The sequence below is a fragment of the Uliginosibacterium gangwonense DSM 18521 genome (assembly GCF_000373965.1).
In the GTDB taxonomy this organism is placed as follows: domain Bacteria; phylum Pseudomonadota; class Gammaproteobacteria; order Burkholderiales; family Rhodocyclaceae; genus Uliginosibacterium; species Uliginosibacterium gangwonense.
The window spans coordinates 1-57,671 of record NZ_KB892840.1; the positions used below are offsets into that span (position 1 = coordinate 1).

Consider the following 57,671-nt stretch of genomic DNA (forward strand, 5'->3'; position numbering starts at 1 on the left):
TTCACCGCACCTGCGGTCAATCCGGAGATCAATCGCTTGGACGCCATCACGAAGAGGATCATCAGTGGCAGCACGGCCACGGCCGAGCCTGCCGAGATCGCCCCGTAAGGGGTCTGGCCGGTGCCTTGCAGCGCGCGTAGCGCCAGCGGGATGGTGTACATGTCCATGTCACGCATCACGACCAGGGGGCCCATGAAGTTGTTCCAGGACCCGATGAAGGTCAAGAGCCCCAGGGTGCCCAGTGCCGGTCCAATCAGGGGCAGGATGACCCGGAAGTAGATGCCGAACTCACTGCAGCCATCAATGCGGGCGGCGTCGATCAGTTCCTTCGGGATCGCGGACTCGATGTACTGGCGCATCAGGAAGATGCCGAAGGCACCCACCATGGCCGGCACGATCAGGGCCTTGGGTTGGTTCATCCAGCCGATCCAGCTCATGGTCAAGGCGGTCGGGATGATGCCCACGAAGGAGGGCAGCATCATGGTCGACATGATCAGGCCGAAGATCAGTTTCTTGTAGCGGAACTGGTACATCGCAAAGGCGTAGCCGGCGAGCGAACAGAAGAACAGGTTTGCAGCCGTGGTGGCAATGGCGATGTACACGCTCCAGCCGATGTTGTGCCAGAACGCAGGCAGACGCCCGAGCAAGTCGTTCCAGTTCTCAAAGAAGTGTGTGCCAAACCACAGGGGTGGGGGCACCGAGAGGATCTCGGTGTTGGTGTGGGTAGCGAACACGAACATGAACCAGAACGGGGCGAACATCATCACGCCGCCAACGGCGATGATCAGGTAGGCCAACAGGATGGGCAGGCTGGGTAGAGAGATTTTCGATTTCATGATGGGCTGCTCCTATTCCTTGCTCGCCAGCAGCTTGTTGTTGATCACGGTGAGGACGACGATCAGGGCAAAGACCAGCCAGGCAATCGCAGCAGCGGTGCCGAAGTCGTTATCCATGAAGCCGGTGCGATACATGTGCATGGCAACGGTCAGGCCCGCCATATCCAGGCCGCCCGAACCGCCGGTGATGATGAAGGGCTCTTCAAACAGCTGCAGGTTGCCGATGATGGTGAAGGTCACACACATGAACATCATGGGCTTGAGCAATGGCAAGGTAATGAAGCGGAACTGTTGCACGCGGGTGGCACCATCCATGGTGGCCGCTTCGAACAGATCCTTGGAAATGGTTTGCAGGGCGGCCAGATACATCACCGTGTTCCAGCCCACATAACGCCACCAGACCACAAAGGCAATCATCGGCTTGATGTACTGCGGTTGGCCCCAGTCAATGTTCTGCGCCGGGAACAACCAACCGATCACCGGGGTGTGAGACATCCCGGTCAAGAAGCTGTTGACCGCACCGAAGTCACGCGAGAACAGCGTGGTGAAAACCAGGGAAATCGCCACCGACGAAGTGATAAAGGGCAGGAAGTAGACGCCCACCACGGTGTTGCGCATACGCCCAAAGACCGTATGTAACAGATACGCCAGGGGCAGACCAATCAAATGCTGTGGCAACCCGGAAGCCAGCCCCAGCCAGACGGTGTTGTACAAGGCTTTCCAGAAATAGTCATCCTGAGTCAGGATGTAGGTGTAGTTCTCAATACCGACCCACTTCATCGCCTCCAGGCCCATCGCAGGGTCCCATTGGTGGAAGGATAGGTAGACCGCAAACAGCAGCGGGAACAGCCCGAACAGACAGAATATGATGAAGAACGGGCTCACGAACACATACGGCGCCCAGTCACGACCTTTCAGACGCTTGCGGCGAGGGGCTACTGCTACAGTGGGTGCTCGTTCGCTCATCGCAGAAATACTCATTGCTTGATTACCGATACATTTCAAATGTCATACTTATTTCCAGGCGGGGACTGGTCCCCGCCCTGCTTCATGCGCCAAACCAGATCAACGGCGGGCCCGCTTGGTAATCAGCGTCTTGGCATCCGTCAATGCTTGCTTGATGTCTTTGTTCTGCTCCAGCACCTTTTCCAATTCCGCGTTCACAATTTCCTGTGCCAAAGTGTCATATTTGTCGACATCGGTTGCCGGAATCTTGTTGGCCGCCACGCGCCACAACTGGCGAGCTTTTTGGCCACCAAGGAATTCGACCGGCTCATCCACAAAAGGATCGCTCTGTGCCTCAATCAACGCGGGGAAGGCATCAAGCTTGCGGAATGCGGTAATCTGCTGAGCCTTGTCCGTCGTCAGATATTTGATGAATTCCCAGGCTTCCGGTTTGTGCTGTGCTTTAGTCGGGATGGCATAGAAGGAACCGCCCCAGGACGCAAACGCCCCACCCGGCAATTGCGCGGAACGCCACAACCCCTTGGTATTGGGCGCCAACCAACTTTCAAGGTGACCGGCCAGCCATGCCCCCATCATCTGCGTGGCAATCTGGCCCCGTTTGAAGCCTTCGGACCATTCGTTGGACCATGCGCCAATCTTTCCATCAATACCAGCAGCATGTGCAACCTTGGCCAACTCGAAGGCCTTTACAAAGCGAGGCGAATCAACAATTGCCTTGCCTGCCTTGTCAAAAAAGATACCCTCTCCGTCACGCAGGTTGGAACGGATATAGATGGCCTCCAAATCCGCCGCAGCGGCCAACATGTATGCCCCCGTACTGGCCTTGACCTTCTTGCCTGATTCGATGAAAGATTCCCAGCTCTTGGTTAGGTCTTCTTCCTTGACGCCAGCCTTGTCCATGATGTCCTTGCGATACAGCAAGGTGCCCGGCCCGATATCGACAGGGATGGCTGCCAGACCACCATTGGGCATCACCGCCTGGGCAACGGCAAAGCGTGCAAACTTATCTTTGAATTGCGTCGCGTTGTAAGGCGGCTTTGAGAGATCTTCCAAGCCGCCAGACTCTGCAAAGCGGCCAATGAATCCAACTTCCAGCGCCATGACATCCGGCAGATTTGAGCCCGTCGCCATGGAGGTCGTCATGGCAGTATGGTGATCAGCAAAGGCTAGGCTCACGAGCTTGATATCCACATCTGGGTGGAGCTTCTTGTAGGCCGGAATGGCGGCTTTAACCCCCGCATCCAAAGACGGAAATGCAGCCACGGTAATCGTGGTCGCAGCCCCCGTGACCGAACATGCCAAACTGGTCAGCACTGCCACAAAACCGGCTTTCAACGCGAACGTATTCTTCATGCTTGTCTTCCTTTGGTGTTACTGCAATGAGTTAATTCGAGCTTCCAACAAATGGAAGCGCTTTCATTTCTAATCTAACAAACAGGTCCATGCGTGCGGGTACGCAGACCCGTCAATAATTTCCGTGTCAGATGCAAATTCATACGAAAGCTTTCAGGAAGCCGGGGCTTGATAGACACGAACATATTCAACCTCCATCTTCACAGGAAAGATGCTGTTATCAACCGAACCACCCAAAGTTCCGCCGATCGCCAGATTCAAGAGCAGGTATTGTGGCTTGTCAAAAGGCCATGCACCATAGCCGGAGCCAGGATTGGCATATTGGAAGTAGTTCGTGTTATCCATGCCAAAAAGCACTCTGTCATGCGTCCAGGTCAGTTGGTAGTTGTGGAATGCATCACAGGCATCTGCAACCGTTGTGCTACCACCACGTTGCAGACCATTGCCTCCGTTATACCAACCGGTGTGCACCGTTCCCAGAATCACCCCTTTGTTCTTTCCGACATGCTCCATGATGTCCAGCTCACCATCATCCGGCCATGCTCCACCTGTGCCGAGCATCCAGATGGCGGGCCAAGTGCCCAGCCCACACGGCAGCTTCGCCCGGATCTCAAAAAAGCCATACGTCCAGGATGCCTTGCCACGCGTCACTAGGCGAGCGGAGGAATAGGCCTGCCCACCCCAGTCAGATAATGTATTCAAACTTTCATGCAGGGCGGTGATGCTCAGTTTGCCATTGGCAACACTGGAATTTTCCAGGCGAGCATTGCTGTAGTACTGCAACTCGTTGTTGTACCAGCCTGCAGCATTGCGTGCGCTGTCATAATCCCATTTGCTTGCATCCGGCAGACCGGCCTTGTCAAATTCGTCAGACCAAACCAGCGTCCAGCCACTGGGGACACCGCCTGTTGTCACGGAATTCGTGGTGTCAGTCCCTGAGGAGCCACCCCCTCCCCCACCACCGCCACACGCCCCTACCAGTGATAACAGCAGACATGTAGTCATCACACGGGTGATTGAAGCCCCTTTGCTAAGCTTGATCATGGCAGCACCTTTTCCATCTGCTTTAGAGAACGGGCGGGAACAAGCATCTGAACACCGTCACTAAAGTGAACAGTACGGGCTTTCGGCTGCACGTTGTAGGCCACATAAACGCGTTTGCCATTTGAATTTTTGAATACGGCATAGAGCACACAATCAGCTTGCACACCAAAATCCGGGCGCCCCATTTCAGACAGACTGACCAGCCAATGATAGGTGTGGCTCCGCGTTTCACCATCCTCTACCGGACCATTCTGGTTCCATTGTGCCAGTGCAGACTTGGCATTATTTAAAGCAGCGTAAGACAGTAGAATATCCTGCCAGATATCTTTAGGCGCCTTGCCATCCCGTGCAATGAACTTGGTGAATTCACGGTCCATCGCAACCAAATTGCGTTGAATATAGTCTGGATCAGTCCCCAGGTAGAGCGATGACGCGGTAATTGGCAACATGTTGATACCATGTACTTCACGTGGGTCTTCCGTCCACCAGGTGGTATGAACATACTTGTCCCCCCAGACCATGGCTGCTTCCACATTGCCGTACTCGCGGTCAAAAACCTGATGATGAAGATCGAACCAGTAATGCTTGAGTGCTTCGACTTCCGTGGTATAGAGGTAAATGCCTGCGTCGCGGAGACGCTTGTTGCCAGTCGCTTCACCCCACAAAATCATCCCAGCCCAGGCATTGATGGCTTCGGAAGAAGACTCCTGATTGTTACCGTCATAAAACGGAACAGTTCCTGAAGCCCAGGAATGCCCTTCATAGGGATCGAAGTTACGCAGGCGAATAAATTTGTTGTTGGCCGCATCGGTATTGGCAATGTCGGCAATCATCATCTCCACCATCGCCCCCCACTGGCCTGTTGATGCCCAGACTGGGTCACGCAAGGCCACTTGGGCAGACGCGTAGATCCAATATCCATAATGGAAATGGTGATCGTTCATCTGCTCGGCTGAGCCGAATTCATCCGGGTAGCCGATCAAACTACCAATCTTTGGGTTGTAGTAAAAATAGTGCTCAGTCGTATCTGCGGGGCCGAACCATGTTTGCAGGCGCTTTTTCAGTGCGGCAAGAATTTCGTCACGCAAAACCAGATTGCCTTGCTGCTCAGCGACGTTCATGAGCTGCACCGCCCGGTTCAAGCCTTTGCCTTCCCAATAAGTGCCACGGTTACCCAACAGATGCTCTGCACCAAATTTGCTGTCTTCTGCGATAAAGAGATCCAGCTTGCTACGCTCGGCAGCCCCTTGCAAAGCAGGCCACAGCGGTAAGGTTCCATGATAAGCAAATCGGGTTTCAAAGCTTGTTCCTGCCACCAGTTTGAGTTGGCCACGAATCGACTCATAGGTATAAGGCAAGGCCATCTTGAGTACAGGATTGTTAAACCACTGATGCGGATACAGTGCGAAAAGCGTCCCCTTCTCTCCCCCTTCCATCACATCGGTCTTGGCTGCGAAACGGGTGATCAGCTCGCTACGCTTCTCATCAAAATTCCAATCGACTTTCGTATCGACAATAAACGCATAGGCATATTGCGCAAACTCTTTGACTATTGCAACATCCGCCCTGGGAAGAACGGCAACCGAGAAATAATCCTTACCTCTCGGCAGCGTCAATTCAAAACCATCTTCGCCCTGCGCTTTCCAGCTTGCGCCACTTGGAGCAAAAACTGCGAAGTTTCGGTTATCAATGGAAATGCCAATTGTTTTTTGGTCTGCCGAACGATAGAACTCCTTGACGTTTTCGCTGGCCTTGAAACTGACGCGTTCTGCACTCGTGTGGAAATAGCTGTAGGGGCTCCCGTGGGCAATCGTGGCCTTGAAATACTTGTCGCCATCGGGCATCAGAATGTCAATTGCCCAATCAGAGTGTTTACCAAGCTGCGCCTGACGCGGTGTTATGCCTTCGGGTTTTACCACCAGCGTGCTGCGATGCGCGGCGACAATATCATTTTCTTCGCGCGAGCCATTCATCACCGCTTCACGAACAGGGAGGTCAATCTGAAAACCATCCGGGTGTGGGCGATATGAAGCAGGCTGAGCATACAGTGGTTGTGGCCATTGGTTGAACACCAGGGAGGAATACCACTTATTGGTAGGCACCGGGCCATTGGAATAGGTGGAAGCAACTGGTTCGCGCTCGCCCCCCAGAGCCAGTTCGGTGGCATATCCTCCCTTGCCGACACGTACCGTTTGTGCCTGAGCGGAAACCAGCCCCAACACCAGCATTATTCCCATCAGCCATCCCGCAACTCTGACTCGCGCCTTCATCTGCTCCACCCGATTACCAAGAGTTTCTCCGGAACGCCCCCGCATCCCGGAGCAGATCTTTACAAGATCAATGTATGCAGATCAGTTGCCACATTTCATTGCCACATCGGCATCTTTGGCAGCACCCGGCACATAACGCACATCGGCAATCGACATGGCAAACGCCTTGTTGGTAAAGATCAGCCAGGGAGTATTGACGACTGCAAATTTCGCGCCGCCCTTCTCAAAACATGCCAGGGGCATTTTTACGGTGGTGAGTTTTTCAAGTTCCAGCTTTTTGAAATAGTCGGTGGTATCCACCACGCCCATGCAGGGATAACGGCAATCTACGCGCATTACCACCTGGTCTTCAGGCGCTTTGTGAATCACAGCGTCAAACACCAATGCACCATTGGCTTCCAGATAGTCAAATTGGTCATTGGTGGTTTTGGATTGGGAATAGATCTGCCCCGTGCCGCCCGTCCAGGTTACCTTGACCCCGCTCTTGGCCCCCACTTTGGTCGGCTCCGCCTTGATGGTCCCTGCATCCATCGCCCCCAGGCCATTCTTGGGAATGATGAAGGCCCAGTTTGCAGGCGTGCCCAGATACAGCACATTGGGCGCTACGTTGCCTTGCTCGTTATACACGGACAAAGGCGCCAATACGCCTGGTTGTGCCTCAGCAGCAGGCGCAGCAGATGGGGTTACCCCACCCGTACCCGCACAAGCGGAAAGAAATGCAAATGAAAGCGCAGACAAAGCAAAACAGGCACTGCGGCAAGACATAACTGTAGCCATCATGACCTCCTCCTATATATATCAGTTATTTGCTTAAACATCGTTTTAAAACGATTCGTTTAGCAATTTGGTTTATGAGCAGATTAATGAAAGGCCTTTCATTTTGCAAGTAGGTTTGTACCTATACTCCGCAATTTGTCTAGGCTTTTCGGCAGTTTTACAACACCATCGTTAAGCTAGTTTACGAAAGCAAGTGAAACTGGGGACTTCAACCGCTACTGCGCGAAGCTTTCCTGCATGCGCAAACAATGCTTGCGATGCCTCAGAAGGGATTACCGCACCAAACAGCGGCTGCTGCGAGCCATCATGATGTTTCAGCGTTACCTGTATGGCGTCGGCAGTTTCACTGCGACGTATCACGAATGGAACCTGATACCAGGTAAATGCCAATGACCCCGGCTCCACAGCAAGCTCCTGCCACTGCTCAAAGGTATCGAGGTAGCGCAAAACAGCTGGCTCGGACTGAAACTCATTGACATCCAACAGAGCTGGATTGATGAAAACGCTTCCATTCATCACGGACAAGCCCAGCTCCGCTTGACGAGTAATCACTTCCTCTTTGACCTGCCCTGTCATCCCCGGCTGCTGTGCGCCTGCGTGACCAGGGGTGTGCGAATAGGGGTCACAGGGAAAGGCACCGTATTCTGAAGGACTCTTGTTAAAACCAATCCCTTTCCGGATGCGGTAATACATCTCACCCAATTTGTGCTGAATCGCCGGGTCTTCGCCCTGCGCATGCGCAGCAAAAAACACCTCTTGCGCTGCCAGCAACAGCTTGGACACCATGTGCCAATAGATACAGCCACGCCCTTCAAAGCCAAACATCGTACCGGAGCGCCCTGTGAAGCGTTTGTGCTGGAAGACATCCTCGTACAGAGCTTCGATGGCTTGGCAGGTTGCCGCATCCAAATCTTGATAATCTTTTGCCAATGCAGCAAGAACGGGTTGCATGGCTTTGGCATTATCAACACTGGCCGCAAACCGATAAATACCCTCTGCATCCTGGAGGATCAGTCGCTTATCTGCCTGCTGCAGCATCTGCTTGAACACAGGAATGGCAAGCACCCTGTCTTCGGGAATCCGGTTCTTGGTCAGGAAAGAGCTTCCTGCCTCATCTGGATACAGCATAAAGCTGGCCTGATCTTCCCGATACATGGGCGAAGCAAATAGCGCTTCGAGCAGGTTCAGCGCCTCCTGTGACGACAGCACCCCGGATGACAATACCGCCACCTGCCCTTCGAGCATGGGGTAGAGGTGCCCCACCTGCAAGGAACCTTCTGTACTCAGCAGAAGGTTGTAGGCATGATACAAACCATCATCGCGCCGATTGGCACGGATCGATACGTCCAACACCTGCAAAGCCGCGTCCAACAAACCTTGCAACTCTTCACTAGCAAGCGTTGTGCGTTCCGCAAATGTTTCAGCGCTGTAAATCCTTGCCCGATAGTCACTACTGGCATGCCCCAACGCCTGGAACAGCGCATATTGAGCAGCCTGATCCCAACACCCGGTTTTGATGTGCTGTTGTGCGGTTTTTAAAGCCTCGGCACTGGTCTTGACCCAAGCAGCAATCTCTGCCGTAAAGGCAAATGATTCTGATACCCCGCCCAGCAACTCCTGCAAGCACGTCACATAGCGACGCATATAGCATAAAGTCACCATTGACAGGCCCGTGCCCACCAATGCGTTATTGGCATCGTTCCACTCGGGGCGCTGTGTGTTCATCCAGATACCACCACCAGGCACCAGATTGCCTAGTTTGGCAAGCAGCGGCACAAACAGTTTTTCTGCCAGGCCGACCAGATAGACTTCGCCTTCACCGGCCTGTATCAAGCGCCCATCGGAGCCCATTGAGTCGCAGCGCTTTGCAATGCGATCTGCCAAGGCGTGGTCGTAACGCACAGTCGCTTTGCTGTCACGCAACTGGCTTGCAAAATCAGCAATGCGATAAGGAACATTGGCATAACAGAAAACAGCCTGCCCCAGCAACTCTCGCAGGCGAGACGGATAATGCCTTTGGCACAATTCAAGCAGGCGCAGCAAATAGTTGATCTGATGATCGCCCCAATAGCCGATATTGGACCACGGGTCTTCAGGATCATCTTCTTCCCAATCGATGCCATCCTGACTGATACGGTAAGGATTGTAGCCATCCAGCGTCGACGCATTCACAAACTTGGCGATCACATGCTCGGCATATGCTGGATAACTCAACAGCAACGCTTCCCAATTCTGGAAGATGTCCCGCCAATTGCCTTGATAGGCCAAGCGCCGATGCCCGGCCTCATCCTTGAGACGAATCGCAAAATGATTCCAGGGGCGGCTTGGGTCTCCATGCCGACGACTAAACGCCAGCGGCAGATACTCCATCAACAAGCGCTGCAACTGGGCATCGCCTTGCGCACGCACGGTATTTTCCAGCTCTGCCAGCGACAATCGATTTGATAGCGCTTTCATAACACTACTGTATTTGAGCGAAATGGCGTGATTACGTAGCGCCAGATTCGACAAAAAGTCATCCAGATCAATCTGATACTGGTCCGGAAACACCCCACCACGCATGATGTTGAACAGCACGTTTGCAGTATGGTGTACAGACAAACTTGGGTCTGCCACGCACTGAAAGGCATCCGCCCGCGCCAACAGATCGCACAACCCTGCCCGGTCTTCCGCCAACGCACGCGCCACATTGGCAGCCACAGCCTTGCGATCATTCAACTTTTGGCGCAATGCCACAACATCCGCCTGCGTCTTGGCTGTATCCACCACGATCTGCCACGAGCAGCGCTGCCCTGCCTGTAAATCCACCGCACTTTGCAGGAAATAGGCACCCCGCACACCACGGCGGATTAAGCTTTCCGCCACTTCGTCTCCGGCGCGAATGGCAGCAAAATCTGACGCGGCCAAACGGATTTGGGCCCCTTCCAGGCCCAAACCAAAAGCGCAAGTAGCTTCCAGCGATTCGGACGGCTCTGCCCGGTCACTGATCTGGGCGTACAAGGCATACATGGCCAAACCGGTTGACGCATCCAACTCATTCCACTTGTAGGCATCCACCAGATTGCTCGACGAGCTTTGTAACGCACGCGGGGTGCCTGAAGGCAGCAGATTCTGGATGCCATCCAGGATCTCAAGCTTCATCGCACCCGCCAAAGATTCGACCCATGCCGTGCGCACAAAGCCGTAGTCACCCGCCGCAGCCCATGAATAGGAAAAACGTAACTGGAGACTTTGATTTTCTTCTTCAAATATGACGCGGGCACCCATTTCATCTTTGTACAGGGTGCGGCAGATCTGATACTTGTCGGATTGATCCGCGTTGAAGGGTTCCCAGTCCTGGCGGCCTGAATCGGTCAAGACACGGATCAATGTGCGGCTGCCGGTATGCGTGGCCGAGATGTGGATCTGATCCACCGGCACATAGGGGAAGATCGCCTTCTCCGGCTGCACGCGTCCGGCGGTCAGCCCGCCCGTTGAGGAGAGGAACATCCATAGGTCACTGGAAGAGACCAGTGACATAAAAAACGGCGGCATGCGATCCACATCCTTGATCGCATAAAAACGCTCGCCATCGATCTGTACAAAACATCCACTTGGAATAGTCATCACAAACCTGTAATGAAACGAAAAATTCTTATCCGCTCGCCATCGAACCATTACCGAAGCACTACGCAGGCGGCCTCGCCCGAAGGCAGGCCGCCTGATTCACGTCACACAGCAAACACAGTGATCACAGATTACGCAGCACTTCGGCGCGCTTTTGCTGATACTCGCTATCGCTGATCAAGCCCTTCTCGAATAGGCGCTTGAGTGTAGTGAGCCGCTCTTCAGCATTGCCCGGTACGGCAGGCGCAACAACAGCCGGGGTTGCGGGCGCAGCTTGTGGTGCAGCAGGGGCAACAGCAGCAGCTGGCGCCACAACAGGTTGCACGGCGGCAGGTTGTGCTGCAGTACGGCCCGTATCTTTCTTGGTAGCGGCCTTTTCAGTCGGGCTGGGCAGCTGGGTCAGATCCAGTGCCAACCAGTCAGGGCGCAGCAATTGTTCCTTGGAACTCACCCCACCGGTCAGCTCGACTCGCCCCGAGACCTTGGAACGCGTGCCCGGATTCATCGGCTGGAAGGGCTGCATGCCCGAACGCACCGCCAACAGGGCGTCGGACAATTGTGTACCGATCAGGATGTTTAAACGCCCACCTTCTACAAAGATGCGGCCGGAGTTGACCATCTTTTGCCCAAGCAAGCCAAAATCCATGTGGCGCACGGCAGTACGGAACACGAAGTCCTGGTCCGCGCTGGCAACTGCCAGGGCGCCACTGGCAGCACGCGACAAGCGCAATACTTCTTCTTCGTTGAAGAGCTTGCGCGTCTCGCCTGCTGTCTTACAGGTCATGCGCAAAAGAACCTCGGCCAACTGCTCTGCATTAATCTGCACCGGATGCGCATTGGGCTTGCCTGCCTCCTTGGCATCACGCTTGACCAGTTGCACATAGTCCCAATCGCTCCACTTGAGCTGCTGGGTCGGCTCCTGTAGCCAAGCATCCATATCCGGCTCACTGGCCTTGAGCAAACTCTCCAAATCCAAAGTGGCGGCATGGGCCTGCATCACACCACACTGCAAAAACAGGCCCAACAACAAGGCACATACGTGCTTTCCCGAAACTTTTGCCATTCTTACAACTCCTCTACCGGTCTTGTATCAATGCGGACAAACGTCACCCCTGATCGGAACAACGCAACCGGAGTCAGTCTATCTCAAGCGGCGCCGAATGAATGATTGTTAGCGTATTGGAAGCGCTTTCAAATTGCAAGATGGCGATTCTATGAATGGTTAAAATATTCTTATCGACGTAGAGATCAAAAATCTGTCCGAACATCAGGCGGCAATACTATGAAACCGCCCAGATATTTGACAAATATCCTTTATTATCATTAAATTACTAGCCTAAAATCAGCTTAGACGTTCTCCGTTATAGATTCACCCGAATCTGCTGTCCGCCTGTCTCTTGCGGTAAGGCGTGGCTTTTCGCTATAAATCAATCAAAAAACTGAATTTCAGATATGTAAGCGATTTCATTTATTCTTCTCATATAAATACTCACACTTTTCCTATGCCCACGCCCAAATGTACCCACCGCAGCCTAGGGCTTTCCCGTAAAATCCGGGGGCAGAGATGGAAGTGAGTCATATTTATCGCGTTCTGAAAGCGCCTAGCTTGATATAACCAACAGCAGCCTGTGCCTCAAACGTGGATGATCTGTCATAAGTTCTTGTCAACAAGACGAAAACCCAAAAATTAACAAACACTTAACACATCAAGTCATGCCGCACAATTCCGACCCGGTGGAAATCGATATTCCTGAAAACGTAACGCTTGAAGTCGTTGCCCGCGTTGCCGGAGTATCCCCCGCCACGGTCTCACGCATACTGAATGGCACGGCCCGCGTCAGTGACCGCAAGCGTACCGCCGTGTTAAGCACCATCAAGCGCCTGAACTATCGCCCTAACGCTTTGGCACGAGGTTTGGCGCAAGGGCGAACCAACAGCATCGGCGTACTCACCCAGGATATTGCCAGTCCATTCTATGGCGAGGCCTTGCGTGGCGTGGAAGATGCCCTTGCGGGCACGGGCATGATCCCCTTGTTTGCCAGTGGTCATTGGAATCTTCAGGACGAAGTTGAGCGGATGGAGCATTTGCTCTCACGCCGCGTTGATGGTGTCATTGTGCTCACCGGCAAGCTCAGTGACGCACAGATTCTGGATTACGCCAACACAGTGCCCATCGTCGTGACGGGACGACAACTGACGGGGCCAAACGTTATCAGCCTGAGCGTAGACAACTTTCTCGGCGCGCAGATGGCAACCCAGCACCTGATTGATTGGGGCCATACACGCATCGCCCACGTCGCAGGCCCGGCAGACCATATTGACGCCATCAACCGCCTGCGCGGGTATCGGCAGGCTCTGGAAGACGCGGGAATACCCTTTGACCCGGATCTGGTCGCCCATGCGGACTTTCATGAACCAGGCGGGGTGCTGGCCATCAATCAGCTCTTGGCTTCACGCCGCTCGTTTACAGCAGTGTTCGCCTCAAATGACCAGAGCGCATATGGGATTCAGCTTGCCTTGTCACGCCATGGCATCCGGGTACCGGATGACATATCCGTGGTAGGCTTCGACGATCTGCTGGTCTCCAGCTACATGGTGCCACCGCTTACCACCATCCGACAGCCCGTCAATGAGATGGGGGTAGCAGCAGCCAAGGCTCTGGTAGCCATGATCAATGGTATTGCTTATGACGCAAGCCTACCCGCGCCAGAGCTGATCGTGCGCGCCTCATCACGCCTCCTGAGGCGCTGACGGGGCGTTACTCCAGCTCTTCTATCCACGCTTCCTGGATTGCTTCCAGAATGCGCTCCCCGCAATGGCTGCGCTCGCCTTTGAATCCGGGCAAAGCCATTGTCCAGTTCATGAGGTCGACAAAATTGACCTTGTTCGGATCAACATCGGGGTATGCCTCGCTCAAGGCAATCGCAATTTCCAGCGTATCGGTCCAGTTCATCGCTTACCCTCCCCTACCATGTTGACGGTATAGCGCGGAATTTCGATCACGAGTGGAGTTTCCCCCACCTTTGCCTGACAGGACAGACGCGAGCAGGGTTCCAGCCCCCAAGCTTTGTCGAGCAGATCTTCTTCCAAATCCTCAGCCGGTTCCAGCGAGGAAAAACCTTCCCGCACCACAACGTGACAGGTCGTGCAGGCACAGGATTTCTCACAGGCATGCTCAATCTCGATATCGTTTTCGAGAAGCGCATCGCAAACACTCTGCCCTGGTGCCGCTTCAATCACCGCACCATCCGGGCACAACTCACCATGAGGCAATACAACAATCTGAGTCATGACAAAAGCCCCCTAAATAGGCAGATTATCAACACGGTTACCGGTCAGCGCTTTGCGAATCGCCTGATCCATGCGTCGGGCGGCAAACTCCCCGGTTGCGGCAGACAGCGCATCGACCCCAGCCTTGATCGCAGCGGTATCGGCGCTTTGCACCAAGGCTTGCAGAGCCGTCATGTTTTGTTCAACATGGGCCAACTCTGCTGCGTTGAGCAGATGGGCATCCTCGTTCAAAGCCTGACGGGTAGCTTCAAGCAGGCGCTCTGCATCCACGCATTGCTCACGCAAGGCACGCAGATGCATGTCTGTTGAGGCATGCTGATACCCCGCTTGCAACATCTGGGTGATCTCTTCATCAGACAGGCCATAGCTGGGCTTGACGGCAATACTGGCTTCAACACCGGTTGTTTGCTCGCGTGCGCTGACCGACAACAAGCCATCCGCATCCACCTGGAAAGTCACCCGGATTCTCGCCCCGCCAGCGGGCATGGGCGGAATCCCCCGCAATTCAAAGCGCGCCAGCGAACGGCAATCCTGCACCAGCTCACGCTCACCCTGCACCACATGAATGGCCATTGCGGTCTGCCCATCCTTGAAGGTGGTGAAATCCTGGGCCTTGGCGATCGGGATGGTGGAGTTGCGTGGAATGACCTTCTCAGTCAGCCCCCCCATGGTTTCCAAGCCCAGCGAGAGCGGGATCACATCCAGCAGCAACCAGTCCTCGCCCTCCTGGCGGTTGCCCACCAGCACATTGGCCTGGATGGCGGCACCGATGGCCACGACCTTGTCCGGGTCAATGTCGATGAAAGGGGGACGACCAAAAAACGCCTCTACCGCGCGGCGCAGATGCGGCATGCGGGTAGCGCCACCTACCAACACCACGGCCTGGATATCGGATGGCTTCAAGCCTGCATCACGCAAGGCCTTCTTGACTGGCTGCAATGTGCGTTCAATCAAGGGCTGGGTCAGATGGTGAAACTCTTCAGCAGTCACCATGATCTGCCGGGTGCCGTCTGCCGCCATAGGCACTTCTGCGGCCACGCTATCGTGCGAAGTCAGCGCTTCCTTGACACGCCTTGCCTCAACCAGCAAGGCCCGCGCGGAACCACAGTCAAGGTCGGCACCTCTGGCTTTTTCCTGTAGATAGTTGGAGAGCGCTTCATCGAAGTCATCCCCCCCCAGTGCGGAATCGCCGCTGGTAGCCTTGACCTCGAACACGCCACGCGAGAGTTGCAGCACCGAGAAATCGAAAGTGCCGCCGCCCAGGTCGAACACGGCATAGATGCCCTCTGCGCTCTTGTCCAGTCCATAGGCAATGGCTGCCGCCGTAGGCTCATTGAGCAGGCGCAACACGTTCAAGCCAGCCAGGCGCGCGGCATCCTTGGTCGCTTGACGCTGGGCATCGTCAAAATAGGCGGGAACCGTAATCACAGCCCCTTCCACCTCGCCGCCCAAAGTATCCTCAGCGCGTTGGCGCAGAACCTGCAATATCTCGGAGGACACTTCAACAGGGGTACGCAGACCGGCAACCGTATTGATCCGCACCATGCCGCCCGCATCCACGAGGTCGTAACGGGCGCGCATGCCTGCATCGGCATCGGCCAGCCCACGCCCCATCAGGCGCTTGACTGAAGCCACGGTATTGCGCGGGTCCGCCACTTGAGCCGCCAATGCGTCCACCCCCACTGCGGTAGACGCATCACGGTGATAACGCACCACGGAAGGCAACAGTACACGGCCGTCTACATCCGGCAAACACTCTGGCACGGCGTGGCGAAGGGTCGCCACCAGCGAATTGGTGGTGCCCAGGTCAATGCCGACTGCAAGCCTGTGCTGATGGGGGTCGGGCGATTCTCCCGGTTCGGAGAGTTGCAAAAGGACCATTTAGTGACTATCCAGTTGAATCAAGGCGTCATCAATCTCATGACGCAGTTTTTCCATAAACATCAGCCGCCGAACCAACTCAGCGGCTGCCTGCAAATCCGGCTCTTCGTCCAGGGCACGGCGCACATCGTCGAGCATCACGCGCTCATCACGCTCCAAGTCTTTGCCCAGGCGTTGCAGGGCTTCGGCATCTTCGCGGGAGTCGTCGACCGACTCACGCCATTCTATCTGCTGCATGAGAAAGGCGGGAGACATGGAGGTGTTACGCTCGGCTTCCACATCCACGCCCCTGCGCTCAAGCAGATAACGCGCACGTGGCAAAGGATTGCGCAATACGCGGTGGGCCTCGTTGGCAAGCGTCGCCCATTGCATGGCAATTCGTCGCTCAGTTTCGGGCCGATGGGCAAACTTATCTGGGTGCACCTGCGCCTGGACTTGGCGATAGGCGGTATCGAGTTTGGCCACATCCACGGCAAAACGCTCTGGCAAGCCGAACAGGGAATAGTACTCTTGCATAACAAAAAATACCTTGCCGTTCAAAACCCGCTTGCGAGGAATGTCGCAAACGTATGACCGGCACTCATGCGTTCAGCCTTGGGCAATGCATCCACATGCAACGCCCAAGGCTGGCGCTGGCCGCCTTGATAGGGAGACTGGAGAAACTAGATGTTGAAGCTTTCGCCACAACCACATTCATTCTTGGCGTTCGGGTTATTGAACGTGAAGCCTTCCTTCAAGCCCTCACGCACAAAGTCCAGTTCCGTACCATCCAGATACGCCAAGCTCTTGGGGTCGATGAGCACCTTCACCCCCTGGCTTTCGAACACTACATCTTCCGCGCTCAAATCATCAGCGTATTCAAGCTTGTAGGCCATGCCCGAACAGCCTGATGTTTTCACGCCAAGGCGCACACCTACGCCTTTACCTCTCTTTTCGAGGTATTTATTGATATGCCGCGCAGCGGCTTCAGTCACGGTCACAGCCATGATGCTTCCTTTTATTCGGTTTTCGACGCTTAAGATGCGTTTTTCTTGCGATAGTCATCCACCGCAGCCTTGATCGCATCTTCTGCCAAGATTGAGCAGTGAATCTTTACAGGCGGCAGCGCGAGTTCTTCCGCAATCTGGGTATTTTTGATGTTGAGCGCTTCATCCAGCGTCTTGCCTTTGACCCACTCAGTCACCAGTGAGCTGGAAGCAATCGCTGAGCCACAACCGTAGGTCTTGAACTTGGCGTCCTCGATCAAACCAGTTTGTGCGTTAACCTTGATCTGCAGCTTCATCACGTCACCACACGCAGGTGCGCCCACCATGCCCGTGCCAACCGTGCTGCCGTCATCCTTGCCAAAGGACCCCACGTTACGGGGATTCTCGTAGTGGTCCAGAACTTTGTCGCTATATGCCATTTTGCTTACCTCCATCGGGGGTAGTGCATTCTATCCGGGAATGCACACCTCTTGATTCAAGATCAGTGCGCAGCCCACTGCACGGTATTCAGATCGATGCCTTCCTGAAACATTTCCCACAACGGGGAGAGTTCTCGCAACTTGCCGACCTTGCTGCAAATGAGCTTGATCGTGTAGTCGACCTCTTCCTCGGTGGTAAAGCGGCCAATCGTAAAGCGAATCGAGCTGTGTGCCAATTCATCCGGGCGGCCCAACGCGCGGAGCACATAAGAAGGCTCCAGAGAAGCCGAGGTGCAGGCCGAACCGCTGGATACGGCAATATCCTTGATCGCCATGATCATGGATTCGCCTTCCACATAGGCGAAGCTCAGGTTCAGGTTGTGCGGAACGCGGTGTTCCATGTCGCCGTTGATATAGACGGCTTCCATGGTCGTCAGGCCCGCAAGCAGGCGGTCACGCAAGGCGCGGATGCGGGTGTTCTCGCTTGCCATCTCTTCCTTGGCCAAGCGGAAGGCTTCGCCCATCCCGACAATCTGGTGGGTGGGGAGCGTACCAGAGCGCATCCCACGCTCGTGTCCGCCCCCATGCATCTGCGCCTCCAACCGAACGCGGGGCTTGCGCCGCACGTACAGGGCGCCGATCCCCTTGGGGCCATAGATTTTGTGGGCCGAGAAAGACATCAAGTCAACTTTGAGCTTTTGCAGATCGATCTCAACCTTGCCTGCGGCCTGGGCCGAATCGACATGGAAGATGATGCCGCGTTCCCGGCAAATCTCACCAATCTCGGCAATGGGCTGGATCACGCCGATTTCGTTATTCACAAACATCACTGAGACCAGAATGGTGTCAGGCCGGAGCGTCTGCTTGAAGACCTCCATATCCAGCAGGCCGTCTTCGCGTACATCCAGGTAAGTCACCTCAAAGCCCTGGCGTTCCAGCTCACGCATGGTATCCAGCACGGCCTTGTGCTCGGTCTTGAGCGTAATCAGATGCTTACCCTTGCCAGAGTAAAAGTTGGCAGCGCCTTTGATGGCCAGATTGTTCGATTCCGTTGCCCCACTGGTCCAGACAATTTCCTTGGCATCCGCATTGATCAGCGCAGCCACCTGCTCGCGGGCACGCTCCACAGCATCTTCTGCCTCCCACCCATAGGCGTGGGAACGGCTTGCCGGATTACCAAAGTGCTCCGTCAAATAGGGGATCATCTTTTCCGCCACGCGCGGGTCCACCGGGGTCGTTGCGGAATAATCGAGGTAAATCGGCAGTTTCATCACAAGCTCCAAAACATCCTGTTTTTATTTCTTCCAATTTCTTTCAACTAGATGGCGACGGCAGTCAGCCCTTTCAAGTCGGCGAGTGTTTCTTTCAAAGCCAGCAAAAACGATTCTATCTGGGCGAGCGAATTGCCAGCCCCCAGGCTCACCCGCACCGCGCCACGCGCCACAGCGGGTTCAACCCCCATCGCCAACAAGCTGCGTGAAGGTTCCGGGTTCGCAGAGGAACACGCCGCACCACTGGCAACCGCGAAGCCTGCCCGATCCAGCTTGCCCACCAGGGTTTCGCCATCAATATTTTTGAAAGCGAAGAAGCTCGTATTGGGTAGCCGTGGCACACCCCTGGCGAAAATCTCCGCTCCCAGCGCAGATAAACTGTCTTCCATCACAGCACGTAGCCCACTCATGGAGCCCACGCGCTGTTCAAATTCTTCAGCCATCAGCTCGCAGGCTTTACCAAAGCCCACGATGGCGGCCACATTTTCAGTCCCAGAGCGCAAACCGCGCTCCTGCCCACCACCGGCAATCAGGGGCTGAACATCAAGGCGCTTGTCGAGAATCAGTGCCCCAACCCCTTGCGGCCCACCAATCTTGTGGCTGGACACCGTCATCGCGTGCACACCCAGGCTACGGAAGTTTAGCGGAACTTTGCCCAAGGCCTGCACCGCATCTGTGTGCATGAACGCCCCTTGGGCACGTGCCGCCTGGGCAAGGGTTTGCACATCGTTGAGCGCCCCTGTCTCGTTGTTGGCACTCATCACCGAAATCAGTGCAGGACGATGTTGCCCAATCAACGCCTGCGCCTGGAGCACGTCCAGATCACCCAGCTCATGCAGCGGCAACTCAAGCACCTGCCAGCCCTGCTGACGCAGTTGCAAAGCGGGCTGCCGCACACAGGGATGCTCCGAGGCGCCAATCGCAATCACGCCTGGCCGTAAGCTGGCCGCAGCGCCCTTTACAAACAGGTTGTTTGCCTCGCTCCCACCGCTGGTGAATACCACTTCACCGGGCTGTGCGCCAAGGGCTTGAGCTAGCTGCTGTCTTGCCAGCTCCACCGCGTTGCGCGCCTGCCGACCATATTCATGCCTGCTGGAAGGATTGCCATGTCTGTTTTGCAGGTAGGGCAGCATCACTTCCAACACACGCGCATCCAGCGGCGTGGTGGCATTGAAATCAAGATAGCAAGGCGCGAACACGATCCGGCTCCTTCCCTGCTCAGACCGCCACGATCCCCTGTTCGGAACGGGTGACCGAGCGACGGAATTCATCGCACAGCACAACCACCTCTTCCGGGTTCTGACGGACGTTGGCCTGATCAACCAAAGAGTCGAGCGTGACGGACTCAAGGTACTCGAACATCTTGCGGTTCAGGTTGGTCCACAGCTCATGGGTCATGCAATGTTTGTCTTCACCATGGCAGTTGCCCTGGCCACCGCATTGCGTGGTGTCCAGCGGCTCATCGACCGCCACAATGATGTCTGCCACCGAAATGGCATCCAGGGCTTGAGCCAGACAATAGCCCCCGCCTGGGCCACGCACACTGGAGACCAGTTTGTGGCGGCGCAGCTTGCCAAAAAGCTGCTCCAGGTAGGAAAGCGAAATGTTCTGCCGCTCACTGATGCCGGCAAGCGTCACCGGCCCATTGTGCTGCCTGAGGGCCAAGTCGATCATGGCGGTCACTGCGAACCGCCCTTTAGTTGTAAGCCGCATGGGGTACTCCGATCTCTCTGTGGGTTACGGGCTCGATTGCTGTAATACTTGATTGTTTTAATCAAGAATAAGGTTCCCGACAAAAACAGTCAACAACTATCAATCCACAATCCGATCAAGGAGATCCCGATCCAGCGGTTTTTGGCAATCAGTCTGCGGATTATTGACCAAACCTGCTTCCTTGAGGCATTTGCTCAGGCAATCAATCCGCCGATCCTGATCCGCCACATGGTCCAGCAAGGCATGCAGCGCCTTGGCGATGGGGTCATCCATATCGCGGGTCACGCCATAGGCGCTGAAGTCGGGCTTGTCTGCCTTGTTCGCAGTTTTATCCACGACATGCGCAGGGTTGCCCACTGCCGTCGCGCCTGCTGGCACGGGCTTGATCACCACTGCGTTGGAACCGATCTTGGCCCCTGCCCCAATGGTAAATCCCCCCAATACCTTGGCGCCTGCGCCGACCACAACCCCTGCCTCCAAGGTAGGATGTCGCTTGACCCCACGATACAGTGACGTTCCACCAAGGGTTACCCCCTGATAGATGGTGCAATCGTCACCCACCTCCGCCGTTTCACCAATCACCACGCCCATACCATGATCAATGAAAACCCTGCGCCCCAGGGTGGCACCGGGGTGGATTTCGATCCCGGTGTGCCAGCGCCCGAATTGCGATACAAGGCGAGCCGCCCAACGCCAGTTGGCATGCCACAGACGATGAGCCAGACGGTGCAGGATCAAGGCATGAATCCCAGGGTAACAGGTCAGCACCTCCAGCTTGCTACGGGCGGCAGGGTCGCGTTGTAGAACGCTGGCAATATCTTCACGGAGCTGAGCAAACATCATCGTCCTGGTATCAAGTTCAAGGATGGAAATATTATCCCACTAATTTAGTCAATTATTTGGGTTTGTAGGGAAATTGAAAACTGCTGAGCATGCCGCGCAGGATATTGACTTCATCCTGCTCCAGCCGGATGCGCGCAAACATCCGCCGCAAGCGGGGCATCAGGCGCTTGGGGTGGGCCGGATTGAAGAAGCCGCTGCTGGTGGTAGCCTGCTCGAAGTGCGCCATCATCAATTCAACTTCATCCACGGTGGCCAGCTTGCCTTCTGTTGCAGGCAGAGGGGCCTCCTCCATCAGCGCCATCCGCGTCTCGTAGCACATCACCTGCACAGCGGCCCCCAGGTTGAGGGATGCATACTCGGGGTTGGCCGGAATCATCACCGGCAACTGGCACAAAGCCAGCTCTTCATTGGAGAGGCCATAGGTTTCATTGCCAAAAACCAGGGCGACCTCGCCTTCAAGCGCAGCTTGCGCCAAGGTGATCGCCCCTTGCCGTGCCCACTGTACGGGCAGAGATAGCTCCCTGCGCCGGGAAGTCATGGCTGCGGCAATGGTGACGCCTGATAGAGCCTCTTCCAGCGTGTTGCAGACAACCGCCTGGTCGAGCACATCGTTTGCCCCGGAGGCACGAGACGCAGCCTCGGCATCAGGGAAAGAGCGTGGATTGACCAGATAAAGCCGGGACAATCCCATGGTTTTCATCGCCCTGGCAGCCGCTCCGATATTGCCCGGATGGCTCGGATGGGACAAGACTACACGAAAGCGGTTTATAGATAGGGGGTTAGCCATATATAATCAGTGGTTTTACATCAGCAATCGCTCATTTTGAAGCGACTGGCGGAATTAAGCTCATGCACCCGATATTGAACATCGCCGTAAAGGCCGCGCGCCAAGCCGGCAAAATCATCAACCGCGCTTCGCTGGATCTGGAGCGGCTACAGGTTTCTGCCAAGCAGCCCAACGATTTTGTGACCGAGGTGGATCGCGCTGCCGAGCAGGCCATCATTGAAATCATCCGTGAGGCCTACCCAGAACATGGGATTCTAGCAGAGGAGAGCGGAAGCGCAGGTGGCGCGCAAGATAGCGAGGTCCAATGGATCATTGATCCGCTGGATGGCACCACCAACTTCATCCATGGTTTCCCGCAATACGCTGTCTCCATCGGGATCGCTGAAAAAGGCGTGGTACAGCACGCCGTGATCTATGACCCGAACCATAACGAGCTGTTCACAGCAAGCAGAGGGCGAGGCGCGTTCCTCAACGACCGCCGCATCCGCGTCTCCAAGCGGATCAGGATGAATGAATCCTTGATCGGCACGGGCTTCCCCTTCAAGACCATGGAACACATGGACGCCTACCTGCAGATGTTCCGCGATCTGTCGGAAAAAACTGCAGGCCTGCGCCGCCCGGGTTCCGCTGCCTTGGATCTGGCTTATACCGCCTGTGGCCGCACGGATGGTTTCTTTGAAATCGGTCTGCACCCCTGGGACATGGCCGCTGGCGCACTGCTGGTTTCCGAAGCTGGTGGTCTGGTCAGCGATTTTGCGGGCGAAGCCAACTACCTGGGCACGGGCAACCTCGTGGCAGGTACGCCGAAGATTTTTGGCCAGCTTCTGCCCATCATCCAGGCCTATCGTACCGACGCACTGCAAGCCTGAGTCTGCCTATGTAACCCAAGTCCTGGAGCATGCCCTGCATGTTCCAGGCAGGAACCCCCGCCATGCCGAATCCCCTGACTCCTGCCCAGCTCGCCTTCAGTACTGCAGGGGTGCCTTGGTCCGATCAATATGGGGATGTTTACCATTCGGCCGCCGGTGCTGCGGAACAGACACAGCATGTGTTTCTACACGGCAATGGCTTGCCTGCCCGTTGGGCAGGGTGCGAGTCTTTCGTCATCCTGGAAACCGGTTTCGGCCTCGGGCTGAATTTTCTGCAGACTTGGCAAGCGTGGCTGGCATCCGGCAACACCACAGGCAGGCTGCACTTCATCTCGCTGGAAAAGCACCCTTTTCACGCCGAAGACATCCTCAAGGCACACGCCAATGCGGGCGTGCCCAAGGCTCTCTCCGAGGTATTGGTCGCCCAATGGCCTGAACTGGTACCCGGTATGCATCGCCTGGAATTCGATGGCGGACGTGTCATATTGACACTGGGCTTCGGAGACGCAGAAACGCTGCTCCCCACCGTAGCAGCACGGGTGGATGCCATCTATCTGGATGGGTTCTCGCCCGCACAAAACCCCGAGATGTGGTCATCCAATATCTTTAGCGCCCTGGCTTCCCTGTCCAGCGACCACACCACGCTGGCGACATGGTCGGTAGCAGGTAAAGTACGCGAAGGGTTGATCCAGGCGGGTTTTCTGGTTGAGAAAACGCCAGGTTTCGGTGGCAAGCGTGAAATGCTGCAAGCACGTTTCCGTGTCCCACGCACCGCCCACGCCTCACCCCCATCAAACAAACGCGCACTGGTGGTCGGGGCTGGTCTGGCAGGAACAGGGATTGCCGAACGCTTGAACGCCCGAGGCTGGGATGTGCATATCCTGGAAGCGCAGTCAGCCTTTGCCCAAGGCGCATCCGGCAACTTGGCGGGGGCATTCCGTCCCTTGCCCAGCAAAGACGACAATCGAATCGCACGCATCACCCGCGCAGGCTTTCTATATGGTCTGCACCATCTGCAATACCTGCATCACCTGGGCCGTGACGTGCTGTGGGACCCCTGTGGGGTTTTGCATCTGGCCCGCAACGCAGAGCAGGAAAACCGACAAAAAGACGTAGTGGCAACCATGCAGTTGCCGGAATCTTTTTTACGCTGGGTCAGCGCGGCGGAAGCCACCACCATTGCCGGGCATACGGCAACATTTGGAGGCTGGTGGTTTCCCACCGCAGGCTGGATTCAACCAACAAGCCTGTGCGACGCAAACATCGGCGCCCCCCAGGGCATCACGCTCAGCACAAGTACCGGCGTTGCGCGCATTGAGCGCCAAAATGGACTATGGTCTGTCTTCGATGCCGACGACAGGCTGATTGATAAAGCCCCCGTGCTGATTCTAGCCAACGCACATGACGCCACCCGTCTGGCTCATGCCAAGTGGCTCCCCTTGCAAGCTGTGCGCGGGCAAGTCAGCCATCTGCCGATGGCACAACTGGCGCCACTTCGTGTTGTGGTGTGCGGTCAAGGCTACATCACCCCGGGCGTGGGGGGGCATGCAGCTTTGGGGGCAAGTTTTGTCACCGATGACTTTGACTTGGCGCTACGCGAAGACGAGCATCTGGAAAACCTGCGCAAGCTTGATTTGATGCTACCCGGCTACAGCGGTTCAATCGATGGCAGCGGCCTGGGTGGCCGTGTCAGTCTACGGCCCGTATCGCTGGACCGTCTCCCCATGGTAGGCGCCATGCCACACGCCCTGAGCGGGGAGGGCTACAAACTCGCCAATCTGCCCCGTGAAGAGGGACTATGGCTGATCAGTGGTTTTGGTGCGCGTGGCCTGGTCTGGTCCAGCTTGTGCAGCGAACTGCTGGCCTCGCGCATCTGTGGTGAGCCTTTGCCCATTGAGCGTGATCTGGCCGACGCCATGGACCCGGCACGCTTTATCCTGTCTCCGCCCAAGCACCAGCGCTTGCAGGATGATTGAATCCCAGTCATCGGGACGCAAAAGTTAACGCGAACCACCCAAACGGGATTCTTCATACTGCGCCAGGAGGCCCCAACTCCGCCCACGTCGCCGCACCACTTCCAGAATGGCCTTGGGCCGGATACTCATCCGTGCGGACGACGACACCGCACTGGAACCAGACTGGGCCTGCGCGAGCAAAGGGCTATGCATGATGATTTGCGTGGAGAGGCGGGAAGACATATGAAGCTCCTGTAAGGGAAATACGGATAAGCTCAAGATGAAAGATTTCTAATCAAACCAACTGCAATACCTTCGATACAAAATTCATTGCGCTGCGGGTCCACCAGAATCGGAGAGTAGCTCCGGTTCTCAGCAATCAGCTCAACAATGCCATCTGCACGTTGATTCAGGCGCTTGACCGTGACATCGTCATCAACCCGTGCCACCACAATCTGCCCATTGCGTGCCTGCTGCTGGCGATGCACGGCAAGCAGGTCGCCCTCAAAAATCCCAACATCAATCATTGACATCCCCCGAACCAGAAGGAGGAAATCAGCACGCGGAGAAAACGTGTTGGCATCCACGGGGTAATGCCTTTGAACATGTTCCTGCGCAAGAATCGGCGCGCCAGCAGCCACCCTGCCGATCAAGGGCAGGCCCTGGTCAGGTTCATCAGGTTCGGCCAGGCGGATGCCTCGTGCCGAACCGGGTTCCAGCAGGATGACGTTCTTTTGTGCCAACGCGCGCAAGTGGCTCTCCGCGGCATTGGGTGAAGCAAAACCGAACGCAGCAGAGATCTCGGCACGCGTGGGTGGCATGCCCTCTTTCCGGATGTGATCCCGGATGAAATCGAAAATGCTTTGCTGGCGCGCGGTAAGGGCAGAACTCATGGGTAAACAATCTCCTTTTGTGTATTTATATACAGTACTGTATGTTTACGCAATAGTCGTTTGAAAATTTTTGTGCAGAACGCACGATTGATCGCAATAACTCTTCTTCCTGCAGAAGAGTATGCATGGGAAAAGCCCTGCCCGGGTACAAAAGGCAGTGTGCGTTTGGGGGAACGGAGAAACATTGTCACCCAAGAACCGGCTGGCAATGGCTGCGCAAGCAGCTCGCCAGCACAATGGCGCATGCCATGTATCACATGCTCGGGACCCCCGGGTCAGCCGCCCAGATAATTAAAAAGAGACAAGCCTGAGACCTTGGAGAAGGTACTCCGGGAGGCTTCCAGATAGGTATTTTGTTGCTGGTAGGTTGAAATGGTCGAAATATAGTCCAGCCCCACCAGGGTATTGAGCGTGGAAGCGTACTGGGTATTCAGATTTTCTCCCATCGAGGTCAGCGCATCCAGTTCCACCATGCGCGAACCTGTCTGCGATTGCAGACGCAAAACATTATCTTGCGCATTGTTCAGCTGACCCATGCTTTTTTCGATGGCGGCGCTGTATGCGCTGGAAGATAGGCCCGAATTCTTGATCGTGCTCACCAGATTCGAAATGATCGAGAAGGTATCTGTCACCCCGCCGGCCCCATCATCCACATTCATGAACAGTTCATTGCCATTCACACCAATGGGAATCTGGCGGGAATTGGACACCTGCAGCGAGCGACTTCCCTGATCCCCCTGATAAGTCACCCCGGCAAGATTGCCCACAAAAGGCTGCTGATCACCTTTATACCCGGCAAACACATACTCACCATTAGGATCTACGGTGTTGGCCTGGCTCATCAGTTCATCAAACTGCGCCGCCACATCGGTGGCAATCGTGTCCCGGTCCGCCTGGTTCAGCGTACCGCTGCCTGCTTGCACCGCCCGCTCGTGGATATAGGTCAGAATATCGTTGATGGAAGAAAGTCGACTATCCAACTGTTTGAGCGAGTCGGTAGCCGTTCCTTGCGTAGTGGCCTGCGCTGAATTGATGGCAACAGACTGCCCCACTTCCAGGGCACGCGCAGCGGCAACGGGGTCATCAGCCGGCGTCAGCACCCGCTTGCCGGTTGAGAGCTGTTGCTGGGAGTGCACCAGATCGGATTGCTGCCGGGTGAGGTTGCTCACGTTGGTGTTATACAGTTGAGGCGTACTGATCCGCATGATGCTTACCCTCCAATAGCGAGGATTTGATTAAACAACTGACCGGCGATGGTGAGAATCTTGGCAGAGGCCTGATAGGCCTGCTGATAATGAATCAGGTTCGCGGCCTCTTCATCCAGATTAACCCCGGCCACACTTTGCTGTTTGGCCTTCGCTTCGCTCAGAAGCGTATCCTGCGCAGACAGATTTGATGCTGCGCTGTGTGACAAAGTACCGATGTTGCTCACCATCTGGGAGTAGGAATACTCAAAACTGGTGCCACCGTTATCCAGTATTTTTTTGGTCTGCAGCCCTCCCAGCAGCAGCGCATTCCGGTTGTCCGACACGCCAGAGGTGTTATTGGAAATAACAAAGCTATCCCCGGTCTTTGGCACGCCGGAGAGAGTGAAACTGATGTCCGGGTTCGTCAGCGTCACATTCAACCCCGTCGCATTGCTGGCCGGATTAAATGCCACTGTTGCCGGGGTAGCACCCGTTACAGAGAACTGATTGGTCGCAGCATTGAAGGTCAATGTAACATTGCCCGCCAATGGGATGCCACTTGCCACGCTGTTGACCGCCCCCGCAGAGATCGAACCCGTACCCGTATTGGTATTGGTAGCCGCCGTGGCAATCGGGGCGGCAGCGGCAATCAGGCGGGGGTCTGTCAGTGCAACGGAGATATTTCCGGCGGCATTGTGGGTTGGCTGAATCAGGATACGATCACCTGACACCATGGTGCCCAAGCCAGAGAACGTCACCCCATCCACCGTCATGGTTGCGGCAGGCGCGGCAGTCGTCGCCACCGTGACGCCATCCGATTTGCGGGTGGTGGTGTAGTTGGTGCCGTCATAAGACAGCACATAATCCTCTGCCTGCAACTGCCCCAGGTTGGTTACGGATGCTGTAATCACCCCCGTTGAAGCGGCCCCTGTAGAGCTATTGCTCAGATTGGTGACATCGACCGCCAAAGGGGTGAAATAATCCAGCCCCAAATTACCGTTGAGATCTTGCCCCAAGCGATGTTGCGCATTGAATGAACCGACCAGCCCCACGGCGATCTTCCCCAGGGCATTCTGCGCGCTATCAAGCGCCTGGGTGCGAAATTGCAGCAGCCCGGAAATGGTGCCACCCGTAATCAGATGGTCTGGAATTTCCTGAATCGTGAGCGGATTCTTTGTGAGGGTGAAGCCAACCGCCAACTTGGATACATCTTCCTGTGAAGGCGCAGCACCCAGCTCAAACGAATCAGACCCCACCACCACGGGCTGACCATTGCCGACAAAAACGTTAACCTTGCCATCTGCCGTGTGGCTGACAGAAACTTTGATCAGTTTGTTCAGATCCGACACAAGCTTGTCGCGTTGGTCCAGCAGATCATTGGCAGGCTGCCCATCGGCCGACTGCACAACCATGATGCGTTGGTTCAACGCTGCAATCTGGGATGAAAGGTCATTGACCGAGGCAACCGAGCTTTGGATCTGCCCTTCAACGCCAGAGCGGATTTCCTGAATCCGGTCATACAAGGCATGAAAACGCGAAACCAACGCATCGGATGACGACAGCATGGACTGCCGGGAAGGGATGCTGCCCGGTGAATTGGCTGTCTGCTGAATGCCTTTGAAGAAATCCTGAAGCGTGCTCGACAAACCCGCCGAGTCGTCGGCCAACAAATTGTCGACCTGGCTGATTTGAGATGAATAGGTGTCGTACTCTGAATAAGTGCTTTCTGCGCCCAAAACCTGATTTTGCAGGAATTGGTCATACACCCTGCGCACGGTAGAGACATTCGTCCCCTGACCGATAAAACCAACCCCGGTAGAGAGAGGCTCGTTGGTTCCCTGGACGATTTCCTGCCGGTTATAGCCCGTCACCCCCGCATTGGCGATGTTATGGCTAGTCGTGGTAAGCCCAGCCTGGGCTGCACCGATCCCAGTGAGCGCAATACCGAGCATACCTGACATGTTGGAACTCCTTCAGACTGTACGTCCTTGAATAGCAATTCTACGGCCAGCTCTTAAAAGAGAATCCAAAACAAAGCACAACACATTGATAACAATAAGTAAATATTTTTACACCATTCTTTTGGCATGCACATTACTTCGGTTTTCATGCCTGAACGGCAAGCTTTGCCGCCTGAAAATGCTTTGCCCCAACCCTGGGCAACGGCAATTATTGCCGCCCTGCCAAAATGCACTTCATTCAGCCCGATCGAATATTTTGTCTGGCAACTTATCAAGATCATTGGACATCACGTCCCGCTCCAACAGCCCCTGACGCACAAACAATGGGCACAACCGCACCAAATCAGTGCGTTTATTGAAAAACTTCGCCTCCACCACGCGTGCGATGTAGCGTTTGTCTTGACGCTGTCACAAAGAATCTTGCAGATACCCTGGCAACCGTAGCGTCAATTCTTGACGTGCCGCATAATGGATCAGGCAAGACGGCCATATGGTTGTCAGGCCTGAAAATTGCTGTTGCCTACCGTCTGACCTACTGGAGAAAATCTACATGAAACGAATTGCCCTGCTTGTTGCCGCTCTGCCCTTTCTCTATGCAGCAAGTGCTTCAGCTGACGTAGTTGTCAAGATTGGTCATGCGGGCCCCACGACCGGGCCGATTGGTCACATCGGCAAAGACGGTGAAAATGGCGCACGTTTGGCAATTGAAGATGCCAACGCCAAAGGCGTCACCATTGGCGGGCAAAAGGTCAAGTTCGAACTCGTGGGTGAAGACGACCAAGCCGACCCGAAGACGGCAACCATAGTTGCCCAGCGTCTGGTAGACGGCGGTGTCAAAGGCGTGGTGGGCCATGTCACCTCTGGCGCCTCCATTCCCGCATCGCGCATCTACGAACAAGCCGGCATCCCAGTCATCACCCCCTCTTCCACCAGCCCCAAGCTGACCCAGCAAGGCTACAAGGTAACCTACCGCGTCATCGCAAATGACCTGCAACAAGGCGTGGCCATGGCCGCTTTCGCCAAGAAGCTTGGCATCAAGACCATCGCCATCATCGATGACCGCACCGCCTACGGCCAGGGCTTAGCTGACGCACTGGAAGCCTCTGCCAAGAAGGAAGGCATCTCCGTCGTCGGGCGTGAATACACCAACGACAAGGCCACCGATTTCACCTCCATCCTGACCAAGATCAAGGGCAAGACGCCTGACGCCATCTTCTACGGCGGCATGGACGCGCAAGCCAGCCCAATGCTCAAGCAGGTTCGCCAACTGGGCCTGAAGTCCCGCTTCCTGGGGGGCGATGGCGTCTGTACCACAGACATGCCGAAGCTCGCAGGTAGCGCCATGGATGAGAACGTGATGTGCACCATGGCTGGGATTGCCAAGGAAAAGATGCCTGGCGGCGTCAAGTTCTACGAGCGTTTCAAACAACGTTTCAACACCGATGTGCAGCTCTACGCCCCCTATAGCTACGACGCAGCCATGACGCTGATCGAAGCCATGAAGCTCGCCAACTCGGTGGAACCCGCCAAGTACCTGCCCGCCATGCAAAAGCTCACCTACAAAGGCATCACCGGCAATATCTCCTTTGACGCCAAGGGCGACATCAAGGAAGGCGGCGTAACGCTCTACACCTACAAAGACGGCAAGTGGGTGGCGCAATAAACCTCGCCCTCTGAAATACAGCCCGGTTCGCCGGGCTTGATTTTCATGTCGGCTTGAAATACTGTACACATATACAGTATTCCAAGCATCATGGAACTCGCCCGTAAACTCGAAATTCTCTCTGCCGCCGCCAAGTACGACGTGTCGTGCTCCTCCAGCGGCGCCCCTTCCCGGGGTTCGCTCGGCCAAGCTGGCCTGGGCAACACGACCGGCATGGGCATCTGCCACAGCTTTACGCCGGATGGCCGCTGCATCTCCCTGCTCAAAGTTCTGCTCACCAATTTCTGCGTCTATGACTGCAGCTATTGCATCAACCGCCGCAGCAGCGATGTGCCACGCGCACGCTTCAAAGCGGAAGAGCTGACCCAGCTAGCGCTGGATTTCTATCGTCGCAACTACATTGAAGGCTTGTTCCTGAGTTCGGGCATCATCCGCTCGGCTGACTACACAATGGAACAACTCACGCGGGTGGCCCGCAGTCTGCGCGAAGAGCACTTGTTTCGTGGCTACATCCACCTCAAGACGATTCCTGATGCCGACCCGGCACTGATTGCCGAAGCGGGGCGCTATGCAGACCGCCTGAGCGTCAATATCGAATTACCCACCGAGGCGAGCATCACCCGGCTGGCGCCGGAGAAGAAGGTTGTCACCATCAAACGGACGATGGGGCATATCCGCTCCCACATTGAGGAACGCCAGGGAGAAAGGCGCGCGCCCCGTTTTGCCCCTGCCGGGCAAAGCACCCAGATGATCGTCGGCGCAGACGAGACAGACGACCACACGATTCTGAACACGGCAGAAACCCTCTACGGCGCCTACCACCTGAAGCGCGTCTACTACTCTGCCTTCAGCCCGATTCCTGCGGCCTCCAGCCTGCTTCCACATCAAGCACCTCCGTTGCTGCGGGAGCATCGCCTCTATCAAGCGGACTTTCTGGTACGTAGCTACGGCTTCAGCATCAAGGAAATCCTGCCTGCCCCTGGCAACCTTGCGCTCGACATCGACCCCAAGCTCGCTTGGGCGCTGAACAACCGGGCGCAATTCCCCGTCAATCTCAACACGGCGGAAGAATGGCTGATCGCCCGGGTGCCGGGCATTGGCGTGCGCAATGCCAAACGCATCGTAGCCTTGCGCAGACAACGCAGAGTCTGCTTTGACGATTTGATCCGGATGCATTGCCAGATGAAGAAGCTCACCCCTTTCATCCAGACCAGCGACTACTTTCCGCGCAGAGACAGCGTTTCTTCCGAAGTCCTGCGTCAAAGCATGGTCAAACAACAACTCCCTTTATTCCCTTTTGGTGTGGTCTAGCCTTATGTATGCCCCACGCGTTAATAGTTTTGAAACTTGGCTTGCCGCAGCCTCTACCTTGATCGCGGCCGAGGCTGCCCCACCTCTTGTGGATTGGGGGGATACAGATGGGATCGAAAGCCTATTCGCGGCAAGCCACGCTGCTACGCCTTCTGCATCCACACCGCTGGATCTGCCTGAATCCCTGCGACAGCGCCTTGAAGAAGCATGCTGCTATCTGGGCAAGGAACGCTGGAGCTTGCCCTACCGTGTGCTCTGGCGCTGCCTGCATGATGATTGGGCAGCCCTGCTCCCCGGCGATGCCGATGGCTCGCCATTCGCCCGCAGGGAACGTGCAGTACGGGGGGCAGCTCATGCCATGAAAGGCTTTCTACGCTTTCAGGAACGCCCAACCAACACGCACTCCCCCCGCTTTGTCGCGTGGTACGAACCACCTCACGATGTACTGCAAGCTGTCGCCCGGCATTTTGCAGAGCGCATGGGGAACAATACCTGGCTGATCGCCACGCCATTGGGCAGCGCCAATTGGGATGGCAAGCGCCTAGCTTTTGGCCCTCCGTTGAGCAAACCAGCCCAGAACGAAGACCTGATTGAAGCGCTATGGCTGGATTATTATCGCAGCACCTTTAACCCGGAACGCTTAAACCCTGGCCTCATGCAAGCCCATTTGCCCGGTGAGCAGCAACGCAATCTGCCAGAAGGGCGCCTGATCCCCGCGCTGATCAGCGAGGCACAGCTTGGGCAGAGCCGACAATCCAGAGCCCCTTTGCCCAGCATCGCCAAAAATGCAACATGTGCCAATGGCCGGGAAGCCCGTCTTTCGCTGGGGAACGAGCTGGAAAACTGCCGACGCTGCAGCCTTTGGGAACACGCCACCTACCCCGTTGGTGGGAGTGGCCCGATAAACGCGCGTGTCATCATCGTGGGTGAGCAGGCCGATGACCACGACGATCTGATCGGGGAACCCTTCTCGGGCGAGTTGGGGCGGTTTCTGGAGTCGCTGCTCAACGCTGCTGGCGTAGCAAGGGAAGAGGTATACCTGACCCACGCAGTCAAACATTTTCGCTTCGAAAGCATCCAGTTACAGCGCCGCTACCGCGCGCCCACGCCCGCGCATATCAACGCCTGCCATTATTGGCTGGAGCAAGAGTTGGCCCAGGTTCCCGCGCTAGCCATCGTGGCTTTGGGCCGTTCTGCCGCCCAGGCGGTACTCCAGACGGAAGTCCCCTTGCCAATGGGTGAGGCGCCATTGGTCATGCCGCTTGCAGAAAAACGGGTTTTTGTAACCTGGCATCCTGCCTACGCACAAAAAACAGCCAATCCGCAGGCGCGTACCGCCGCGCAAGCCCACATTGTTGCCAGCCTGCGCCACGCGTGGCAGCTTGCGACATCACTGCAACATTGATCCAACCCTGGCAACAACATACCCGGTATGGGCGATACTCACACCATGGGTTCCTTGCTTTCTATCATGCCTCACGACACACCTCCCGATCTCTACCAGGGTCGCCGTTATCACGCCTACAATGATTGGGTTAAACGCACCCATGGCGGGCGCCTGCAAAAAGTCTCAATCGATGCGGGCTTCACCTGCCCCAACCGTGATGGCACCTTGGGGATAGGGGGCTGCAGCTTCTGCAACAACGAAGGCTTCACCCCCAGCTATCTGCAAGAGCAGCGCTTGGTGAGCGACCAGATCGACACGGGCGTAAACTTCATGCGCCGCCGCTACCCGGAAAGTACGCGCTTTTTGGCCTACTTTCAGTCCTACTCCAACACGTATGCCTCACGTGAGGTGCTTGCCGAGCGCTATGCCCAGGCGCTGGCCCACCCGGCAATCTCAGGGCTTGTGATCGGCACCCGCCCGGACTGCCTGCCTGACGATGTGCTCGATTACCTCGCAGAACTTGCCAAGACCCACCTGATCGAATTAGAAATAGGCATCGAGTCCTGCTCGGATGCAGTGCTGACCGAGTGCCTGCGCGGCCATGATTTTGCCTGTACAGAAGACGCCATCAAACGTGCCGCCACCAGGGGACTCTTCATCACCGGTCACCTGCTGCTGGGCTTACCCAAGGAAACACCGGAAAGCCTGATCGAAGGTGCCCACAAGCTGGCGCAACTACCTGTTGATGCCTTGAAATTCCATCAACTGCAAATCGTGCGCAGCACGCGCCTTGCCAACCAGTGGAAAGCCGATCCGTACAGCATTCCACTGCTGGCCCCGGCGGAATACATCAACGCGGTGGCGGACATGCTGGAGCATTTGCCCCCCACTGTACGCATCCAGCGCCTGGGGAGCGAGGTACCGCCCAAGCTGCGTCTGTCACCTGACTGGGGCATGCGTCTATCAGTCTTCCCCGCCCTGCTGGAAGCCCGGCTGGCCGAGCGCAATACCTGGCAAGGGAAATGCCACCCATCGCGATAAGTTTGGCGCAGCGCAAGAGATCAACGATTACAAGCTGCTATCGTTTCTGTAGTTTGCATCTGATTCAGTCCTATGGCCGATACAACCTATGAGGCAACAGAGCCTCAAAGTCAGCAGTGCGAAGCACTCCCCCCGATCCGCAACCTGAACGCCAATAACGAACTCCCCAGTTACATGTCCGAAGTCTATGACTGGGCATACGTTGACCCTCAAAAAGTCGATTGGCTTGACCGCAATATCGTCGTCAAAACCCTCCTGTTTGGCAACGATCAGCGCCTGATGCGCCGTTACCTGGAGCGTATCCGCCCAGGCACGCGTGTCTGGCAGGTGGCCCACGTTTATGGTGATCTCGTCAGCAAGGTTGCTCAACGCGTGGGAGCAAAAGGCAGCTTCCACCTCACCGATATCACCCCGGCACAAATCGCGCACGCCCAACGCAAAATCGGGCATCTGCCCTGGGCACGTGTGATCCGGCATGATGCCTCGCACTTCCAGAATGATGGCAAGCCTTACGACCTCGTGTGCAGCTTCTTCCTGCTACATGAGGTGCCGGAAGAATGGAAGCAGGCCGTGGTCAACAACATGCTGGCACAGGTCGTGCCGGATGGCGAAGTGATCTTCGTTGACTATCACAAACCTGCATGGTGGCAGCCTATCGGCTACATCCTGCGCGTGGTCAACCACTTGCTGGAGCCGTTCGCCAAAGCGCTCTGGGAACGTGAGATCAGCAGCTATGCCGACAACGCAGACCAGTACAACTGGGACAAGCGCTGCATATTCGGCGGCGTCTACCAGATTGTACGCGTTACGCGCAAGGCATAGCAAAATCACCGGGGATGCTCGCCTCCGCACGGCCTGAAATGCCCGTGTTGCTGCGATAGGCGACTGGCGACATCCCCGTCCAGCGCTTGAACTGCCGTGAGAAGTGCGCCGTATCCGAGTAGCCCATGCGCTCGGCGACGCGTTGCACACTCATTTCGCCATCAAGCAGCAAAGTCTTTGCCCGCTTGAGCTTGATCAGCGAGCGGTACTGGCGCGCAGACATGCCATAGACCTGGCGAAACAGCATGTTGCCATAATCAGGGTGGTAGCCAAGTCTGCGGATCGCCGACTCGATACAGACGTTGCTCTCGCCCTGTTCAATCTCGCGTTCGATCACCTCGGCCAGACGACTGGCTGTCTGTAGCGCAGCCTGCGACAAGGCAGGCAGCACGCCATCTTCTTGCAAAAAACCTTCGGCCAGACGTGCCAGCACCTCAAACAGCGCAGCACCACTCCTCAAACGATACACCAGCATCGTCTCGGGCGTGGCAGTCTCGGGCCCTGCCATGGTGCGCAACGCCAGCAGGGATTCGCGCACCCGTCGGCCCGTCTCTGTCGAGCCGTCAATCAAACGTGTTCCAGCCCGGCACAGCAAGCGACGCAGGGCCAGTTCATCTACATCAAAGTGAACGCAATAGAAGGTCGCCGCCAGCGGAGCACTGGAAGAATGAGCATCGAACGGACACACCAGCAGAATGTCACCTTCGTGCTGGACCAGGGTATGCCCTGTCAGCCGGGTATGCTGTTCCCCCTGCTCTTGCAGGATCAACTCAAAATAGGGGTGGTCATGGCGCGGGAAAGACCATTTTGGTGGCACGATGCGCAAATGGGTTCCCGTGAGCGAAAACGTGGCGCTCAAATTGGGCTGCACCATCAGCACATCCGCCCCGTCTGCGGAACGGAAACTAGTGCACGGCGCATGAACAGGAATCATCGGCATAGTCGAGAAGCTTCCACAAAAGCTGGCGTTCCAAAAGGATTGCGTTTGGGCCGAGAGTTTGTGCTGAGAACGTGGGCTGAGAATCTAGGCCGAGATACGCACACAACCCAAGCGCGTTACTCTAGCACTTTGAAGTGCCGCCCAAAGCTCCGCCTGGATCAAAAGCGATCCATGCAACAGTTTCAGTCATCCATCAACTGCAGCTCAACCCCTGAGAGCGTTTGATTGACGGCTTTGAGTGCGGGCTTGCCATGCTCCCCAATCAATGCTTCGGCTGCATTGAGACGCTTGACCAAGGTAGTGATCAAGCGCGAACGGAAATGATCCAGACACTCCTCTGACGCCAGCGCCAAGGCTGCCGGAGTAATCTCGATATAGCGCACAATGGTCTTGCTGACTACCGACACACTTTGTGTGTGCTCCACATAATCCATGTAGGCTGATTCACCAAAACTCTCCCCCGCACTCACCACTCCCACGGCACGCCCCTTGATAGAGAGTTCCACATCCCCCTCGATCAAAATGCCGAAGCGTTGGTCGGTGCTCCCCTCCCGGACAAGCTGGGTCATCTCGTCGGCCACCCGCCATGAGGAGATACGGACCACTTCCCAAATCTCGATATCTTCAAACTCGGTAAAAAACGGCAGCTTGCGGATCTGGCCAAAGCGGGCGTTGTCGCTGACCTGATCCTTCTCGTCGTAGATCTTGAACTGGATGCCTGAGAGATCTTTGGCAAACTCCGCCCCGTTTTTGTAGCGGGAGTAGAGATCCTTTTCCATGGCCTTGCGGATCACCGTGTCGACGGCTTCCGGCACATTCGGGTTCAACTGGCTGGCCGATGGTGTATCGGTATTGATGATTTTATACACCAGTTGGGCCGGGTTCTTGGCCCGGAACGGCAGGCGCCCGGTCAGCATGTGGAAGAACACCACACCCAGCGAGTACAGGTCGGTTTTCTGGTTGAGCGGATAGTTCTTGATCTGCTCAGGCGACATGTAGGCAGGCGAGCCGACACCCATGATGAAGGTGGAGTCCTGATCGCTCTTCTTATGAACGTTCATCGCCAAACCGAAGTCTGTGATTTTCACATTGTCGTTCTCGTCGACCAGAATATTGGCAGGCTTGATGTCACGATGCACGATGCCCTGCCGATAGGCGTAATCCAACGCCATACAGCACTTGAAGATGATGCTGGTGGTGCGATGCACGGGCAGCATCTTCTCAAAACTACAGTAATCTTCGAGCGACTTGCCAGGGAAGTACTCCATCACGATGTAGGCTTCGTCTGGCTGGATCACCACCTCGAAAATTTTGATGATGTTGGGGTGATCAAGTTTGCGTGCAGCCGCTTCCTCCGCCCGCAGCAGCTTGAGCAGGCGGCGGTTCCACTTGGCTTCGTCCTTGGCCCTGTCTCTGAAAGAGATGTATTTGACCGCAACTGCCTGAGGGTAGAACGGATTTTCGGCAAGATAAACGGTTGCGGTGGCGCCACGCCCCACTTCGCGCAGGACTTTGTACTTGCCAATGCGTTCAGGTTGTCCAGACATTCGCTGCACTTTCCACTCAAAAACCGTCGTTGGGGCTGTCTGTGTACAATGATATCCCAGCAAGCAGCCAGAATACCGCCCAACACCGCTGCCACCCTAGATACTGTATAAGCTCACAAGTGAAGAGTGTGAAATATTTCACCGTTTTTCTCAACCTAGCCAAACGATACTTGAAAAGGCGATCGACGCCCCAACATACACGGGGAAAGTTATCCAAGGAGTCAGTTTTCATGCAGGAAAACCAGGAATTGCAAACACCAGCCCCCGAAGAAGCGCTCAGCACCGCTACGGTTTCGGCCACCGAAAACGCCAGTGAAACCGTTGAAACCACAATAGAATCCATTCCCGGCCTGGAAGAACAAATCCGCCAGCTCGAACTCAAGGCTGCCGAGCACCACGATGCCTGGCTGCGCGCCAAGGCCGAGACTGAAAACGTGCGCCGCCGGGCACAAGAAGACGTGAGCAAGGCAGCCAAATTTGCCATCGAAAAATTTGCGGGCGAATTGCTCTCAGTCAAAGATAGCCTGGAGCAAACCCTCGCGGTAGAGAACGCTACGCTTGAATCGCTGCGGGACGGTGTGGATCTGACCCTGCGCAACCTGATCAAGGCGTTTGAAAAGAGCGGCATGCAGGAGATTGCGCCGCTGGGCGAGAAGTTTGATCCGCATAAGCACCAAGCCATCAGTTCCATCCCTTCGGATCAACCCGCCAACACGGTGGTGCAGGTCTTCCAGAAGGGTTACCTGCTGGAAGGTCGGATTCTGCGCCCCGCTCTGGTGGCCGTTTCCAGCGGTTCCGCCGCGTAATGCAAAATTGACGCTTGAAAAGCGCGCAATCAACCCTACATAGCACCCAGGAATGAACATTAGGCGCATCCGGCAAGAACCCGGAGCGCCATCAAGGAGCTTTTAACATGGCAAAAATCATCGGTATCGACCTTGGCACCACCAACAGCTGCGTGGCCATCATGGAAGGGGGTCAGCCCAAGGTTATTGAAAACTCGGAAGGCGCGCGCACAACCCCCTCCATTGTTGCCTACATGGAAGATGGTGAAGTGCTTTGCGGTGCTCCGGCAAAACGTCAGGCCGTGACCAATGCCAAGAATACCCTCTACGCAGTCAAGCGCCTGATCGGCCGCCGCTTTGAAGAGCGTGAAGTGCAAAAGGACATCAATTTGATGCCCTATCGCATCATCAAGGCTGACAACGGCGACGCATGGATCGACGTGCGCGACAAGAAAATGGCTCCGCCGCAGATCTCGGCTGACGTGCTGCGCAAGATGAAGAAGACCGCTGAAGACTACCTGGGTGAAGAAGTCACCGAGGCCGTCATCACCGTGCCCGCCTACTTCAACGACAGCCAACGCCAGGCCACCAAGGACGCAGGCCGCATCGCCGGGCTAGACGTAAAGCGTATCATCAACGAACCGACCGCTGCCGCACTGGCCTTTGGCCTGGATAAGGTGACCAAGAAGGATCAGAAGATCGCTGTGTTCGACCTCGGCGGCGGTACGTTTGATATCTCGATCATCGAAATCGCTGACGTGGATGGCGACAAGCAGTTTGAAGTGTTGGCCACCAACGGCGACACCTTCCTGGGTGGTGAAGACTTCGACCAACGCCTGATCGACTACATCGTTGAAGAATTCAAGAAGATCAACGGTATCGATCTCTCGAAGGACGCGATTGCTCTGCAACGCATCAAGGCTGCCGCTGAGCGCGCCAAGATCGAGCTGTCGTCCGGCCAACAGACCGAAATCAACGAGCCGTACATCACCATGGCCAATGGCGCTCCTGCCCACTTGACCATGAAGATCACCCGCGCCAAGTTCGAGTCGCTGGTCGAGCAACTGGTTGACGCCACCATCGAACCCTGCCGCAAGGCACTGAAGGACGCGGGCCTGAAGGTTTCTGACATTGATGACGTGATCCTGGTCGGCGGTCAAACCCGCATGCCCAAGGTTCAGGAAAAGGTCAAAGAGTTCTTCGGCAAGGAAGCCCGCAAGGACGTGAACCCGGACGAAGCGGTTGCCGTGGGTGCTGCCATCCAGGGTGGTGTGCTGCAAGGCGAGGTGAAAGACGTGCTGCTGCTGGACGTCTGCCCGCTGTCCCTGGGGATCGAAACCCTGGGTGGCGTGATGACTGCGATGATCAAGCGCAACACCACCATCCCGACCAAGCATTCGCAAGTGTTCTCGACTGCCGACGACAACCAGCCTGCCGTAACCATCAAGGTCTACCAAGGTGAGCGCGAAATGGCCGCCGGCAACAAGATGCTGGGTGAATTCAACCTGGAAGGCATTCCGCCCGCACCGCGTGGCGTGCCGCAGATCGAAGTGACCTTCGACATCGACGCCAACGGCATCCTGCACGTCAAGGCTGCCGACAAGGCAACGGGCAAGGAAAACAAGATCACCATCAAGGCCAACTCTGGTTTGTCGGAAGATGAAATCCAGAACATGGTCAACGACGCCGCTTCCCATGCGGAAGAAGACAAGCGTCAACATGAGTTGATCGACGCCCGCAACCAGTGCGACGCTCTGATCCACACCACCAAGAAGGCGCTCGGTGAGCATGGTGACAAGGTCAGCGCAGACGAAAAGGGCAAGATCGAAGCCGCATTGAAGGACGCCGAGGAAGCCATGAAGGGTTCCGACAAGGCCGAAATCGAAGCAAAGGCCCAAGCACTGGCCACAGCCAGCCAGAAGCTCGGGGAGGCCATGTACGCCCAGCAACAGGCCGCTGAAGGCGCAGCCGGTGCCCAAGCGGGTGAACAGGCCAAGCCTGCTGCGGATGACAACGTGGTGGATGCTGAATTCACTGAAGTGAAGGACAAGAAGTAATTGTCTTTGTGGTGCTGCCTGCGTCATCCTGTGAAGCAGGCAGCATCAAGCTTTTACTGAAGTATCATGCGCAGGGACGAAGCCTAGGCATCAGTCCCTTTTACGCATGGATGCACCAGAAAGTAATGACGAGCAGCCTTTACTGACAAATCTGTCGCTTTGCCAGCAAAGGCAGCGATGTTCCCCCTGATTCTCGATTTTCACCCGACATGGCAAAACGCGATTATTACGAAGTCCTTGGCGTCGCCCGGGATGCGTCAGACGACGACATCAAAAAGGCCTACCGCAAGCAGGCCATGAAACACCACCCGGACCGCAACCCGGACGACAAGAGCGCGGAAGAGAAATTCAAGGAGGCCAAGGAAGCCTACGAGATACTCTCCGACGATCAAAAGCGCGCAGCCTATGATCGCTATGGACACGCGGGCGTAGACTCCTCTGCCGGAGGCGGCGGTTTTGGTGGCGGCCAGGGTTTCGACGGCTTTTCCGACGCTTTTGGCGGCATCTTTGACGAAATTTTCGGTGGTCGTGCGGGTGGCGGTGGCGGAAGCCAACGCGTCTATCGCGGTGCTGACCTGCGCTACACCCTGGAAATCTCCCTGGAAGAAGCCGCACGCGGGATTGAAAAGACCATCCGCATTCCGGTCATGGAAGAATGCGGGGTCTGCCATGGCTCTGGCGCCAAGGCTGGCACCCAGCCCAAGACCTGCCCTACCTGCGGCGGCGCGGGTCAGGTACGCATCCAGCAAGGCTTCTTCTCCATCCAGCAGACATGCCCGAAGTGTCATGGCTCTGGCCGCATCATCACTGATCCTTGCGGTGAATGCCATGGTGCAGGTCGCGTCAAGAAGCAAAAGACCCTGGAAGTCAAAATCCCCGCCGGGATCGATGAAGGCATGCGCCTGCGTACCCCGGGCTACGGTGAGCCGGGCGTAAACGGTGGACCATCGGGCGATCTTTTCGTCGAGATCCATATCAAGGAACATAGTGTCTTCGAACGCAATGGGGACGATCTGCATTGTGAAATGCCGATCAGCTTTACCACAGCAGCATTGGGTGGCGAAATCGAAATCCCGACCCTGGACGGCGCAGCTGGCATCAAGATCCCTGCCGAAACCCAGACGGGCAAGGTATTCCGCCTGCGTGGCAAGGGTATCCGCAATGTTCGCAGCGGCCATCATGGCGACCTGCATTGCCACGTAGTGGTGGAGACACCGGTAAAACTGACTGATCGCCAAAAGGAACTGCTGCGCGAATTTGATGCCTGCTGCCGCGAGCAAGGCTCTGCGCATAACCCGAAGGCACAATCCTGGATGGACAAGGTTCGCGACTTTTTCAGCAGCTAATCATTTGTTTTTCAAAAAAATAGCCGTCCAACCGGACGGCTATTTTTTTGGCCTGATGTTTATCTTCCTTAAGAATTGGTCAGTCTGGCAGTAGGGGAAATTCCAGCGATGGGGTCACCACGTTATAATCGGTTTTTATCGAGGAGATAGACGAATGGGATTTCTGGCAGGCAAGCGTATCCTGATTACTGGCGTACTAAGCACCCGTTCAATCGCCTATGGCGTTGCCATGGCCATGCACCGTGAAGGCGCCGAGCTTGCATTCACCTACCAGAATGACCGCATCAAGGATCGCGTCGCCGAACTGGCCCGGGATTTTGGCAGCCCCCTGCTCTTCCCTTGCGACGTGCAGGATGACGCTCAGATCACCGCTTTGTTTGAGTCGATTGGCAAAATCTGGGGGGGCCTGGATGGTTTTGTCCACTCCATCGCCTACGCCCCTGGCGAAGCACTCAAGGGGGATTTCCTCGACGGCCTGTCGCGTGACGCTTTCCGCACCGCCCACGAGATCAGCAGCTACAGCTTTGCTGCCATGCTCAAAGCTGCCCGCCCCTTGCTGAAGGGCCGCCCCAACCCTTGTGCCCTGACGCTGACCTACCTGGGTGCCGTGCGCACCATGCCCAATTACAACATCATGGGCGTTGCCAAAGCCAGTCTTGAGTCCTCGGTGCGTTACATGGCCGCTGCAGTCGGGCCGGAAGGCATTCGTGTCAACGCAGTGTCTGCCGGGCCGATCCGCACGCTTGCGGCTTTGGGCGTCAGTGGCTTTGGAAAGCTGCTGACCTTCAATGAAAAGAATGCCCCCCTGCGCCGCAACGTCACGATTGAAGAGGTGGGCAATGCAGCCGCGTTCCTGTGCTCTGATCTGGCTTCCGGCATCACGGCCGAAATCCTGTATGTGGATGGTGGCTTCAACACCGTCGCGCTGGGCACCGAAGACCCATACGGAGTGTGAGTGCCCCCGGCAAAGCAGCATCCATGCATAAAGGGCCATCGGGCCCTTTTTTCTTGTTCCTCTTCTATCAGGATTGCCATAGTCTATTGTTTGATTGCATCTTTGTTTAGAACAAATCGATGCTTCCGCATCAGCCAGACACTTGTTACGCTGGCAGCTGACCCGATTCCAAATAACAGGGAGCTTCAGATGATTCATTCGCTTTTTCGCCGTACCGGCCTGGCAGTCCCTTTCATACTGGCTGCACTAGCCAGCACGCCCGCCCATGCGGGCAAAACGCTGGATGCCATCAAGCAGCGCGGCAACATTCAATGTGGCGTCAGCACAGGCGTAGCAGGTTTCTCGCTGCCTGACAGCAAAGGCGTATGGTCAGGGCTGGATGTGGATTTCTGCCGTGGCATCGCCGCTGCAGTGCTGGGCGACCCCAACAAGGTCAATTTCGTCCCCCTCAACCCACAACAACGCTTCTCCGCCCTGCAGTCTGGTGAAGTGGACTTGCTGGCGCGTAATACCACCTGGAGCCTGAGCCGGGATGCTTCCCTGGGCCTGAGCTTCACCGGCGTCAATTATTATGACGGCCAAGGCTTTCTGGTGCCCAAGAAACTCAAACTCACCAGTGCCAAGCAACTCAAGAACGCTGAAATCTGCGTGCAATCAGGCACCACCAATGAAAAGAATCTGGCCGATTACTTCCGTGCCCAGAACATCAAGATCAAACCCGTGGTGTTTGAAGGCTTCGAAGCCTCCTTCAAGGCCTTCTTCTCTGGTCGTTGCCAAGCCTATACCACCGACATCTCCGGTCTTGCCGGCGTGCGCAACAAGGAAGCCAAAAACCCGGACGATTACGTGATTCTGCCTGAGGTGATTTCCAAGGAACCGCTGGGCCCGGCAGTGCGGCGCGGTGATGATGAATGGTTTGCGATTGTACGCTGGACGGCCTTTGCCCTGATTGAAGCTGAAGAATATGGCATCACCAAGGCCAATGTCGTCAGCCTCAAAGACAGCAAAGACCCCAACATCGGGCGCCTATTGGGTTCCACGGAAGACTCCGGCAAACTGCTGGGGCTGGATCGTGAGTGGGCTTTCCGTGCGGTCAAAGCAGTTGGCAATTACGGGGAAATCTTCGCCCGCAACGTGGGGCCGGATTCTGTTCTTAAGCTTCCGCGCGGTTTGAACAATCTGTGGAACAAGGGCGGTATTCTCTACGCGCCTCCGATCCGTTAAGCTTTCCCCTTATCCCTCTCACCGGGCTGCTTCACCGCAGCCCGTTTCTTGAATGTCATCTTCCTTCTCTCAACATCCAGGCGTTCTGCGCCGATGGTTGCCGCAGGTCCTGGTGGTATCGATTCTGGGTGTGCTACTTGCATGGTTAGGCCACAACGTACTGGACAACATGCGTGAGCGCGGTATCCGCGCAGGCTTCGATTTCCTGTTTGACCCAGCTGGCTTCGAAATTGGTGAAGGCATCCTGAGTTATGATGCCGCACAGCCGCTCTGGCGGGCGTTTGCCATGGGCATCCTCAACACCTTGCGGGTTGCCATTCCTTCCATTGTCATTGCGACTTTGCTGGGCAGCCTGATCGGCTTGGGCCGACTCAGCACCACACCCTCGCTACGCAAACTCTGCGGTTTCTGTGTGGAAAGCCTACGCAACATCCCGCTTCTGCTCCAACTGCTGATGTGGTATTTCGCACTGACCAGCCTGCTGCCAGATGCCAGCGACGCCATCAGCCCGCTGCCCGGCGTGCTAATCAGCAAGGGGGGGCTTTTCCTACCCGCCTGGAGTTGCGTAGGAGGAGGCTGTAGCTGGAACCTGCCACACCTTGAAGGCTTCGGTATCGAAGGTGGCTGGTCGCTCAGCCCGGAATACCTCGCTGTGCTCACTGCCTTGAGCCTGTACAGTGCCGTATTCATCGCAGAAATCGTCCGGGGTGGCATCCAATCTGTATCTGCCGGGCAGATCGCTGCGGCCCAGGCGCTGGGCATGCGCCCATTGCAAATCCTGCGCCACATCACCATACCGTTGGCATTGCGGGCCATCGTGCCCGCGCTCACCAATCAATTCCTGAACCTCAGCAAAAACTCATCTCTGGCCGTCGCCGTCGGCTACCCCGAGCTTGTCTCCATTGCCAACACATCTATCAACCAGAGTGGCCGGGCCTTTGAGTGCATTGTGATCGTCATGGCGGTCTACCTCACGCTCTCCCTGATCACCGCATTATTGATGAATCTGTATAACGCCCGCGTGGCGCTCAGGGGGGCAAAATGAGCGCCCTCAAACACCTGCGCACTTGGTTCTGGCTGATTCTGGCCGCCCTGATTCTATGGCCGGCGCTCAACTGGGGCGTTGTACACGCCGTCTGGACACCCGATCTGGAGGCCTGTCGCGCAGCGCGAGGCACCGGTGCCTGCTGGGGCGTAATCGCAGAAAAACACCGTCTGCTACTCTTTGGCCGCTACCCCTTCAACGAACAATGGCGCCCACTGCTGGCAAGCCTGCTGATTTTATCGGCACTCAGCCCCATCGCCTTCCAGAAGCTACGCACCCGGCGTTTTATGGCCTGCGGACTGATTGGCGTGCTACTGGCTGCGAGCCTGATGACAGGCGGATTTGCGGGCCTCAGCCCCGTACCCACCAAACTGTGGGGCGGGTTACCACTGACCCTGCTGGTTTCCCTGGGTGGAACCTTGCTGGCTTTCCCCTTGGCAATTCTGCTGGCACTTGGTCGACGCTCCACCCTGCCCCTGCTGCGCAGCGTATGCACAACGTATATCGAACTGATCCGTGGCGTACCATTGATCAGCCTGCTGTTCATGGCTGCCTTCCTCTTCCCCTTGATGCTGCCCACCCAATTCAGGTTGGACATCCTGCCCAGGGTCATCTTCACCATCGCCCTCTTTGCCGCAGCCTATCTGGCAGAGGTGATTCGTGGCGGGCTGCAGGCTGTCCCCAAGGGCCAACTCGTCGCTGCCCAAGCCATTGGCATGCGCCACTGGCAGGCAATCACCTACATCGTACTGCCACAAGCACTACGCGCTGCACTACCTGCAATGGTCAACAGCTTCGTGGGGATCTTCAAAGACAGTTCGTTGATTTCCATCGTCAGCCTACACGAACTCACCGGCGCACTCTCACTGGCCCTCGGTGGCGATGCTGAATGGCGCAGCTTCTATTTGGAAGGCTACATCTTCATCGCAGCGGTGTATTGGCTATTCTGTTTCACCCTGTCCGCAGCCAGCCGTCGCCTGGAAAATCACCTCAACCATAAATAAGCATACCGTTCAAATCAGCCTCTCCATGACAATGGCGTCGCCTGTGCACTCTCTGGCAAGCAGATTTTGCCTCCAATCTGTGCCAGAATCCATGCATTGACAGCGCGTATCGCAGAAAGATCATGGCACACCAAGCTAACCGGGATTCGATTGACGTCCACCTGCTGCGCGTACTTTACGCCCTGCTAACCGAAGGCAGCGTCTCTCGTGCCGCACTGCGCCTGAATCAGTCTCAACCAGCAGTCAGTACAGCCTTACGGCGCCTACGAGAATTGACAGGCGACCCCCTCCTGGTGCGCAGCAAAAATGGCATGACGCCCACCGAGCGTGGCGCCAGCCTGCTAGAACCGGTGCACCAGGCATTGGCAAATATTGACACCATCGTCACCCCGCCGAACCGCTTCAATCCTGCCGAAACCCGCCGCATCTACAAACTGGCAACACCGGATTACCTTGCCCCCGAGTTGATCGGCAAAATGTTTGCACGCCTGCACCGGTTGGCTCCCCAAGCACAGTTGTTCATTCACTCCATGGGCGCTGACCAGGATTTTGCGCTGGCATTGGAATCCGGTGAATTTGACGCCGTCATAGGCAATTGGCCTCAACCACCAGAGCAATTGCGCATCACGGCCTTGTTTGAGGATGAAGTTGTATGCCTGATGCGCAAGGATCATCCACTGGCAGGCAAGCCACTGACCATCAAGCACTATCTGGAAGCGGAGCATGTCGCGCCAACACCTTATTCAGTGGGACGCAGAGGTGTCATTGATCTGCATCTCGCACGGGAGCGGCTCAAACGGAATGTAGTCGCGTGGATTCCCTATTTCCACATAGCGCCATACATGCTTTTGGAATCAGACCTGCTCTTCACCTGCCCACGCATGCTTGCCGAACACCATGCAAAGCTGCTCCCCCTCGCAATGGTCCGATCCCCCATTGATTTTCCTGGCATGCGCTTTTCTTTGCTATGGCATGACAAATCCCATCTTGCTGATGATGCACGATGGTTTCGGGAGCAGATTGTCGCCGCCGCAAGAGAATACGCCACGCCTGCTACCCGCCCCGCCCCTTCTGTACCCTTGCAGCCAGGTCACACAGGCTGGCAAAGTTAAGCCACGCAATCATGTCGCAAAGCGCTCGTGCAGGCGAAGACAGGCAATCCGCTCAATTTGGAGCAATGCCTCTTCAAGCTCCTGCTCGGGCACATTCTCAAGCCGATTTGCAAAGATAGCAATTATCGCTGCCCGATCTAAACCACGTACAGCAAGAATAAACGGAAAGCCAAATTTTTCCCGATACGCTGTATTGAGTTGATGCAAACGAGCGTATTCCTCAGGGCTACATGCATCCAGACGAGCCCCGGACTGTTCGCGTACAGATGCCTCTGCCATTTCCCCGCGCATCGCGGCCTTTCCTGCCAACTCGGGGTGAGCACGAATCAGCGCAAGCTTTTCATCTGCACTGGCTGCGCGCATGCACCGACATAGGGCCTGTTGCAAATCCTCCAATGCCTCAAAAGGGCGCATCAACCAGGCACGCTCCGCCACCCACGGCGAATGCTCGAAGATGCCATCCAAGCGGCTCACAAACGAAGACTGGTCCAAGGCAGACAGCACTGCCATTTCAGCCTGAAGGGCACTCATGACTTCAACTCCCGGATGGATGATTTGCGTATCATCGCATGCGGGATGGAATCAAAACCTAGCAAAATCCATATAGGCAGTATCCACCGATTCATATCTGGCTATCCCTATAATCTTCATCAACTCACTGTCAGGAGATCCATTGTGGGCAAATTGACTACGCATGTCCTGGACACCGCAAACGGCTGCCCAGCCGCTGGTATGTGTTTTGCTTTATACCGAGAGAACAGTGCCGCACCTTTGCTTACGGGCGTAACCAATCAGGATGGGCGTGCTGACGCCCCCTTGCTTGAAAATGCAGGCTTGATACCAGGGCGCTACACCCTTGTATTTGAAGTTGCAAATTACTTCTTGGCAAAAGGTGCGGTATTGCCAGATCCGCCGTTTTTGGGAGACGTGCGGCTGGACTTCGGGGTTGCTGATTCTCAGGCACACTACCATGTGCCCCTATTGGTTTCTCCCTGGAGTTACAGCACGTACCGAGGCAGTTGAAAAACAAGGCGTAACTTGCCTCTGAAGCAGAATACGCGCACGACAAAATCAGGTTGAGCTGGGTCGTGCGGACCTCGCGTCAAAGTGGGTCCGGTTTGCCTGGAGTTGTTCAAGATGGAGATTTCCTATCTCACTGATGCCGCAAGCATGCTGCTACGCTGGCTGCACCTGATTGTGGGCATAGCCTGGATTGGCTCATCATTCTATTTCGTATGGCTGGACAACAGCCTCAAACCCCCAACAAACCCCAAGCTGAAAGAAGACGGTGTAGGCGGCGAGCTGTGGGCCATGCATGGTGGTGGTTTCTACAATCCACAAAAATATGCAGTCGCCCCCAAGCATCTACCGGAAGATCTGCATTTCTTCTTCTGGCCCAGCTATACAACCTGGATCACCGGCTTCCTACTCATCTCCACGCTATACTACTTCCAGGCCGCCACCTACATGGTGGACCCGGCAATCTCATCCGTCACCCCTTATCAATCGATTGGCATAGGCATAGGCACACTCGTGCTCGGCTGGATCGTCTACGACCAATTGGCGCGGCTGCTGATTGAACGCAGCCAACTCGTCTTCGCAATCATCTACGTCGCCTTTGTCACGGGCGTCAGCTATGTGCTCTGCCACCTCATCGCCGGGCGTGCCGCCTACATCCACGTTGGTGCAATGATCGCCACCACGATGAGCGCCAATGTATTCTTCTGGATCATCCCGGCCCAGCGAAAACAGGTTGCCGCCATGAAACGCGGCGAAGAGGTTGACCCGATATTGGGCAAGCGCGCCAAACAGCGCAGCTACCACAACAATTACCTCACCCTGCCAGTGCTGTTCGCCATGATCAGCAATCACTACGCCAGCACCTACAATCATGCCCATGCCTGGCTGGTGCTCATCCTGATCATGCTGGGTTCTGTACTCATCAGGCACTTCTTCAACCTTCGCCACAAGGGCGAAAATCGTTGGGAATATCCTATTGTCGGCATGGCCATCATCCTCGCCGTACTAGTGTGGATTGCCCCTAAACCAACGACTGCGCTAGCCGGAAAACCAGTCCCCACACTTGCTGAGATCGCCGCGATTGCCCAGACAAGATGTACTGGTTGCCACGCGGAAAAGCCCACCATCATGCCGGTGGCACAAATGGGCATCATGCTGGATACACCCGCCCGGATCAAACAATACGCCCAACGCATGAATGAACGGGCGTTTGTGCTCAAAAACATGCCTCTGGCCAACATCACCCAGATGACAGATGAAGAACGGGCCAAAATCGGCGCATGGTTCGCCGCAGGAGGGAAATGATGCACACACCATACCCCCGTGATCTTGTTGGCTATGGTCGCAATCCCCCGCATCCGAACTGGCCGGGCAAGGCGAAAATTGCCGTACAGTTTGTGCTCAACTACGAAGAGGGTGGAGAAAACTGCGTTCTGCATGGCGATGCAGGAAGCGAACAGTTTCTTTCCGAAATGTTCAATCCTCCTGCCTTCCCAGATCGCCACCTTACCATGGAGTCGATTTATGAATACGGCTCGCGTGCTGGGGTATGGCGTATTTTGCGGGAGTTTGAACGCCGAGGTCTGCCATTGACGGTGTTTGGCGTCTCCATGGCGCTTGAACGTCACCCGGAATTGACTGCCGCATTCAAAGAACTCGGCCATGAAATCGCATGTCATGGCTGGCGATGGATTCATTACCAGAATTTTGACGACGTCACCGAGCGCGAACACATGCGCATTGGCATGGACATCATTGAGCGCCTCACCGGAGAACGCGCATTAGGCTGGTACACAGGGCGAGATTCACCCAACACCCACCGGCTGGTTGCTGATTATGGCGGTTTCCTGTACGACAGCGATTACTACGGCGATGACCTTCCCTTCTGGATGCCCGTCAAGAAAACCAATGGCGAAACAATCCAGCAGCTCATCGTTCCCTATACGCTTGATGTGAATGACATGCGATTTTCATTGCCGCAAGGTTACTCGCAGGCTTCTGACTTTTCTACCTACTTGAAAGACAGCTTCGATGTGCTGTACGCAGAAGGTGTAGACAGCCCGAAGATGATGAGCATCGGCATGCACTGCCGACTACTTGGTCGCCCTGGACGCATGCGTGCACTGATCGATTTTCTTGACTATATCGAGCGACACGACCGGGTATGGGTTTGCAGGCGCATCGATATTGCACGCCACTGGCACAAGCATTTCCCGCCCCCCATGTGACTTGGTCACACATACTCCTCATTACTACATATCAATATTGGAGTTGAAACATGCACCCAGCGCCCCCAACAGTGCGCCCAGTTCACTTCTGGTTCAGAGGACAGATCCAGTCCGTTACTGATCAGCCGCACACCCGTACCATTCTGCAATGGCTGCGAGAGGATCAACATCCCTATGGCACCAAAGAAGGCTGTGGCGAAGGCGATTGTGGCGCCTGTACTGTGGTTATCGGTACCCGAGATGATCAGGCGCCAGAAGGATTGCGACTCGAAGCCATCAATAGCTGCATCCAATTTCTTCCCGCGCTGGATGGCAAAGCCCTATTTACCGTCGAAGACCTGGCACAAGACGGACAACTTCACCCCGTACAGAAAGCTATGGTGGATGCCCACGCCTCTCAATGCGGATTCTGCACGCCGGGCATCGTAATGTCATTATGGGCTGAACGAGAAAATCAAAACGAAACGCCTGACCGGGAAGCGCTATGTGTGACACTCTCAGGCAACCTATGCCGCTGCACCGGCTATCGTCCGATTCTCGATGCTGCCCAAGCCGCATGGAAAACCCCTTGTGGCAAGCTTGCACGCGGCCCGATACGCCAAGCACTGGAGCAACTGGCTGCCAAGCCCAGCTTGGCGTACAGCTATTCGGACAAACACTTCTATGCTCCACATACGCTCGAAGAACTCAGCAGACTCTACGCAAGCAACCCACAGGCAAGGCTCCTCGCCGGCTCTACCGATGTCGGGCTCTGGGTTAGCAAACAGCTACGTGAATTGGACGACATCATCTATCTTGGCGCGGTAGAAGAACTCAAACAAATCCACACTACCCCCGAGTCGCTGGACATTGGCGCAGCAGTATCGCTCAGCGACGCTTTTTCCGCACTATGCACAGAACATGAAGGATGGGGCAGCCTGATGACGCGATTTGCCAGTCGCCCAATCCGCAATGCGGGCACTTTGGGCGGCAATGTAGCCAACGGCTCCCCCATCGGAGACTCTATGCCGGGGTTGCTTGCTCTAGGCGGCCACGTAGTGCTCCAGCGTGAAAATGAGACACGCGAGTTGGCACTCGAAGATTTCTACTTGGGATATCAGAAAACAGCATTACAGCCTGCAGAATTCATTCGCACTATAAAGATACCTCTCGTCAAGTCTGACAAAGATGGCCGCCATCTGTTCAGGACGTGGAAAGTATCCAAACGACGCGACCAGGATATCTCAGCTGTCTGCGCGGCCTTCTCAATAAAACTGGATTCGCTTGGAAAAATCAAAGATGCACGAATCGCCTATGGTGGCATGGCGGCCATCCCGAAACGTGCCTTCCATGCAGAAGCAGAATTGATTGGCCAGAATCTGAGCGAAGAAGTTATTCGTAACGCCATGCGGGTACTTGCCACAGATTATCAACCGATCAGCGATATGCGTGCCAGCGCAGAGTACCGGATGCAGGTCGCACGTAACCTGCTTCTGCGCTTGTGGTATGAGTTCAATGAACGTCTGATGCCAGAGGTCATTGCATGAGTACCGTGGGCAAACCGCTGGCACATGAAAGCGCCTTGCTGCATGTAAGTGGCTCGGCAAGGTATATTGATGATCTGCCCGAACTCAGCGGCACCCTGCACGCTGCATTCGGCATGGCCGACTGTGCGCATGCCCAAATTCTGAAGATGGATCTTGAACCTGTTCGTCATGCAGCAGGCGTGGTATCCGTACTCACGGCCCAAGACATCCCCTCCAGCAACAACTGCGGCCCGGTCTTGCAGGATGAGCCCATCCTTACCCAAAAACTGGTGCAGTTCTACGGACAACCCCTTTTTCTGGTACTGGCAGAAAGCCATGATGCCGCGCGACGGGCGGCAAAACTGGCCAAAATCGAGTACGAACCTCTCCCTGCCATTTTGACAGTCAAGGAAGCCGTAGCGAACGAATCCTGGGTTTTGCCTCCCATTGAAATCAAACGCGGCGATGCGGTAGCGGCACTTGCCAAAGCACCCCACTGCCTGACGGGCAAGGTACAGTTGGGCGGCCAGGAACACTTCTATCTGGAAACCCAGATTGCGTATGCCATGCCACGCGAAGACGGGCTGCACATCCACAGTTCGACCCAACACCCCACCGAAATGCAGCAGATGATCGCTCATATGCTGGGCTGGGGTGCGCACCAGGTCAGCGTAGAATGCAGGCGCATGGGGGGCGCATTTGGTGGCAAGGAATCCCAATCCGCCCAAGTGGCCTGCGCGGCGGCCCTGGGCACATGGAAAACAGGGCACCCCGTCAAGTTACGGCTGGACCGTGATGATGACATGCAGATTACCGGAAAACGCCACGACTTTGACATTGACTGGGAGGTGGGCTTCGACGACCAAGGGTGCATCCTGGGGCTTGCCACAACGCTGGCTTCGCGCTGCGGTTTCTCGGCTGATCTCTCCGGCCCCGTCAATGATCGGGCGGCATTTCATCTGGACAATTGTTACTATCTGGACGCCGTTGCCATCCGCAGTCTGCGCGGCAAAACCAATACCGTTTCAAACACGGCATTTAGAGGTTTTGGTGGCCCACAGGGCATGTTTGCCATCGAATACATCATTGACGATATCGCCCGCTATCTGAACCTTGACCCTTTGACAGTACGCCAAAGAAATTTTTATGCGTCTCCCGGATCAGCGCAGCGCACAACTACCCACTATGGCATGGAGGTGGAAGACAATGTTGCGCCTGAACTGGTTCATCAGCTCGCCACGGAATGCGAATACATACAACGTCGACAAGCAATTTCTGAATTCAATCAGCGTAGTCCGTTAATCAAACGCGGCATAGCCCTTACACCGGTGAAATTTGGTATCTCTTTTACCGCCAGCTTTTACAACCAAGCGGGCGCCATCGTACACGTGTATGCCGATGGCACGGTATTGGTGACGCATGGCGGCACAGAAATGGGGCAAGGTCTATACACCAAGATACGCCAGATTGTCGCTCATGAATTCGGCCTTGCGCCTGAATTCGTTCGGCTGACCTCCACCGATACCAGCCGGGTGCCCAATACCTCGGCCACAGCAGCTTCAAGTGGCACAGACCTGAATGGAAAAGCGGCGCAGGCTGCCGCACAGGCTGTTCGGCATCGCCTTGCAACGCTGTTTGCCACTCAGCATGGCGTCAACATCGATGATGTACGTTTTAAGGACGGTATGCTACATGCGGGAAGCGTTTCACAAGAATTTGGCGAAGTAACACTTGCCGCTTACCGGGAACGGATCAAACTTTGGGAAAGTGGTTTTTATGCTACCCCAAAAATCAATTACGACAAGAACACCATGCAAGGGCGCCCATTTTTCTACTTTGCCTATGGTGCTGCGTGTAGTGAAGTGGAATTGGATACGCTAACAGGGGAATCCCGCGTGCTGCGCGTAGACATCCTGCACGATGCAGGCAAATCAATCAACCCAGCACTTGATATCGGGCAGATTGAAGGTGGCTTTGTGCAAGGGATGGGGTGGCTGACTTGCGAGGAACTCGTTTGGCATCAAGATAAACATCGATTCGGGCAACTAGCCACACATGCACCATCGACCTACAAAATCCCAGCTGTATCGGATTGCCCCGCAATCTTCAATGTGAAGCTTTTTTCCAACGCCAATGTTGAAGATAGCATTCATCGTTCAAAGGCCGTCGGTGAGCCGCCTTTCATGCTTGCTTTCAGCGTTTTCTTTGCTTTGCGTGATGCAGCCTCAAGTGCGGCTGGGCGCCCTGCCCCATTGCAGGCGCCTGCCACGCCCGAGGCTTTGTTACGTGCCATCGGTGGACTGGAGGTAGGCGGATGAAGCTTTGGCAGAGACTCCCCCTGTTGCTTGCCAATGCACAAAGCATGGTACTGGTCAGCGTGGTTGAGACTAGGGGTTCGACTCCCCGCGAGGCGGGTACCTACATGCTGATCAGCGCAACATTTACTGAAGATACGATCGGGGGTGGTCACCTGGAATGGGAAGCCATTGCACAAGCCCGAGCCATGCTCCTCCAGGCGTCACCACCTCCGCCATGTCTGCACCGCTACAGTCTGGGCGCATCACTTGGGCAATGTTGTGGTGGAGTGGTGTGGCTGCTATATGAAGTGATTGATTCCAGATCGCTGGAAATGTGGCGAGATTTTTCTCATCACCTTGAAAAGGGTGGCGCGCTGAACAGAGCACTCAAACACACCGACACATGCTCCACCTGGACCATGCAATCACCTACACAACCCAGTATCTGTTATCAGGCAGACGACTCCGGTTGGCAACTCAACCATACCATTCAAGATAACTCCCAGCCCATTTCAGTGTATGGAGCGGGACATGTTGGGCGCGCCTTGGTCAAGTTGCTTGCCAGCCTGAGTCAGCGCGTGCGTTGGCTGGATTGCCGCGAAGATGCATTTCGGGATTGTCCAGATGGCGTTACATCCATCGTGAATGATTTTTTGGAAGAGGAAGTCGCCACAGCCCCCGCAAACAGTTTCCATATTGTCATGACGCATAGTCACACATTGGACCTGATCTTGTGCGAGAAGATATTGCAGCGTAGTGATACGGCATGGTGTGGCCTGATCGGTTCAACTACGAAAGCAGAACGCTTTCGCCACAAACTCATCAACCAAGGCTTTCAGAAAAAAGATCTTCAACGATTGACTTGCCCGATTGGCATACCCGGTATCACTTCAAAAACACCAGAGGCTATCGCCATATCGGTTGCGGCGCAGATTCTACAACTGAGTGAGACGCTAAGCGCCAAGCAATCCGTGCAGGTATAAATCATGGAGTGTTACCAGGCGTGCAACACTCCATGATCACAACTCTTAAAAAGCCGCATTTTGGCTACGGTTGGCCCAACGGGTCAGGCGATGTTCAAGCAATGCAAACAACTCGTACATCACCACGCCCATTGCACCTATCACCATCAGGCCCGCAAAAACCAAGGGCATGTTCATTGTTGAACTGGCACTCATCATGAGATAACCAATTCCCAGATTGGATGCCACGGTTTCAGAAATCACGGAACCGACAAAAGCCAAGGTGACTGCAACCTTGAGCGAAGCAAAGAAATACGGCATGGAACGCGGCAAGCCCACCTTGCACAGGATGTCAAAGCGAGAGGCGCCCAATGAGCGCAATACGTCTTCCAATTCTGGCTCCAAGGTAGCCAAGCCCGTTGCCACATTGACCACCACAGGAAAGAAGGAAATCAAAAATGCCGTGATAATCGCGGGAATGCTACCAATCCCGAACCAGACAACCAATACAGGAACAAATGCCACTTTGGGTACGCTGTTGAACCCCACCAGCATCGGATATAACGCCTTATAAATAATGGGTGAGGAACCCAGCAGCGCGCCCATTATCGCCCCCACCAATACGGCAATAGCAAATCCCGCCAAGGTTGTCAGGAAGGTATGGATTGCATGAGTCATGATGGGATCAAACATTTCAACCCCTGTCTTGAATACCAGACTTGGTGCAGGGAACAAAAACGGTTTGATCTCAAACCCCTGGCAAATAGCTTCCCAACACACAAGCAGGAATACAGTCAGCAGCCAAGGTGCCAGACGAAAAACCACTTTGGGCGACAATCTCATTTCAGTTCTCCCGCACACGGCCAATTGATTCGCGCAATACATGCACATGACTTGCAAATGCATCGGTATAAGTCACTTCCAGATCACGAGGACGTGGCAGGTCGATCTCCCGCCGAATCAGAATTCTTCCTGGTCGCTTGCTCATGACATATACCGTATCTGCGAGAAATACCGCCTCACGCAGATCATGCGTGACCAAAATTACGGTAAAGGGTTGCTGCTGCCACAAGTCGCGGAGCATGCACCATAGCTCCTCACGTGTGAATGCATCCAGGGCACCAAATGGCTCATCAAGCATCAACAACCGTGGCTTGTGAATCAACGCTCGGCAGATCGAAGCACGTTGCTGCATGCCGCCAGAAAGCTCCCAGGGAAATTTGTCTTCAAATCCGGCCAAACCTACCCTTGCCAGTTGGGCACGAGCCATCTCTTCAAACTCTTTGCGGCGCGCGCCACGTTCGCTACGCCAAGGCTCAACAATCTCCAGCGGGAGCATCACGTTATCCAAGGTCGTGCGCCAGGGCAGCAGATTGGGAGCCTGAAATGCCATCCCGACAATACCCAGTGGACCGCCCACTTGCCTGCCGTTGACATAGACATATCCTTCAGACGGAGGCTTGAGCCCTGATATCAGCTTCATCAAGGTGGACTTTCCGCAACCAGAAGGACCAACCACGGCTACGAATTCCCCCTCTGCAACCTGCAAGCTGATGCCTTCAATTGCCCTTTGGCCGCCTTCGCTATAGCTCAAGCTGACATTTTCAAATTCTACGAAACTCATGGCACATCGCTCTATATTTGCTAGGGTATGTAAATGTAATCGGGGGCCACACTGCCCCCGTTTTTATGTGCCTATTTGATCATGCGATCAGCTTTTGGCGGCAAAAAGGCAGGGTTGAAAAGTTCTTTTCCACTCGGGATTTTTGCGAGATTGTAAGCAGCCGCCGTTTCGGCAATGGAGCGTTGCATGCGATCTTCCGTCACCGCACCCAATCCGTTCGCCTTGGCTTCTGGGGTGATCACGACTGCGTTAAGTGCCATTTTCAGGCGTCGCGTTTCAAGCGCAAGATCCACCAAGGGTTCAGTGGCCTTGACATAGCTTGCCGCAGCATCCGGATTAGCAATCGTTTCCTTCAGCGCCTTATTGAAGGCACGTACAAAACCTTCAACTGCCTTGGGCTTCTCTGCGATGATCTTGGGAGAAGCAATGATTGCGTTGCCGTAGAGTTCAACATTGTAGTTGTTGTAGAGCATAACGTTGATATCCGACTCCTTTACACCCCGAGCCTCCAGGTTCAGCACACTGGTAAAGGAAAAACCGGTAATGGCGTCCACATCTCCCCGGGCGAGAAGATTTTCACGAATGGCAGGATCAACGCTTTGCCACTTTACGGAAGCGGGGTCAAACTTATTCGATTTGGCAAACGCTGGGAATGCTTTACGCCCTGCATCAAAGACCGGTGCTGCAAGCGTTTTGCCGACCAGATCAGCGGGCTTTGCAATACCGCTCTTTTTTAGGCTCACCACAGCTGCGGGGGTATAGTTATAGACCATATATACCGCCTGCATTTTTGAACCAGGGTTTTGTGCATCATACTCAACCAGAGCATTGAAATCAGCAAAACTCATTTCATATGCCCCGGTTGCCACACGGGTAACCGCCCCCGCC

Annotated in this window: 51 protein-coding genes (1 of these 51 running past the window's edge); 22 read left to right on the forward strand and 29 right to left on the reverse strand. The window is 55.6% G+C overall.

The genetic code is table 11. The features are described 5' to 3' along the window. The 8 genes from B145_RS25060 to B145_RS0109100 all read right to left on the reverse strand — a co-directional run. A partial coding sequence (locus tag B145_RS25060; protein WP_018606800.1) for a carbohydrate ABC transporter permease occupies window positions 1-836 on the reverse strand: 836 nt, incomplete at its 3' end. 12 nt (window positions 837-848) lie between these two features. Further along, entirely contained in the window at window positions 849-1,802 is a 954-nt protein-coding gene (locus B145_RS0109070; RefSeq protein WP_018606801.1) for a carbohydrate ABC transporter permease, read from the reverse strand. Between the two features lie 99 nt (window positions 1,803-1,901). Continuing rightward, window positions 1,902-3,155 carry an ABC transporter substrate-binding protein gene (locus B145_RS0109075; protein WP_018606802.1) on the reverse strand — a complete coding sequence of 418 codons (1,254 nt, stop codon included), beginning with the start codon at window positions 3,153-3,155 and terminating at the stop codon, window positions 1,902-1,904. A gap of 153 nt (window positions 3,156-3,308) precedes the next feature. Continuing rightward, window positions 3,309-4,199 (reverse strand): glycoside hydrolase family 16 protein, encoded by an 891-nt coding sequence (locus tag B145_RS0109080; RefSeq protein ID WP_018606803.1) that lies wholly within the window; start codon window positions 4,197-4,199, stop codon window positions 3,309-3,311. Then, on the reverse strand, window positions 4,196-6,436 hold the full coding sequence (locus B145_RS25065; RefSeq protein ID WP_157288340.1) for a glycosyl hydrolase: 2,241 nt from the start codon (window positions 6,434-6,436) through the stop codon (window positions 4,196-4,198). Before B145_RS25065 ends, B145_RS0109080 begins: the two co-directional genes overlap by 4 nt. Before the next feature lie 114 nt (window positions 6,437-6,550). After that, window positions 6,551-7,249 carry a putative glycoside hydrolase gene (locus B145_RS0109090; RefSeq protein ID WP_157288341.1) on the reverse strand — a complete coding sequence of 233 codons (699 nt, stop codon included), beginning with the start codon at window positions 7,247-7,249 and terminating at the stop codon, window positions 6,551-6,553. Window positions 7,250-7,417: 168 nt separating this feature from the next. Beyond that, window positions 7,418-10,852 (reverse strand): hypothetical protein, encoded by a 3,435-nt coding sequence (locus tag B145_RS0109095; protein WP_018606806.1) that lies wholly within the window; start codon window positions 10,850-10,852, stop codon window positions 7,418-7,420. A gap of 124 nt (window positions 10,853-10,976) precedes the next feature. Continuing rightward, window positions 10,977-11,915 (reverse strand): SHOCT domain-containing protein, encoded by a 939-nt coding sequence (locus tag B145_RS0109100; protein ID WP_018606807.1) that lies wholly within the window; start codon window positions 11,913-11,915, stop codon window positions 10,977-10,979. Between the two features lie 650 nt (window positions 11,916-12,565). Here B145_RS0109100 and B145_RS0109110 point away from each other — a divergent pair. Next, complete coding sequence (locus B145_RS0109110; protein WP_018606809.1) at window positions 12,566-13,603, forward strand: LacI family DNA-binding transcriptional regulator; 1,038 nt, start codon at window positions 12,566-12,568, stop codon at window positions 13,601-13,603. Between the two features lie 7 nt (window positions 13,604-13,610). On the opposite strand, the gene iscX is transcribed toward B145_RS0109110, so the two are convergent. The 11 genes from iscX to B145_RS0109165 form a co-directional block, all read right to left on the reverse strand. After that, window positions 13,611-13,805: a Fe-S cluster assembly protein IscX gene (gene iscX / locus B145_RS0109115; protein ID WP_018606810.1), complete on the reverse strand. Its 195-nt coding sequence runs from the start codon at window positions 13,803-13,805 to the stop codon at window positions 13,611-13,613. Further along, a complete protein-coding gene (gene fdx, locus B145_RS0109120) occupies window positions 13,802-14,143 on the reverse strand; it encodes an ISC system 2Fe-2S type ferredoxin (RefSeq protein WP_018606813.1) in 342 nt (113 codons plus the stop codon). The genes iscX and fdx overlap by 4 nt, the downstream gene beginning before the upstream one ends. 12 nt (window positions 14,144-14,155) lie before the next feature. After that, a complete protein-coding gene (gene hscA, locus B145_RS0109125) occupies window positions 14,156-16,024 on the reverse strand; it encodes a Fe-S protein assembly chaperone HscA (protein ID WP_018606815.1) in 1,869 nt (622 codons plus the stop codon). Beyond that, window positions 16,025-16,540, reverse strand: coding sequence for a Fe-S protein assembly co-chaperone HscB (gene hscB / locus B145_RS0109130; RefSeq protein ID WP_018606818.1), 516 nt, complete (start codon window positions 16,538-16,540; stop codon window positions 16,025-16,027). Between the two features lie 146 nt (window positions 16,541-16,686). Next, on the reverse strand, window positions 16,687-17,010 hold the full coding sequence (gene iscA / locus B145_RS0109135) for an iron-sulfur cluster assembly protein IscA (protein ID WP_018606820.1): 324 nt from the start codon (window positions 17,008-17,010) through the stop codon (window positions 16,687-16,689). Window positions 17,011-17,039: 29 nt separating this feature from the next. Beyond that, complete coding sequence (gene iscU / locus B145_RS0109140; RefSeq protein WP_018606822.1) at window positions 17,040-17,429, reverse strand: Fe-S cluster assembly scaffold IscU; 390 nt, start codon at window positions 17,427-17,429, stop codon at window positions 17,040-17,042. Between the two features lie 62 nt (window positions 17,430-17,491). Further along, window positions 17,492-18,703, reverse strand: a complete 1,212-nt coding sequence (locus B145_RS0109145; protein ID WP_026258983.1) for an IscS subfamily cysteine desulfurase — start codon at window positions 18,701-18,703, stop codon at window positions 17,492-17,494. 44 nt (window positions 18,704-18,747) lie between these two features. Beyond that, a complete protein-coding gene (locus B145_RS0109150; RefSeq protein ID WP_018606826.1) occupies window positions 18,748-19,899 on the reverse strand; it encodes a cysteine desulfurase family protein in 1,152 nt (383 codons plus the stop codon). 19 nt (window positions 19,900-19,918) lie between these two features. Continuing rightward, the gene (gene iscR, locus B145_RS0109155) at window positions 19,919-20,413 is read right to left on the reverse strand and encodes a Fe-S cluster assembly transcriptional regulator IscR (RefSeq protein WP_033406778.1); all 495 of its coding nucleotides are present in this window, start codon (window positions 20,411-20,413) and stop codon (window positions 19,919-19,921) included. A gap of 99 nt (window positions 20,414-20,512) precedes the next feature. Then, entirely contained in the window at window positions 20,513-21,253 is a 741-nt protein-coding gene (cysE, locus tag B145_RS25070) for a serine O-acetyltransferase (RefSeq protein ID WP_083917703.1), read from the reverse strand. A 55-nt stretch (window positions 21,254-21,308) separates the two neighbouring features. Beyond that, complete coding sequence (locus B145_RS0109165; protein ID WP_026258984.1) at window positions 21,309-22,043, reverse strand: RNA methyltransferase; 735 nt, start codon at window positions 22,041-22,043, stop codon at window positions 21,309-21,311. 62 nt (window positions 22,044-22,105) lie between these two features. Between B145_RS0109165 and B145_RS0109170 the strand changes: the two genes are divergently transcribed. Then, window positions 22,106-22,912, forward strand: a complete 807-nt coding sequence (locus B145_RS0109170; protein ID WP_018606834.1) for an inositol monophosphatase family protein — start codon at window positions 22,106-22,108, stop codon at window positions 22,910-22,912. 62 nt (window positions 22,913-22,974) lie between these two features. Continuing rightward, on the forward strand, window positions 22,975-24,888 hold the full coding sequence (mnmC, locus tag B145_RS0109175) for a bifunctional tRNA (5-methylaminomethyl-2-thiouridine)(34)-methyltransferase MnmC2/FAD-dependent 5-carboxymethylaminomethyl-2-thiouridine(34) oxidoreductase MnmC1 (RefSeq protein ID WP_026258985.1): 1,914 nt from the start codon (window positions 22,975-22,977) through the stop codon (window positions 24,886-24,888). Between the two features lie 24 nt (window positions 24,889-24,912). On the opposite strand, the gene B145_RS0109180 is transcribed toward mnmC, so the two are convergent. From B145_RS0109180 to flgK, 4 genes are all read right to left on the reverse strand, one after another. After that, complete coding sequence (locus tag B145_RS0109180; RefSeq protein WP_018606837.1) at window positions 24,913-25,110, reverse strand: hypothetical protein; 198 nt, start codon at window positions 25,108-25,110, stop codon at window positions 24,913-24,915. Between the two features lie 32 nt (window positions 25,111-25,142). After that, on the reverse strand, window positions 25,143-25,760 hold the full coding sequence (gene lexA, locus B145_RS0109185; protein ID WP_026258986.1) for a transcriptional repressor LexA: 618 nt from the start codon (window positions 25,758-25,760) through the stop codon (window positions 25,143-25,145). A 275-nt stretch (window positions 25,761-26,035) separates the two neighbouring features. Continuing rightward, window positions 26,036-26,965 (reverse strand): flagellar hook-associated protein FlgL, encoded by a 930-nt coding sequence (gene flgL / locus B145_RS0109190; protein ID WP_018606838.1) that lies wholly within the window; start codon window positions 26,963-26,965, stop codon window positions 26,036-26,038. A 5-nt stretch (window positions 26,966-26,970) separates the two neighbouring features. After that, window positions 26,971-28,908 carry a flagellar hook-associated protein FlgK gene (flgK, locus tag B145_RS0109195; RefSeq protein WP_018606840.1) on the reverse strand — a complete coding sequence of 646 codons (1,938 nt, stop codon included), beginning with the start codon at window positions 28,906-28,908 and terminating at the stop codon, window positions 26,971-26,973. A 550-nt stretch (window positions 28,909-29,458) separates the two neighbouring features. Between flgK and B145_RS0109205 the strand changes: the two genes are divergently transcribed. The 5 genes from B145_RS0109205 to rquA all read left to right on the forward strand — a co-directional run bounded on the left by B145_RS0109205 (window position 29,459) and on the right by rquA (window position 35,132). After that, window positions 29,459-30,571, forward strand: a complete 1,113-nt coding sequence (locus tag B145_RS0109205) for a branched-chain amino acid ABC transporter substrate-binding protein (RefSeq protein WP_018606843.1) — start codon at window positions 29,459-29,461, stop codon at window positions 30,569-30,571. 90 nt (window positions 30,572-30,661) lie between these two features. Continuing rightward, a complete protein-coding gene (locus B145_RS0109210) occupies window positions 30,662-31,882 on the forward strand; it encodes a putative DNA modification/repair radical SAM protein (protein WP_018606844.1) in 1,221 nt (406 codons plus the stop codon). A 4-nt stretch (window positions 31,883-31,886) separates the two neighbouring features. Next, window positions 31,887-33,287 (forward strand): TIGR03915 family putative DNA repair protein, encoded by a 1,401-nt coding sequence (locus tag B145_RS0109215; RefSeq protein ID WP_018606845.1) that lies wholly within the window; start codon window positions 31,887-31,889, stop codon window positions 33,285-33,287. A gap of 27 nt (window positions 33,288-33,314) precedes the next feature. Continuing rightward, complete coding sequence (gene mnmL, locus B145_RS0109220) at window positions 33,315-34,310, forward strand: tRNA modification radical SAM protein MnmL/YtqA (protein WP_018606846.1); 996 nt, start codon at window positions 33,315-33,317, stop codon at window positions 34,308-34,310. A gap of 72 nt (window positions 34,311-34,382) precedes the next feature. After that, the gene (gene rquA / locus B145_RS0109225) at window positions 34,383-35,132 is read left to right on the forward strand and encodes a rhodoquinone biosynthesis methyltransferase RquA (protein WP_018606847.1); all 750 of its coding nucleotides are present in this window, start codon (window positions 34,383-34,385) and stop codon (window positions 35,130-35,132) included. Here the strand turns inward: rquA and B145_RS0109230 are convergent. Together B145_RS0109230 and B145_RS0109235 are read right to left on the reverse strand one after the other, a co-directional pair. Further along, on the reverse strand, window positions 35,116-36,072 hold the full coding sequence (locus tag B145_RS0109230) for a helix-turn-helix domain-containing protein (protein WP_018606848.1): 957 nt from the start codon (window positions 36,070-36,072) through the stop codon (window positions 35,116-35,118). The genes rquA and B145_RS0109230 overlap by 17 nt on opposite strands. Before the next feature lie 182 nt (window positions 36,073-36,254). Further along, window positions 36,255-37,619, reverse strand: coding sequence for a serine/threonine-protein kinase (locus tag B145_RS0109235; RefSeq protein WP_018606849.1), 1,365 nt, complete (start codon window positions 37,617-37,619; stop codon window positions 36,255-36,257). Window positions 37,620-37,849: 230 nt separating this feature from the next. Between B145_RS0109235 and grpE the strand changes: the two genes are divergently transcribed. The 8 genes from grpE to B145_RS0109275 all read left to right on the forward strand — a co-directional run bounded on the left by grpE (window position 37,850) and on the right by B145_RS0109275 (window position 47,147). Next, window positions 37,850-38,425 carry a nucleotide exchange factor GrpE gene (grpE, locus tag B145_RS0109240; protein ID WP_018606851.1) on the forward strand — a complete coding sequence of 192 codons (576 nt, stop codon included), beginning with the start codon at window positions 37,850-37,852 and terminating at the stop codon, window positions 38,423-38,425. Window positions 38,426-38,532: 107 nt separating this feature from the next. Continuing rightward, on the forward strand, window positions 38,533-40,461 hold the full coding sequence (dnaK, locus tag B145_RS0109245) for a molecular chaperone DnaK (RefSeq protein ID WP_018606853.1): 1,929 nt from the start codon (window positions 38,533-38,535) through the stop codon (window positions 40,459-40,461). Window positions 40,462-40,670: 209 nt separating this feature from the next. Continuing rightward, on the forward strand, window positions 40,671-41,807 hold the full coding sequence (gene dnaJ / locus B145_RS0109250; protein ID WP_018606855.1) for a molecular chaperone DnaJ: 1,137 nt from the start codon (window positions 40,671-40,673) through the stop codon (window positions 41,805-41,807). Window positions 41,808-41,961: 154 nt separating this feature from the next. Next, window positions 41,962-42,762: an enoyl-ACP reductase FabI gene (locus B145_RS0109255; RefSeq protein ID WP_018606857.1), complete on the forward strand. Its 801-nt coding sequence runs from the start codon at window positions 41,962-41,964 to the stop codon at window positions 42,760-42,762. 189 nt (window positions 42,763-42,951) lie between these two features. Further along, window positions 42,952-43,986 carry an amino acid ABC transporter substrate-binding protein gene (locus B145_RS0109260; RefSeq protein WP_018606858.1) on the forward strand — a complete coding sequence of 345 codons (1,035 nt, stop codon included), beginning with the start codon at window positions 42,952-42,954 and terminating at the stop codon, window positions 43,984-43,986. Between the two features lie 112 nt (window positions 43,987-44,098). Further along, window positions 44,099-45,031, forward strand: coding sequence for an amino acid ABC transporter permease (locus B145_RS0109265; RefSeq protein ID WP_211209796.1), 933 nt, complete (start codon window positions 44,099-44,101; stop codon window positions 45,029-45,031). Further along, window positions 45,028-46,035 carry an amino acid ABC transporter permease gene (locus B145_RS25075; protein ID WP_018606861.1) on the forward strand — a complete coding sequence of 336 codons (1,008 nt, stop codon included), beginning with the start codon at window positions 45,028-45,030 and terminating at the stop codon, window positions 46,033-46,035. Before B145_RS0109265 ends, B145_RS25075 begins: the two co-directional genes overlap by 4 nt. A gap of 122 nt (window positions 46,036-46,157) precedes the next feature. Then, a complete protein-coding gene (locus B145_RS0109275) occupies window positions 46,158-47,147 on the forward strand; it encodes a LysR family transcriptional regulator (RefSeq protein ID WP_018606862.1) in 990 nt (329 codons plus the stop codon). Between the two features lie 9 nt (window positions 47,148-47,156). Here the strand turns inward: B145_RS0109275 and uraD are convergent, their stop codons facing one another. Further along, a complete protein-coding gene (gene uraD / locus B145_RS0109280) occupies window positions 47,157-47,678 on the reverse strand; it encodes a 2-oxo-4-hydroxy-4-carboxy-5-ureidoimidazoline decarboxylase (protein WP_018606863.1) in 522 nt (173 codons plus the stop codon). Window positions 47,679-47,723: 45 nt separating this feature from the next. On the opposite strand from uraD, the gene uraH reads away from it, so the two are divergent. From uraH to xdhC, 6 genes are all read left to right on the forward strand, one after another. Then, entirely contained in the window at window positions 47,724-48,170 is a 447-nt protein-coding gene (uraH, locus tag B145_RS0109285) for a hydroxyisourate hydrolase (protein WP_281167665.1), read from the forward strand. Between the two features lie 114 nt (window positions 48,171-48,284). Beyond that, a complete protein-coding gene (locus B145_RS0109290) occupies window positions 48,285-49,472 on the forward strand; it encodes a urate hydroxylase PuuD (RefSeq protein WP_018606865.1) in 1,188 nt (395 codons plus the stop codon). After that, complete coding sequence (gene puuE / locus B145_RS0109295) at window positions 49,472-50,395, forward strand: allantoinase PuuE (protein ID WP_018606866.1); 924 nt, start codon at window positions 49,472-49,474, stop codon at window positions 50,393-50,395. The genes B145_RS0109290 and puuE overlap by 1 nt, the downstream gene beginning before the upstream one ends. Window positions 50,396-50,445: 50 nt before the next feature. Continuing rightward, window positions 50,446-51,921, forward strand: a complete 1,476-nt coding sequence (gene xdhA, locus B145_RS0109300; protein WP_018606867.1) for a xanthine dehydrogenase small subunit — start codon at window positions 50,446-50,448, stop codon at window positions 51,919-51,921. Then, window positions 51,918-54,218: a xanthine dehydrogenase molybdopterin binding subunit gene (gene xdhB, locus B145_RS0109305; protein WP_018606868.1), complete on the forward strand. Its 2,301-nt coding sequence runs from the start codon at window positions 51,918-51,920 to the stop codon at window positions 54,216-54,218. The genes xdhA and xdhB overlap by 4 nt, the downstream gene beginning before the upstream one ends. Further along, window positions 54,215-55,180, forward strand: coding sequence for a xanthine dehydrogenase accessory protein XdhC (xdhC, locus tag B145_RS0109310; RefSeq protein WP_018606869.1), 966 nt, complete (start codon window positions 54,215-54,217; stop codon window positions 55,178-55,180). Before xdhB ends, xdhC begins: the two co-directional genes overlap by 4 nt. Before the next feature lie 45 nt (window positions 55,181-55,225). Here the strand turns inward: xdhC and B145_RS0109315 are convergent, their stop codons facing one another. From B145_RS0109315 to B145_RS0109325, 3 genes are all read right to left on the reverse strand, one after another. Next, entirely contained in the window at window positions 55,226-56,002 is a 777-nt protein-coding gene (locus tag B145_RS0109315; protein ID WP_018606870.1) for an ABC transporter permease, read from the reverse strand. 1 nt (window position 56,003) lies between these two features. Then, entirely contained in the window at window positions 56,004-56,783 is a 780-nt protein-coding gene (locus B145_RS0109320; RefSeq protein WP_018606871.1) for an ABC transporter ATP-binding protein, read from the reverse strand. A gap of 71 nt (window positions 56,784-56,854) precedes the next feature. After that, window positions 56,855-57,671, reverse strand: partial view of an ABC transporter substrate-binding protein gene (locus tag B145_RS0109325; RefSeq protein WP_342662015.1) — the 3' portion only. Its footprint extends 371 nt past the window's final position; the window shows 817 of its 1,188 coding nt (coding positions 372-1,188); its start codon lies beyond the right edge, outside the window; the stop codon is at window positions 56,855-56,857.

Bases quoted from the DNA above. Each gene is read 5' to 3' on its own strand.
- B145_RS0109070 (WP_018606801.1), bottom strand. From the start codon at position 1,802: ATGAGCGAACGAGCACCCACTGTAGCAGTAGCCCCTCGCCGCAAGCGT.
- B145_RS0109075 (WP_018606802.1), bottom strand. From the start codon at position 3,155: ATGAAGAATACGTTCGCGTTGAAAGCCGGTTTTGTGGCAGTGCTGACC.
- B145_RS0109080 (WP_018606803.1), bottom strand. From the start codon at position 4,199: ATGATCAAGCTTAGCAAAGGGGCTTCAATCACCCGTGTGATGACTACA.
- B145_RS25065 (WP_157288340.1), bottom strand. From the start codon at position 6,436: ATGGGAATAATGCTGGTGTTGGGGCTGGTTTCCGCTCAGGCACAAACG.
- B145_RS0109090 (WP_157288341.1), bottom strand. From the start codon at position 7,249: ATGATGGCTACAGTTATGTCTTGCCGCAGTGCCTGTTTTGCTTTGTCT.
- B145_RS0109095 (WP_018606806.1), bottom strand. From the start codon at position 10,852: ATGACTATTCCAAGTGGATGTTTTGTACAGATCGATGGCGAGCGTTTT.
- B145_RS0109100 (WP_018606807.1), bottom strand. From the start codon at position 11,915: ATGGCAAAAGTTTCGGGAAAGCACGTATGTGCCTTGTTGTTGGGCCTG.
- B145_RS0109110 (WP_018606809.1), top strand. From the start codon at position 12,566: ATGCCGCACAATTCCGACCCGGTGGAAATCGATATTCCTGAAAACGTA.
- iscX (WP_018606810.1), bottom strand. From the start codon at position 13,805: ATGAACTGGACCGATACGCTGGAAATTGCGATTGCCTTGAGCGAGGCA.
- fdx (WP_018606813.1), bottom strand. From the start codon at position 14,143: ATGACTCAGATTGTTGTATTGCCTCATGGTGAGTTGTGCCCGGATGGT.
- hscA (WP_018606815.1), bottom strand. From the start codon at position 16,024: ATGGTCCTTTTGCAACTCTCCGAACCGGGAGAATCGCCCGACCCCCAT.
- hscB (WP_018606818.1), bottom strand. From the start codon at position 16,540: ATGCAAGAGTACTATTCCCTGTTCGGCTTGCCAGAGCGTTTTGCCGTG.
- iscA (WP_018606820.1), bottom strand. From the start codon at position 17,010: ATGGCTGTGACCGTGACTGAAGCCGCTGCGCGGCATATCAATAAATAC.
- iscU (WP_018606822.1), bottom strand. From the start codon at position 17,429: ATGGCATATAGCGACAAAGTTCTGGACCACTACGAGAATCCCCGTAAC.
- iscR (WP_033406778.1), bottom strand. From the start codon at position 20,413: ATGCGGCTTACAACTAAAGGGCGGTTCGCAGTGACCGCCATGATCGAC.
- cysE (WP_083917703.1), bottom strand. From the start codon at position 21,253: ATGTTTGCTCAGCTCCGTGAAGATATTGCCAGCGTTCTACAACGCGAC.
- B145_RS0109165 (WP_026258984.1), bottom strand. From the start codon at position 22,043: ATGGCTAACCCCCTATCTATAAACCGCTTTCGTGTAGTCTTGTCCCAT.
- B145_RS0109170 (WP_018606834.1), top strand. From the start codon at position 22,106: ATGCACCCGATATTGAACATCGCCGTAAAGGCCGCGCGCCAAGCCGGC.
- mnmC (WP_026258985.1), top strand. From the start codon at position 22,975: ATGCCGAATCCCCTGACTCCTGCCCAGCTCGCCTTCAGTACTGCAGGG.
- B145_RS0109180 (WP_018606837.1), bottom strand. From the start codon at position 25,110: ATGTCTTCCCGCCTCTCCACGCAAATCATCATGCATAGCCCTTTGCTC.
- lexA (WP_026258986.1), bottom strand. From the start codon at position 25,760: ATGAGTTCTGCCCTTACCGCGCGCCAGCAAAGCATTTTCGATTTCATC.
- flgL (WP_018606838.1), bottom strand. From the start codon at position 26,965: ATGCGGATCAGTACGCCTCAACTGTATAACACCAACGTGAGCAACCTC.
- flgK (WP_018606840.1), bottom strand. From the start codon at position 28,908: ATGTCAGGTATGCTCGGTATTGCGCTCACTGGGATCGGTGCAGCCCAG.
- B145_RS0109205 (WP_018606843.1), top strand. From the start codon at position 29,459: ATGAAACGAATTGCCCTGCTTGTTGCCGCTCTGCCCTTTCTCTATGCA.
- B145_RS0109210 (WP_018606844.1), top strand. From the start codon at position 30,662: ATGGAACTCGCCCGTAAACTCGAAATTCTCTCTGCCGCCGCCAAGTAC.
- B145_RS0109215 (WP_018606845.1), top strand. From the start codon at position 31,887: ATGTATGCCCCACGCGTTAATAGTTTTGAAACTTGGCTTGCCGCAGCC.
- mnmL (WP_018606846.1), top strand. From the start codon at position 33,315: ATGGGCGATACTCACACCATGGGTTCCTTGCTTTCTATCATGCCTCAC.
- rquA (WP_018606847.1), top strand. From the start codon at position 34,383: ATGGCCGATACAACCTATGAGGCAACAGAGCCTCAAAGTCAGCAGTGC.
- B145_RS0109230 (WP_018606848.1), bottom strand. From the start codon at position 36,072: ATGCCGATGATTCCTGTTCATGCGCCGTGCACTAGTTTCCGTTCCGCA.
- B145_RS0109235 (WP_018606849.1), bottom strand. From the start codon at position 37,619: ATGTCTGGACAACCTGAACGCATTGGCAAGTACAAAGTCCTGCGCGAA.
- grpE (WP_018606851.1), top strand. From the start codon at position 37,850: ATGCAGGAAAACCAGGAATTGCAAACACCAGCCCCCGAAGAAGCGCTC.
- dnaK (WP_018606853.1), top strand. From the start codon at position 38,533: ATGGCAAAAATCATCGGTATCGACCTTGGCACCACCAACAGCTGCGTG.
- dnaJ (WP_018606855.1), top strand. From the start codon at position 40,671: ATGGCAAAACGCGATTATTACGAAGTCCTTGGCGTCGCCCGGGATGCG.
- B145_RS0109255 (WP_018606857.1), top strand. From the start codon at position 41,962: ATGGGATTTCTGGCAGGCAAGCGTATCCTGATTACTGGCGTACTAAGC.
- B145_RS0109260 (WP_018606858.1), top strand. From the start codon at position 42,952: ATGATTCATTCGCTTTTTCGCCGTACCGGCCTGGCAGTCCCTTTCATA.
- B145_RS25075 (WP_018606861.1), top strand. From the start codon at position 45,028: ATGAGCGCCCTCAAACACCTGCGCACTTGGTTCTGGCTGATTCTGGCC.
- B145_RS0109275 (WP_018606862.1), top strand. From the start codon at position 46,158: ATGGCACACCAAGCTAACCGGGATTCGATTGACGTCCACCTGCTGCGC.
- uraD (WP_018606863.1), bottom strand. From the start codon at position 47,678: ATGAGTGCCCTTCAGGCTGAAATGGCAGTGCTGTCTGCCTTGGACCAG.
- uraH (WP_281167665.1), top strand. From the start codon at position 47,724: ATGGAATCAAAACCTAGCAAAATCCATATAGGCAGTATCCACCGATTC.
- B145_RS0109290 (WP_018606865.1), top strand. From the start codon at position 48,285: ATGGAGATTTCCTATCTCACTGATGCCGCAAGCATGCTGCTACGCTGG.
- puuE (WP_018606866.1), top strand. From the start codon at position 49,472: ATGCACACACCATACCCCCGTGATCTTGTTGGCTATGGTCGCAATCCC.
- xdhA (WP_018606867.1), top strand. From the start codon at position 50,446: ATGCACCCAGCGCCCCCAACAGTGCGCCCAGTTCACTTCTGGTTCAGA.
- xdhB (WP_018606868.1), top strand. From the start codon at position 51,918: ATGAGTACCGTGGGCAAACCGCTGGCACATGAAAGCGCCTTGCTGCAT.
- xdhC (WP_018606869.1), top strand. From the start codon at position 54,215: ATGAAGCTTTGGCAGAGACTCCCCCTGTTGCTTGCCAATGCACAAAGC.
- B145_RS0109315 (WP_018606870.1), bottom strand. From the start codon at position 56,002: ATGAGATTGTCGCCCAAAGTGGTTTTTCGTCTGGCACCTTGGCTGCTG.
- B145_RS0109320 (WP_018606871.1), bottom strand. From the start codon at position 56,783: ATGAGTTTCGTAGAATTTGAAAATGTCAGCTTGAGCTATAGCGAAGGC.